Annotated in this window: 54 protein-coding genes and 1 riboswitch (1 of these 55 running past the window's edge); of the genes, 21 read left to right on the forward strand and 33 right to left on the reverse strand. The window is 26.0% G+C overall.

Going from position 1 to position 57,671, the window contains the following annotated elements:
* Positions 1–64 precede the first annotated feature (64 nt).
* The 6 genes from HF862_RS06300 to HF862_RS06325 form a co-directional block, all read right to left on the reverse strand.
* A complete protein-coding gene (locus HF862_RS06300; RefSeq protein ID WP_170187071.1) occupies positions 65–355 on the reverse strand; it encodes a hypothetical protein in 291 nt (96 codons plus the stop codon).
* A 518-nt stretch (positions 356–873) separates the two neighbouring features.
* On the reverse strand, positions 874–1,191 hold the full coding sequence (locus HF862_RS06305) for a cell division protein SepF (protein WP_170187072.1): 318 nt from the start codon (positions 1,189–1,191) through the stop codon (positions 874–876).
* A gap of 10 nt (positions 1,192–1,201) precedes the next feature.
* On the reverse strand, positions 1,202–2,143 hold the full coding sequence (locus HF862_RS06310; protein ID WP_170187073.1) for a bifunctional oligoribonuclease/PAP phosphatase NrnA: 942 nt from the start codon (positions 2,141–2,143) through the stop codon (positions 1,202–1,204).
* An 86-nt stretch (positions 2,144–2,229) separates the two neighbouring features.
* Entirely contained in the window at positions 2,230–4,140 is a 1,911-nt protein-coding gene (hprK, locus tag HF862_RS10175) for an HPr(Ser) kinase/phosphatase (RefSeq protein WP_170187074.1), read from the reverse strand.
* A gap of 13 nt (positions 4,141–4,153) precedes the next feature.
* Entirely contained in the window at positions 4,154–4,363 is a 210-nt protein-coding gene (locus tag HF862_RS06320; RefSeq protein WP_170187075.1) for a hypothetical protein, read from the reverse strand.
* The gene (locus HF862_RS06325; protein WP_170187136.1) at positions 4,357–5,595 is read right to left on the reverse strand and encodes a folylpolyglutamate synthase/dihydrofolate synthase family protein; all 1,239 of its coding nucleotides are present in this window, start codon (positions 5,593–5,595) and stop codon (positions 4,357–4,359) included. Before HF862_RS06325 ends, HF862_RS06320 begins: the two co-directional genes overlap by 7 nt.
* Positions 5,596–5,736: 141 nt before the next feature.
* On the opposite strand from HF862_RS06325, the gene HF862_RS06330 reads away from it, so the two are divergent.
* The 13 genes from HF862_RS06330 (at position 5,737) to HF862_RS06390 (ending at position 19,709) form a co-directional block, all read left to right on the forward strand.
* Complete coding sequence (locus HF862_RS06330; protein ID WP_170187076.1) at positions 5,737–9,150, forward strand: DNA polymerase III subunit alpha; 3,414 nt, start codon at positions 5,737–5,739, stop codon at positions 9,148–9,150.
* 71 nt (positions 9,151–9,221) lie between these two features.
* A complete protein-coding gene (locus HF862_RS10180; RefSeq protein ID WP_170187077.1) occupies positions 9,222–9,641 on the forward strand; it encodes a biotin/lipoyl-containing protein in 420 nt (139 codons plus the stop codon).
* Positions 9,642–9,670: 29 nt separating this feature from the next.
* Positions 9,671–11,011 (forward strand): acetyl-CoA carboxylase biotin carboxylase subunit, encoded by a 1,341-nt coding sequence (gene accC / locus HF862_RS06340; RefSeq protein ID WP_027128302.1) that lies wholly within the window; start codon positions 9,671–9,673, stop codon positions 11,009–11,011.
* Positions 11,012–11,057: 46 nt separating this feature from the next.
* On the forward strand, positions 11,058–11,441 hold the full coding sequence (locus HF862_RS06345) for an Asp23/Gls24 family envelope stress response protein (RefSeq protein WP_170187078.1): 384 nt from the start codon (positions 11,058–11,060) through the stop codon (positions 11,439–11,441).
* A 20-nt stretch (positions 11,442–11,461) separates the two neighbouring features.
* The gene (gene amaP, locus HF862_RS06350; RefSeq protein WP_170187079.1) at positions 11,462–11,971 is read left to right on the forward strand and encodes an alkaline shock response membrane anchor protein AmaP; all 510 of its coding nucleotides are present in this window, start codon (positions 11,462–11,464) and stop codon (positions 11,969–11,971) included.
* A 22-nt stretch (positions 11,972–11,993) separates the two neighbouring features.
* Positions 11,994–12,224 (forward strand): DUF2273 domain-containing protein, encoded by a 231-nt coding sequence (locus HF862_RS06355; protein ID WP_170187080.1) that lies wholly within the window; start codon positions 11,994–11,996, stop codon positions 12,222–12,224.
* 15 nt (positions 12,225–12,239) lie between these two features.
* Positions 12,240–12,641 carry a transcription antitermination factor NusB gene (gene nusB, locus HF862_RS06360; protein WP_170187081.1) on the forward strand — a complete coding sequence of 134 codons (402 nt, stop codon included), beginning with the start codon at positions 12,240–12,242 and terminating at the stop codon, positions 12,639–12,641.
* A 196-nt stretch (positions 12,642–12,837) separates the two neighbouring features.
* Entirely contained in the window at positions 12,838–14,184 is a 1,347-nt protein-coding gene (locus HF862_RS06365) for an ABC transporter substrate-binding protein (RefSeq protein WP_170187082.1), read from the forward strand.
* A 16-nt stretch (positions 14,185–14,200) separates the two neighbouring features.
* A complete protein-coding gene (locus HF862_RS06370; RefSeq protein WP_170187083.1) occupies positions 14,201–15,043 on the forward strand; it encodes a DUF4402 domain-containing protein in 843 nt (280 codons plus the stop codon).
* 118 nt (positions 15,044–15,161) lie between these two features.
* Positions 15,162–17,576, forward strand: coding sequence for a hypothetical protein (locus HF862_RS06375; protein WP_240934799.1), 2,415 nt, complete (start codon positions 15,162–15,164; stop codon positions 17,574–17,576).
* Positions 17,573–18,454 carry a toxin-antitoxin system YwqK family antitoxin gene (locus HF862_RS06380; protein WP_170187085.1) on the forward strand — a complete coding sequence of 294 codons (882 nt, stop codon included), beginning with the start codon at positions 17,573–17,575 and terminating at the stop codon, positions 18,452–18,454. Before HF862_RS06375 ends, HF862_RS06380 begins: the two co-directional genes overlap by 4 nt.
* A gap of 11 nt (positions 18,455–18,465) precedes the next feature.
* Positions 18,466–18,966: a hypothetical protein gene (locus tag HF862_RS06385; protein ID WP_170187086.1), complete on the forward strand. Its 501-nt coding sequence runs from the start codon at positions 18,466–18,468 to the stop codon at positions 18,964–18,966.
* 11 nt (positions 18,967–18,977) lie between these two features.
* Positions 18,978–19,709, forward strand: a complete 732-nt coding sequence (locus tag HF862_RS06390; protein WP_170187087.1) for a fimbria/pilus periplasmic chaperone — start codon at positions 18,978–18,980, stop codon at positions 19,707–19,709.
* An 81-nt stretch (positions 19,710–19,790) separates the two neighbouring features.
* Here the strand turns inward: HF862_RS06390 and HF862_RS06395 are convergent, their stop codons facing one another.
* The 7 genes from HF862_RS06395 to HF862_RS06425 all read right to left on the reverse strand — a co-directional run bounded on the left by HF862_RS06395 (position 19,791) and on the right by HF862_RS06425 (position 26,947).
* Complete coding sequence (locus HF862_RS06395; RefSeq protein ID WP_170187088.1) at positions 19,791–21,122, reverse strand: MATE family efflux transporter; 1,332 nt, start codon at positions 21,120–21,122, stop codon at positions 19,791–19,793.
* Between the two features lie 119 nt (positions 21,123–21,241).
* A complete protein-coding gene (locus HF862_RS06400; RefSeq protein ID WP_170187089.1) occupies positions 21,242–22,384 on the reverse strand; it encodes a pyridoxal phosphate-dependent aminotransferase in 1,143 nt (380 codons plus the stop codon).
* A 28-nt stretch (positions 22,385–22,412) separates the two neighbouring features.
* Positions 22,413–23,117 (reverse strand): 2,3,4,5-tetrahydropyridine-2,6-dicarboxylate N-acetyltransferase, encoded by a 705-nt coding sequence (gene dapD, locus HF862_RS06405; protein ID WP_170187090.1) that lies wholly within the window; start codon positions 23,115–23,117, stop codon positions 22,413–22,415.
* A gap of 12 nt (positions 23,118–23,129) precedes the next feature.
* A complete protein-coding gene (gene dapB, locus HF862_RS06410; RefSeq protein WP_170187091.1) occupies positions 23,130–23,834 on the reverse strand; it encodes a 4-hydroxy-tetrahydrodipicolinate reductase in 705 nt (234 codons plus the stop codon).
* Positions 23,825–24,712 carry a 4-hydroxy-tetrahydrodipicolinate synthase gene (gene dapA, locus HF862_RS06415; RefSeq protein ID WP_170187092.1) on the reverse strand — a complete coding sequence of 296 codons (888 nt, stop codon included), beginning with the start codon at positions 24,710–24,712 and terminating at the stop codon, positions 23,825–23,827. Before dapA ends, dapB begins: the two co-directional genes overlap by 10 nt.
* A gap of 10 nt (positions 24,713–24,722) precedes the next feature.
* Positions 24,723–25,718, reverse strand: a complete 996-nt coding sequence (locus tag HF862_RS06420) for an aspartate-semialdehyde dehydrogenase (RefSeq protein ID WP_170187093.1) — start codon at positions 25,716–25,718, stop codon at positions 24,723–24,725.
* Between the two features lie 23 nt (positions 25,719–25,741).
* On the reverse strand, positions 25,742–26,947 hold the full coding sequence (locus HF862_RS06425) for an aspartate kinase (RefSeq protein WP_170187094.1): 1,206 nt from the start codon (positions 26,945–26,947) through the stop codon (positions 25,742–25,744).
* A gap of 110 nt (positions 26,948–27,057) precedes the next feature.
* Positions 27,058–27,231: riboswitch (Lysine riboswitch) on the reverse strand.
* 159 nt (positions 27,232–27,390) lie between these two features.
* Between HF862_RS06425 and HF862_RS06435 the strand changes: the two genes are divergently transcribed.
* The gene (locus HF862_RS06435; RefSeq protein WP_170187095.1) at positions 27,391–28,584 is read left to right on the forward strand and encodes a M20 family metallopeptidase; all 1,194 of its coding nucleotides are present in this window, start codon (positions 27,391–27,393) and stop codon (positions 28,582–28,584) included.
* A 10-nt stretch (positions 28,585–28,594) separates the two neighbouring features.
* Positions 28,595–28,969 carry a hypothetical protein gene (locus HF862_RS06440; protein ID WP_170187096.1) on the forward strand — a complete coding sequence of 125 codons (375 nt, stop codon included), beginning with the start codon at positions 28,595–28,597 and terminating at the stop codon, positions 28,967–28,969.
* Between the two features lie 173 nt (positions 28,970–29,142).
* Here the strand turns inward: HF862_RS06440 and HF862_RS06445 are convergent, their stop codons facing one another.
* From HF862_RS06445 to HF862_RS06475, 7 genes are all read right to left on the reverse strand, one after another.
* Complete coding sequence (locus HF862_RS06445) at positions 29,143–30,690, reverse strand: 4-hydroxyphenylacetate 3-hydroxylase N-terminal domain-containing protein (RefSeq protein WP_170187097.1); 1,548 nt, start codon at positions 30,688–30,690, stop codon at positions 29,143–29,145.
* Between the two features lie 140 nt (positions 30,691–30,830).
* The gene (locus HF862_RS06450) at positions 30,831–31,148 is read right to left on the reverse strand and encodes an energy-coupling factor ABC transporter substrate-binding protein (protein ID WP_170187098.1); all 318 of its coding nucleotides are present in this window, start codon (positions 31,146–31,148) and stop codon (positions 30,831–30,833) included.
* An 11-nt stretch (positions 31,149–31,159) separates the two neighbouring features.
* Positions 31,160–31,882, reverse strand: a complete 723-nt coding sequence (locus HF862_RS06455) for an energy-coupling factor ABC transporter permease (RefSeq protein ID WP_304205766.1) — start codon at positions 31,880–31,882, stop codon at positions 31,160–31,162.
* Complete coding sequence (locus tag HF862_RS06460) at positions 31,869–32,714, reverse strand: energy-coupling factor ABC transporter ATP-binding protein (protein WP_170187099.1); 846 nt, start codon at positions 32,712–32,714, stop codon at positions 31,869–31,871. The genes HF862_RS06455 and HF862_RS06460 overlap by 14 nt, the downstream gene beginning before the upstream one ends.
* Positions 32,714–33,577, reverse strand: coding sequence for a cobalt ECF transporter T component CbiQ (gene cbiQ / locus HF862_RS06465; protein ID WP_170187100.1), 864 nt, complete (start codon positions 33,575–33,577; stop codon positions 32,714–32,716). Before cbiQ ends, HF862_RS06460 begins: the two co-directional genes overlap by 1 nt.
* 213 nt (positions 33,578–33,790) lie before the next feature.
* Entirely contained in the window at positions 33,791–35,140 is a 1,350-nt protein-coding gene (locus HF862_RS06470; protein WP_170187101.1) for a butyryl-CoA:acetate CoA-transferase, read from the reverse strand.
* An 80-nt stretch (positions 35,141–35,220) separates the two neighbouring features.
* On the reverse strand, positions 35,221–36,327 hold the full coding sequence (locus HF862_RS06475) for a Gfo/Idh/MocA family protein (RefSeq protein WP_170187102.1): 1,107 nt from the start codon (positions 36,325–36,327) through the stop codon (positions 35,221–35,223).
* Positions 36,328–36,505: 178 nt separating this feature from the next.
* On the opposite strand from HF862_RS06475, the gene HF862_RS06480 reads away from it, so the two are divergent.
* Entirely contained in the window at positions 36,506–37,345 is an 840-nt protein-coding gene (locus HF862_RS06480) for an alpha/beta fold hydrolase (RefSeq protein ID WP_170187103.1), read from the forward strand.
* A 70-nt stretch (positions 37,346–37,415) separates the two neighbouring features.
* Here the strand turns inward: HF862_RS06480 and HF862_RS06485 are convergent, their stop codons facing one another.
* From HF862_RS06485 to rimP, 13 genes are all read right to left on the reverse strand, one after another.
* A complete protein-coding gene (locus HF862_RS06485) occupies positions 37,416–39,056 on the reverse strand; it encodes a Na/Pi cotransporter family protein (RefSeq protein WP_170187104.1) in 1,641 nt (546 codons plus the stop codon).
* A 75-nt stretch (positions 39,057–39,131) separates the two neighbouring features.
* Complete coding sequence (locus HF862_RS06490) at positions 39,132–41,789, reverse strand: valine--tRNA ligase (RefSeq protein ID WP_170187105.1); 2,658 nt, start codon at positions 41,787–41,789, stop codon at positions 39,132–39,134.
* A 38-nt stretch (positions 41,790–41,827) separates the two neighbouring features.
* Positions 41,828–42,448: a ribosome biogenesis GTP-binding protein YihA/YsxC gene (yihA, locus tag HF862_RS06495; protein ID WP_170187106.1), complete on the reverse strand. Its 621-nt coding sequence runs from the start codon at positions 42,446–42,448 to the stop codon at positions 41,828–41,830.
* Positions 42,449–42,468: 20 nt separating this feature from the next.
* Positions 42,469–44,784: an endopeptidase La gene (lon, locus tag HF862_RS06500; RefSeq protein ID WP_170187107.1), complete on the reverse strand. Its 2,316-nt coding sequence runs from the start codon at positions 44,782–44,784 to the stop codon at positions 42,469–42,471.
* Entirely contained in the window at positions 44,774–46,033 is a 1,260-nt protein-coding gene (clpX, locus tag HF862_RS06505; protein WP_170187108.1) for an ATP-dependent Clp protease ATP-binding subunit ClpX, read from the reverse strand. Before clpX ends, lon begins: the two co-directional genes overlap by 11 nt.
* 17 nt (positions 46,034–46,050) lie before the next feature.
* Positions 46,051–46,632 (reverse strand): ATP-dependent Clp endopeptidase proteolytic subunit ClpP, encoded by a 582-nt coding sequence (clpP, locus tag HF862_RS06510; RefSeq protein WP_170187109.1) that lies wholly within the window; start codon positions 46,630–46,632, stop codon positions 46,051–46,053.
* Between the two features lie 93 nt (positions 46,633–46,725).
* Complete coding sequence (gene tig, locus HF862_RS06515; RefSeq protein ID WP_170187110.1) at positions 46,726–48,012, reverse strand: trigger factor; 1,287 nt, start codon at positions 48,010–48,012, stop codon at positions 46,726–46,728.
* Positions 48,013–48,042: 30 nt separating this feature from the next.
* A complete protein-coding gene (gene recJ, locus HF862_RS06520) occupies positions 48,043–49,737 on the reverse strand; it encodes a single-stranded-DNA-specific exonuclease RecJ (RefSeq protein ID WP_206039047.1) in 1,695 nt (564 codons plus the stop codon).
* A 9-nt stretch (positions 49,738–49,746) separates the two neighbouring features.
* Positions 49,747–50,109, reverse strand: a complete 363-nt coding sequence (gene rbfA, locus HF862_RS06525) for a 30S ribosome-binding factor RbfA (RefSeq protein ID WP_170187111.1) — start codon at positions 50,107–50,109, stop codon at positions 49,747–49,749.
* 28 nt (positions 50,110–50,137) lie between these two features.
* Positions 50,138–52,267: a translation initiation factor IF-2 gene (gene infB, locus HF862_RS06530; protein WP_170187112.1), complete on the reverse strand. Its 2,130-nt coding sequence runs from the start codon at positions 52,265–52,267 to the stop codon at positions 50,138–50,140.
* Between the two features lie 10 nt (positions 52,268–52,277).
* Positions 52,278–52,805, reverse strand: a complete 528-nt coding sequence (locus HF862_RS06535; RefSeq protein WP_170187113.1) for a DUF448 domain-containing protein — start codon at positions 52,803–52,805, stop codon at positions 52,278–52,280.
* The gene (gene nusA, locus HF862_RS06540) at positions 52,798–53,877 is read right to left on the reverse strand and encodes a transcription termination factor NusA (RefSeq protein ID WP_170187114.1); all 1,080 of its coding nucleotides are present in this window, start codon (positions 53,875–53,877) and stop codon (positions 52,798–52,800) included. Before nusA ends, HF862_RS06535 begins: the two co-directional genes overlap by 8 nt.
* Positions 53,878–53,905: 28 nt before the next feature.
* The gene (gene rimP, locus HF862_RS06545; protein ID WP_170187115.1) at positions 53,906–54,412 is read right to left on the reverse strand and encodes a ribosome maturation factor RimP; all 507 of its coding nucleotides are present in this window, start codon (positions 54,410–54,412) and stop codon (positions 53,906–53,908) included.
* Between the two features lie 295 nt (positions 54,413–54,707).
* Between rimP and HF862_RS06550 the strand changes: the two genes are divergently transcribed.
* The 5 genes in view from HF862_RS06550 to HF862_RS06570 are tightly spaced (at most 16 nt apart) and all read left to right on the forward strand, a layout consistent with a single transcriptional unit that may run on beyond the window.
* Positions 54,708–55,163, forward strand: coding sequence for a MarR family winged helix-turn-helix transcriptional regulator (locus tag HF862_RS06550; protein WP_170187116.1), 456 nt, complete (start codon positions 54,708–54,710; stop codon positions 55,161–55,163).
* Positions 55,164–55,166: 3 nt separating this feature from the next.
* Positions 55,167–55,976, forward strand: coding sequence for a transporter substrate-binding domain-containing protein (locus HF862_RS06555; RefSeq protein WP_170187117.1), 810 nt, complete (start codon positions 55,167–55,169; stop codon positions 55,974–55,976).
* Between the two features lie 3 nt (positions 55,977–55,979).
* Positions 55,980–56,765 (forward strand): amino acid ABC transporter permease, encoded by a 786-nt coding sequence (locus tag HF862_RS06560; RefSeq protein WP_170187118.1) that lies wholly within the window; start codon positions 55,980–55,982, stop codon positions 56,763–56,765.
* Positions 56,755–57,492, forward strand: coding sequence for an amino acid ABC transporter ATP-binding protein (locus tag HF862_RS06565; RefSeq protein ID WP_170187119.1), 738 nt, complete (start codon positions 56,755–56,757; stop codon positions 57,490–57,492). The genes HF862_RS06560 and HF862_RS06565 overlap by 11 nt, the downstream gene beginning before the upstream one ends.
* Positions 57,493–57,508: 16 nt before the next feature.
* On the forward strand, positions 57,509–57,671 hold the 5' portion of the coding sequence (locus HF862_RS06570) for a DUF6506 family protein (protein ID WP_170187120.1). The gene runs 134 nt beyond the window's last position; only the first 163 of its 297 coding nucleotides appear in the window; its start codon is at positions 57,509–57,511; its stop codon lies beyond the right edge, outside the window.

Here is a 57,671-nt window from a genome sequence, read left to right on the forward strand (position 1 = left end):
TACCTTAGAAATTAAAATATGTCAACATATTTTTAAAATATTTTTATGTTTTTATTTTTTTTCTTTATTTTCCAATACTTTTTAGCTTATCTTCTATTTCTTCATATACTTTTTCTCCAAATATATTTATTAAAGTTTCTTTATATATTTCTATAAATTCTTTATATTTTTCTTCTTCAAAGCCTTTTGGATTTCTTTTTCTAAATATATTACTCATTGCTAATTCCTTATTTATACATGGAATCTTATAATAATCTTCTATTGTAAAACTATTTGTAAAATCATCAGGTAGAGTTATATATATACTTTTTTCATCATCTTCTATATATATTTCTAAAGGCCATAATGAACACACTAATAGTTTATATTGTCAAAGTTTTTTTATAAACAAAAGATTACATAAAGAATTTCTCTATTTTTTTATTAATTAATATCTTTATAGAAAATATTTTTTATAAAATTTTATTTATGAATTCTATTGCTTAATATTTTTTAATACTTTAGTTATCTAAAAATAACTTTTAATATTAGTTAATTATCAATTTAATTAATTTAATATTTTTCTACAAATTCAAAAATTTATTTTATTAAAAACTTTTCTTAAAAATTAAGTTATTTAAAACAAAAATTTAATTTTATATAAATCTTTTTAGATTTCAATATTATAATTCTTAATAAAAAATTATAATATTAAAAATGTTTCACCTAACTTTCTTTATTTTGTGTTGAATTTTTTCTTAATCTTAATTTTTGGATTTTCTCTATATTTTAATTTTTTTATTAAAAACAAATTTATAATTTCCTTAGTAATAAAAAAGAGTTATTATACTTCAAAGCATAATAACTCTTTAAAATCAGTTTCTATAAAATTTTTTATTTTCTAAAAATCGGAATTATCTCTTCTTCTTCATCATAAGAACCTGGATAATCTTTTTTAGAAAGTTTATTTTCATACTCTAAAAAATATTTTCCATTTTTAGGAACTGTACAAATAATATTTTCCCCTAAATAAATAATTTTTCCTTCTTGAATAAACATAGCTCCACTAAGAAAATCCATTATTCTTTTTTTGGTATTTTCTTCCACATCTGCTAAATTTATGTGAACATACTTATTTTCTTTTAAGTATCCTACATATTTCAAACATTCTTCAAATCTTTCTGGTTTAAAAAAAGCTATTTCACAATCCATGATATCACTCCTATATTCTTTCTATTATTGATATTATTATGTCCTTTTCCATTAAATCTGTCGTAAATCCTGCTGCTCTTTTATGTCCTCCACCATCAAAAATTTTTGCAACGTTATTTACATCTACTTTCTCTTTACTTCTCAAACTTCCTTTTATTTTTCCATTTTCTTCTTCTTTTAGAAATAGTGCTACTTCACATCCAACATATTCTAGCATCTTTTCTACTATACCATCTGTTTCATCTTTTTGAATCTTTTCTTTAATTATAAAATCTCTACTTAAAGTAAAATATACTAATTTTTTTTCTTTAATTATATTCATTTTAGAAAATGCTAATCCTAAAACTTTAATGTATCCTAAAGTTCTACTTTTATAAACATGATTTATAATTTTATCTTTATCTATACCTTTTTCTAATAATTTACTAGCAACTTCAAAAGTTTCTTTTGTTGTACTTTCATATTGAAAACTTCCAGAATCAGTAATTATTCCTACATACAGGCATTCTGCTATAGTTTTATCAATATCAATTTTTAAAATTTTAGTTAAAACCTCATATAAAACTTCACTAGCTGATGAACTTTGTTTCACAAAATTATAATCTCCAAAATTTGAATTACTTATATGATGGTCTATATTTACTAGAAAAGCATCTTTTTTAAACTCTCCAACTCTTCCTATTCTTTTAAAATTTGCTGAATCTATAACTATAAAAAGGTCTGCTTTAGGTTCATCTTTTAAATTAATATATTTTTCTATCTTATCTGTTCCTTTTAAAAATTTATAATTATAAGGAACATTATCTTCTATTATATATCTTACATTCTTTTCAGGGTATTGTTTTTTTATAGCCCAATATAAAGCTAATCCACTTCCTATAGAATCTCCATCTGGATTTACATGAGAAGATATAATTATATTTTTACTTTTTTCTAGTTTTTCTAAAAACATTAAGTTTTTTCCCCTTTCTTTAAAAAGAATATCAAAATTTTATCTTGATATTATACCTTAATTTTTCTATAATTTCAAAATTTTTTTTATTTCATTAATAAATTCTTTAATTTTTCATAAGAATTTTCTGGATTATGTCCTAATTTTTTTGCCATTAAGTTCATAACTACTATTTCTACCATTGCTGCAGCATTTCTACCTGAAGACATATAGATTTCAGCTTTATAAACTTCTTTATCTAAAATTTTATCTTTTCCTGTAGAATAATTTACTCTTGTTAAATAATCATCTGATTCTTGTTCTTTAATCTCTATTATAGCTTCTATATTTTTACTTAAAACAACAGAACTCATTCCATAAAGAGTTTTTATATCAATTATTCCTAAACCTCTAATTTCCATAAAAAATGGTAATTTTGAAGCTGTTCCTACAACAACTCCATCAGCACTTTTTCTAAATTTTACTAAATCATCAGCTACTAATCTATGTCCTCTATGAATCAATTCAAGAGCTGTTTCGCTTTTTCCAATTCCACTTCTACCTGTTAATAAAATTCCAAAGCCATACATCTCTAAAAATACTCCATGAACTGTTAAAGTATCTGCTAAACGTTGTTCAAGATATGTATTTAAACTTGCTATAATTCTTGATGGATTACTTTCTGAAGATTTTAATACAATTTTTTTATTTTCTTTTACTAATTCTTTAAAATCTTCTGGTATATCTAAGTTACCACATATTATTATTCCTGGAAACTTATATGAAAAATATTTTTTTAAATTTTCATCTCTCTTCTCTTGAGGCAATCTTTTTAAATATTCAAGTTCTACTGAAGTTATAAGTTGTAGTCCTTTATTTTCATATATTTCTTCTTCTAGATTAAAAAATCCTGAAAGAGCCATAGCTGGTCTTGTTATACTTGTTGAAGTTATATAATTTTCTTTTAGATATTCTTCTCCATACAGTATTTCTAAAGGATTGAATTTTATAAACTCTTCCATAGAAACTTTTTTTTCTTCCATATTTTCTCCTCTTTTTTTCCTTTCTCTTTTCTCTCTTATGATTCTTTGTGACTCATCCATAAAATATTTAGCAGAATTAACCCCCATTAATCTTAAACGAGAATCTATAGTAGCAGTTTCTATAACAACAGCTAAATTTCTACCTTTTCTTCCTGGTAAAGTTATTTTTTTTATTGGATGGTCTAAAATATATTCAAATACCTCATCTACACCTAATCTATCATAAAATCTTTTTTCATCCCAATATTCTAAATCTATTATTAATTCTATTCTTTTTCTCATTTCATTAGATATAATTCCAAAATTTAGTGTAAGATTTATATCCTCTTGTCCTTCCCCCATCAGAAGATAATAATCTCTCTCTGGTTGTACCTTTGCTCTTGTATTAATTCCTATTAAACCTCTATCAGTTTCTTTGACTAAAATATTTTTATCACTTATAAATTTGTGTCCCCTTTCAATTAACTCTATAGTAACACCAATTTTAAGGTCTTTTTCTCCTCTTATTAATACACCCATTCCATAAATATCTAATAAAATAGCATCATTAATTATTGTCTCTCTTCCTAAAATATTTCTCAAAAGATTATTAAAATCTCTTATGAATTCCGTAGTTCTATTTTTTGTTCTTAAAACTACTTTGTTGTATACTCTTGCTCTTTCTAAAATACTATTTATATTTTTAGCTTTGCAACTCAATATAAGAGCTGGAAATTTATGAGAAAAATATCTATCTAAGATTTTTTCTCTCTCTTCTGGTTCCAATCTCAATAAATATTCACTTTCTCTATGTCCCATCACATGAACAGACCTTTTTAATTCCTCTTTATCAACAAAAAAACCTGTAAATTCATATCCAACTCTATGAATTTCATTCATATATATTCTTTGGTCTAAATTTCCATCTACTAAAACTTCTAAATTAAAATGTTCTACTATATCTCTAAGAGTAATAATTTTTGGTTCGTCTAACACTTTTTCCTCCTAGTTATTTTGACTTATCTATTTTTATTTCTCTTATTATTTTACTGTCATCAAGAAAAGATAAGGTAACAGTTTCTATTTTTTCTGTTGTTTTATTTACTATATTATTTATTTCAAATAAATATGAAAATTCTTTATAAAACAAGAAACAAACTGTTATTCCTATAATTGTATTAGCTATGAAATAAAATATTGGCTTTAAAAATTTTAACATAATCCCACTTCCCTTTTAAATTTTTCACATGTATAGAATGAACCACAAACAATTATAATTTCTTTATTTAAATTTTTTGCAAAATTATAAGCTTCTTTTATATCTTCTATTGCTGTAAATATCTGACTTTTATCTGTAAATTCATAAAGTTTTTTAGCTGATAATCCTCTAGGATTTTCACTTAAAGAAGTTAAAATTATATTTTCACTTATTTCTTCACAAACTTTTAGCATCTCTTCTATTTTTTTGTCTTTTAGTATTGAAACTATCATTACAACTTTCTCTTTTAGATAGCCTTTTTCTATTATTTGTTTTAAATTTTTTATTCCATCTATATTATGAGCTCCCTCTAAAATAGTAACAGGATTTTTTTCATAAATTTCAAATCTACACTGCCAAACAACTTCCTTTATTGCTTCTTTTATTACAGACTCTGGCACTTCTAGTTTACATAAAGCCTCATAAGCACATAAGAAATTTTTTACTTGATAATCTCCAAATAAAGAAAGTTGATATTTTTTATCTCCTATAAAAATATCTGTATTAAATTTCTCAAAATTTAATTTGTAATCTATATTTTTATATTTATCAATAACATTTACAAAATCTTCTGTTTTTTCTTTTATTGCTTTTAAAAATTCTTTTTGACTATCCCCAACTATAACATAGCTTTTATCTTTTATAATTCCAGCTTTTTCTCTAGAAATTTCATAAATAGTTTTTCCTAAGTATTCAATATGGTCTAAAGAAACATTTGTTATTATAGCTATATCTGAGTTAACAACATTAGTCGCATCAAATCTTCCACCCATTCCAACTTCCAAAATAGCATATTCTATTTTTTTTCTAGCAAAATATAAAAACATCATAGCTGTAGTTACTTCAAAAAATGTTGGAGTGATTTTTAATTCTTCTATTTTTTCTCTAACAATTTTATAAATTTCAGCTATATCTTTATCTGGTATATCTTCTCCATCTACTCTTATTCTTTCATTAAATTTTAAAATATGTGGAGAAGTATATTTTCCAACAGAATATCCTGCTTTTAAAAGGACAGTTTCTATTATTGTAGAAGTAGAACCTTTACCATTAGTTCCTGTAATATGGATAATTTTATAATTATTTTGTGGATTTCCTAATGCTTCACAAATTTTTTCTATATTTTCTAAGCCTAATTTTATTCCATGTAATGAATAGGAATATAGTTCATTTAAAAGTTCTTGCATTTCCAAAATTATCACTTCTCCTCTTTCTTAATTAATACTGAAATTATACCATATTTTTTTTACTTTCATAGAATATTTTTATAGAATAATCAATTATTTTCTTGTATAATATTTATTAAGAAATATAATCCATTAAGGAGGTACATTATGGAAAAAAACTTTGTTCATTTACATCTTCATACTGAATATAGTCTTCTTGATGGAGTAGGAAAAATAGAAGAGTATATCAAAAAAGCAAAAGAATTAAAAATGAAAAGTATAGGGATAACTGACCATGGAAATATGTTTGGAGCTATTGAAATGTATCAAAAAGCAATTTCCAATGGAATTAAACCTATTATTGGAATAGAAACTTATGTAGCTGAATTTGGTATAGAATCAAAAGATGGAAGAATATTTCATCTTGTTTTGCTTGCTATGAATAATACAGGGTATAAAAACCTTATGAAAATAAGTTCTTTTGCTTATACAAAAGGTTTTTATTATAAACCTAGAGTAGATAAAGAATTTTTAAAAGAGCATAGTGAAGGAGTTATTGCTCTTTCAGCTTGTATGCAGGGAGAAATCTCAAGAAAAATTTTAGACAATGAAGATGAAGAAAAAATAAATAATGCTGTTAAAGAATATATAGATATTTTTGGAAAAGAAAATTTTTATATTGAAGTTCAAAGTAATGGTTTTCAAGAACAAAAAGAGCTTAATAAAAAATTATTAAAAATAGCTCAACAATTTAATTTAAAAACTGTAGCTACAAATGATACTCACTATGTCTATAAAGGTGAGGAAGTTTTACAAGATATTTTACTTTGTATTCAAACAGGAACAAAAATTTCTGATGAAAAAAGAATGAAAATTGATACTGATGAACTTTTTTTTAAAAGTCGTCAAGAAATGATAGATTCTTTGGGTGAAGAATATATCGAAGCTATAAATAATACAGAAGAAATTGCTAATCGTTGTAACTTGTCCATTGAATTTGGAAAATTTAAGTTTCCTTATTATGAAATTCCAAAAGAATTTTCTTCTACTTACGATTATTTAAAAAATTTAGTTTATAAAGGTTTAGAAGAAAGATATCCTTTAGGACTTTCTGATACTATTTTAAATAGAGTTGAATATGAATTATCAGTTATAAAAAATATGGGATATTCTGAATACTTTGTAGTTGTGTGGGATTTTATTAATTTTGCTAAGACTAATAATATTCCTATTGGTCCTGGAAGAGGTTCGGCAGCTGGAAGTTTGGTTGCTTATGCTCTTAAAATAACAGAGTTAGACCCTTTAAAATATCATCTAATTTTTGAAAGATTTTTAAATCCTGAAAGAATATCTATGCCAGATATTGACATTGATATTTGTCAAGAAAGAAGACAAGAACTAATTGATTATGTAACTGATAAATATGGTCATGATAAAGTTGCCCAAATTATAACATTTGGAACTTTAAAAGCGAGAGCAGCCATAAGAGATATAGGTAGAGTTTTAGATGTCCCTATTTCAAAAATTGATAAAGCAGCTAAACTTATACCTTTTAACTATAATATAAAAGAATCACTGGAAGAAATAAAAGAGTTTCATGATTTATATCAAACTGATTCTCAGATAAAAAGAGTTGTAGATTTTTCAAAAAAATTAGAAAATAAAGTGAGACATTCTTCTATCCATGCTGCTGGTATAGTTATCACTAAAGATTCTTTAGATGAAACAGTTCCTTTATATCAAGATAAAGATTCTGTTATAGCCACACAATATCAAATGAAAGAGTTAGAGGAACTAGGACTTCTTAAAATGGATTTCTTAGGACTTCGTAATCTTACAAATATTCAAAGAACTATAGATTATATAAAAAAAGATTTAAATATAGATGTAAAACTTTCTGATATTCCATTGGATATAAAAGAAATTTATCAAATGTTATCACTTGGTGATACTTTAGGAGTATTCCAATTAGAATCTATTGGAATTAGAAAAATCTTGACAAAACTTAAACCAGATAAATTTGAAGATATTATAGCCTTACTTGCTCTTTATAGACCTGGACCTTTAGGTTCTGGAATGGTTGATGATTTTATAAATTGTAAAAATGGAATGTCACAAATAAAATATCCTCATGATTCCCTAGAAGATATTTTAAAAGAAACTTATGGAGTTATTCTTTATCAAGAACAAGTTATGAGTATTGCCAATCGTATGGCTGATTACACTTTGGGAGAGGCTGATTTACTTAGACGGGCAATGGGAAAGAAAAAATTTAGCATAATGAATGAAAATAGAGAAAAATTTATTAATCGTTCATTAAAAAAAGGCTATTCAGAAGAAATTGCTAGCGAAATTTTTGATTTAATTTATAAATTTGCTGGTTATGGATTTAATAAATCACATTCAGCTGCCTATGCTTTAGTTGCTTATTGGACAGCCTTTTTTAAAGCTAAATATCCAAAATATTATTATGCTGCTCTTATGACTTCTGAGATGAAAGATATAGAAGACATTGCTCTTTATTTACAAGATGCTAAAAAACATGGAATAAAAATAGAATTTCCAAATATAAATAAAGCTGAATCAAAATTTATTGTAAAAGATGATAAAATTATCTTTTCTCTTTCAGCTATAAAAAATGTTGGAGAAAAAGTAGCTGAAAATATAAAAAAAGAGTGGGAAGAAAATGGAGATTACAAAACTTTTGAAGACTTTGTAATAAGAACAAAGGCTTATGGAGTTAATAAAAAGACTTTAGAAGCTCTTATATTCTCTGGGGCTACTGATATTTTACCAGGAAATAGAAATGAAAAACTAATGTCTCTTACAAAAACTATTGATTATGCCAATAAAGTTTTAAAAGAGGATGAAATTCAACAGATGAATCTTTTTGGAGAAGCAAAATCAACTATAAATTCCTTTTCTCTTATAAATTCTCCTGATTTTTCTTTAGATGAAAAATTAGAAAAAGAAAAAGAAGTTCTTGGATTCTACTTTAGTGGACATCCTTTAGATAAATACTCTAAACTCATAAATTCTTTTGATAGAGAGGATATTAAAAATTTAAAATCTGAAAGTGACAATAAAGAAATTAAAATTTTTGGTATTTTGAGAAATATTAAAAAAATTGTTACAAAAAATTCTGGTGAAGTTATGGGAGCCTTTGAGATAGAAGACTTCACTGGAAGCATCTCTGGAATTATTTTTCCTAGAAATTTTTCTGAATATCAAAATAATTTTTTAGAAGGAAATAAAGTTTGTATTATTGGAAATATCCAAACTGATTATTTTAATGGAAATGAAAGTAAAAAAATTATTGCTAAAAAAATTTTATTCATAGAAGATGTATTAAATGAAAAATTTTTAAAAGGATATATTCTTTTAAAAGAAGAAAATAAAGATATTTTTCCTAAATTGAAATCTATTTTAAAAAAACATAGTGGAGATATCCCTATATTTTTTGCTATTAAGACTGATACAAAAAAAGAAGTCAAACCATCTAATTTTAAAATTACTATTTCTTTAAATTTTATTGAGGAAATAAATGACTTATTTGGTGAGGGATGCCTAAAATTTAGATAATTAAGTTGATACTTATATTTATTTGTGATAAAATAATGTGAGATTTTATTTTAAAATTTATAGGAGGAGTCGTGGAAAAAGACAATATTTTAATTGATAATCTAATCGACATACTAGATAAAAATGAATTATCAGAAATAGATTTTCAAGATAAAGATTTAAAAATAAAACTAAAAAAAGATATTATTGTTGAAGAAACTTTTGAACAAGAAGAAATAATTGAAGAATTACCTAAAGAAAATGATGATTTTATTTATATAAAATCAAACAATATTGGAAAATTCTTTTTCTATGATAAAACAGGAGTTCCTTTGATTTCTATAGGACAAAATATAAAAATAGGTCAAACTATTGGATTTGTATCTACTGTAGGAATTAAAACACCTATAAAATCAGAAGTTGCTGGTTATATAGAGCAAATACTTCTTAAAAATGGAGAAGTAACTGATTATGGAAAAAATCTAATAAAATTAAAAAAAGTACTTGATTAATATTAAGTTAAAATTACGGAGGAAACAAATTGAAAAAATTACTTATTGCTAATAGAGGGGAAATTGCTGTTAGAATTATAAGGGCTGCCAAAGAATTGGGGATAAAAACAGTTGCTGTTTATTCTGAGGCAGATAAAAATAGTCTTCATGTAAAAATGGCTGATGAAGCTGTTTGCATTGGACCAGCTCCAGCTATCGATTCTTATTTAAAAATACCTAATATTATAGCAGCTGCTGAAATAACAGGAGCTGATGCTATACATCCAGGTTATGGATTTTTAGCTGAAAATTATAGATTTGCAAAAATTTGTAGAATACATAATCTCATCTATGTAGGACCAAATCATGAATGTATAAAACAAATGGGTGATAAGGCTACAGCTAGACAAAAAGCTATTGAAAATAATGTCCCTGTAACTAATGGTACTGGAATTATAACTGATATTGAAGCAGCCAAAAAAGAAATTCATGAAAGAATTGGATATCCTGTAATGATAAAAGCCACTGCTGGTGGTGGTGGTAAAGGAATGAGAATAGCTAGAAACGATAAAGAGCTAGAAAAAAATATTGTTGCTGCTCAAAATGAAGCTGAAGCTGCTTTTAATAATCCAGATGTTTTTGTTGAAAAATATATTGAAAATCCAAAACATATTGAAATTCAAGTTGTTGGGGATAAACATGGAAATATAATTCATCTTGGAGAAAGAAACTGTTCTATCCAAAGAAGAAATCAAAAACTTATAGAAGAATCTCCATCTTTTAGACTTCCTGAAAAAGTTAGAAAAGCTATGGGAGAAGCTGCTGTAAGATTGGCTAAATCTATTGAATATGATTCAGCTGGTACATTAGAATTCCTTGTTGATGACCAAAATAATTTCTATTTTATGGAAATGAATACAAGAATTCAGGTAGAACATACTGTTACTGAAGCTGTTACTGGCTTAGATATAATAAAATTACAAATAAGTTTAGCTGAAGGAGACAGATTAAATATATCTCAAGAGGATATTATTCCTTATGGACATGCTATTGAATGTAGAATAAATGCTGAAGATACTGAAAATGGATTTATCCCTTGTCCTGGAGTTATAACTAAATATGTTGTTCCTGGAGGAATTGGAATAAGAGTTGATTCTCACTCTTATCAAGGGTATGAAATTTCTCCTTACTATGATTCTATGATAGGAAAACTTATTACTTTTGGTATGGATAGAGATGAAGCAATAGCTAGAATGGAAAGAGCTCTTAAAGAGTTTGTTATTGAAGGAGTTGAAACAACTATTCCGTTCCACTTAAAAGTTTTAAAAAATGAAAACTATTTAAAAGGAAATATAACTACTGCGTTTATTGAAAAGGAATTTGGTTTATAATAACGAATAATATAACTATAAATATAAAATAAAAGGAGGGTTTACTATGAGTAACTTAGGAAATATAAAAATTGCTGATGATGTAGTAAAAACAATAGCAGCAAAAGCTACAGAAGATGTTGAGGGTGTATACAGATTAGCTGGTGGAGTAGCTGATGAATTTGGTAAAATTCTTGGTAAAAAAAGAGGAGTTAATGGAATTAAAGTAGAAGTTGGAGAAAAAGAATGTAGTATAGATACTTTTATTATTATTAAACATGGATATCCTATATCTGAAGTTGCTAAAAAAGTTCAAGAATCTGTTTTAGAATCTGTTTCTCGTTTAACTGCTTTAAAAGTTATTGAAGTTAATGTTTTCGTTCAAGATATTAAAATCGAAGATGGTAAAAACTCTAAAGATGAAAACGAAACAAGTGGAGAAATAGAATAATTTTAAAAGGACGTGATTTTATGATAAAAAATATTATATTTTTCTTTGCATGGATTGGAATATTCTTATTATCTATGTTTGGAATTGTTTATATAGTAAGTCCTGAATTTTTAGTATCTTTTAATATAAACACTCTTGTTGGAAATACTTTTATTTTAACTATTTCTATAGTTTATTTTATTATTTCTTTATTTAGATTTATCACTATTTTTTCTAGAACAAAAGGGTATACTATTACTAGCTCACATGGAGAAGTATTAGTATCTACAGAATCTATTAAAAGTATAATTAAAGAAACATTAGAAGATGATACTGAAATTAAAAACCTTAAAATTTCTTGTGGTAAAAAAGGTAGACATTATAAAGTAACTCTTTTTATAGATATGAATACTCAAAGAAGTATTGCTGAAAAAAGTTCTGAAATTCAACAAAAAGTTAAAGATGAATTGTTTAGAAGATTAGAACTTGAAATTCAAATAGTAGAAATTAAAATTTCTAAAGTTTCTATAAAAAATCAAGGGATGAATTAGTAAAAATTTGTGGGGTGATTAAATGCTTGAAGAATTTATATATTCTTTAATAGAAAATAGAAAGAAAATATTTTGGGGAGTTGTCTTTTTTGTAATCTCCATATTATTTATTGCTTTCGGTTTATTCTCTACAATTTTTATTGTTGTAATGACTATTGTTGGATATCACTTTGGAGATATGGATAATAAAAATATAATAACAAAATTAAAAACTACATTAACAAATTTACTTAACAAAATAGATACAAATTAATATAAAGGGGTAAAAATGACTAGAAAAGCTGCTAGAGAGCAATTATTCAAATTAATATTTGAAGCAGAATTAAAAGAAACTTCTTTAAGTGAAATTTTTAATTCTTTTCTAAAAAGAGTTTCTGAAGAGGAAATAGAAATTAGTGAAGAAGCTTTAGATTTTATTAAAAAATATTCTTTAGGTATTTCTGAACATTGTGATGAAATACTTAAAAAAATTGAAAATACTATGGAAGGATGGAGTTTTGACAGAATAGGGAATATTGAAAAAGCTCTTTTAAAAGGTGCTGTATATGAGCTTTCTTATGAAAATACTCCTAAAGAAATAGTTATAAATGAAACTGTTGAACTTGCTAAAAAATATGGAGATACTAAATCTTCTGAATTTTTAAATGGTGTTTTAGCAAAGTTTGTATAAATATTAAGTCTTAAATAAATTTATTGTATAGAGGATATTTTATATCCTCTATTTTTTATAATATTGACTTTTAAAGAAAAACGGGCTACACTTAGAATATAAGAGGATTATAACTTTAATAAAAATCAAAAATTTACTATTTTTAAAGTTATTTTACAATTAATATTTTCTTAATAATAGAAAAGTGGTGAGGTCAATGAAAAAAATTATTTTCTTAATAATATTTCTAATAAAAAATATTTCTTTTGGAGCTTTAGAAGATTATACATTACAAGATAAATTACAAAAAGAAAATATAAAAATTCTTCAAGAATTAAAAGTTAATACTATTGACCCCATTTTGTTAACTGATATTTATTCAAAAAGAATTTTTAAATATCTTTATAATACTTTATTTAAAATAGATGAGCATGGAAATATAATTCCTGATATAGCAAAAGAATATAAATATCTTGATAAAAAAAATTTATATATAAAATTAAAAGAGAATATAATATTTCAAGATAAAACCTTTCTTTCATCAACTGATGTAAAAAATTCTCTAATGAGAGTCAAAAATAAAGGTGCTTTAAAAGAGTTTTATAAAAACATTAAAAATATTAAAATATTAAATAATTCTGAATTAATTATTGAATTGACTACTGAAGATAAATATCTTTTAAATATATTATCTCATAATATGAGTTCCATTATAAAAGAAAAAAATAATGATATTTTGGGAACTGGTGATTATTTCATAGAAAATTTTAAAAAAAATACTCTAATCTTAAAAAACAAAAAAACTTCAAATAGAATAATTATAACTAAAGTTTTTTCAAAAAAAGATAGAATTTTAGATTTATACAATAATAATGCTGATATTATATATGATATTAATTCTCTTGATATAGAGAAATATATAAAATTAGGATTGATTAATAAAAAAGATTTTAATATAACTAGTGATAATATACTTACTTCTGCTTTAATTTTTAATGAAAATAGAGATTTAAACTTCAGAAAAGCAATAAATTCTTTATTAAATAAAAAAGAAAAATTTTTATTGCCAAAAGAAATTTATGGAACAAATTTTGATATTTTAGAAGATAAAACCCATGTTAAAAATATAAAAAAGGATTTAAATTTAAAAAATAATTCTTTAAATCTTATGATACTTAATACTGAAGAAGATAAACTTTATGCCAAAAATATAGAAAAAGATTTAAAAAAATATGGAATAAATGTTAAGATTATTCCATATCAAGTTGATGCCTTTTATTATAACTTAAAAAATAGAAATTTCGATATGGCAATTCAACATATAGTTTTCAATAAAAAATATCCAGAAATCTCTCTAGGAAAAGTAATACTTTATGATATTTATGATAAAAATTTATACTCTGATTTAAATTTTTATAGAAAAAAATTTAACAATAAAAATGATTTAGAAAATAAAAAAGAAATATTTATAGAAACTGTTAATGAAATATCTAAAAAATTACCTTATATTCCTTTAAAACATCAAGTATTATATATTTTATCTAACAAAAATATAAATATTTAAAAGGAAGTGAGTTTTTTTGAAAAAAATATTTTATATATTTGTATTCTTAACTTTTTCTTTTTCTTCTTATTGTAAAAATTATTTAGGAGAATTTTTAAAATTTTATCCAGAAGAAAATCTAGTAGTAGAGACTACAAGTAGAATTAGATTTTCTAGTGAAATAAGTATTATTAAAGAGAATGGAAATATAAATGATTTCTTTTATCTAAGTTTAGAAAATAAAAGAAACTTTATAAATTTAAATAATATAAAAATTTCTTCTTTAACTGGTGTAAAAGAAGGAAAAAATATATATTTTAAAAATTCTGTAACTAATGAAGGTTTACAAGAAATTAAAATTTTATTAGAGGGAGAGATTATATTTAATTGGCTTATTAAAAATCAAAATATATCTAATATAAAAATTGGTTATATTAATTCCAATGTTAATCCTGTATACTTGACTTTGGATATTAATATGTTTAATCCAATACATAGTTTAAAGATAAAAGTTGTCAATAATATGAATCTAGGAAAAGTTGAAGCTGGAAATAAACTCTCAACAAAAAGTTTTGGAACTCCTGCTAATTTAACTATTGAGGGACAAGAAAATAAAAAAGTTAGTATCACAATTCCTAAAAATATTACTATTAAAAATTCTAAAAATGATACATTATCAGTAGATTTAAAATTTAGAGATAATAATAAACAAAAGTTAATAAGAGAACTATCTCATAATGGAAAAAATACATATAAAACGGGAAATAACAAAAATATAGTTTCAAAAGATATATTGATTGATGGGGAAAGTCAGACAAATAAAAATTCTAGGGGAATATACAAAGGGGTATTCACTGTGAGGGTAGAGTATATTGATTAAAAAAATTATTTTTATTTTTATCTTTTTATCTCAATTTATTTATTCCCTATCTAATTATAAAAATTTTGAAGATTCTTATATTGAAATTAAATGTGGTGAATTAAAAGATAGTTTTTTTATGATAAAATACGATATTGAAAATGAAAAAGTCTATATTGGTTTAAACAGTCTATTTTATTTTTTAGAAATATATAATTTGGAAATAGATTTAAAAAATAGACAAGTAAAAGGAAATTTTGATGATAAAAATATAGATATAAAATTTAATGATAATGATTCTTTTATTATGGATAATAGTATATATATTGATATAAATTCCCTTAAAGAAAAATTAAATTTTAAAGTTGCTGATTTTGATTTTTCTTTATTAACTCTTACATTAGTTCCAAATTTTTCTCTCCCTTATGAAATACGAGAAAAAAGTAAAATAGAAAGATTACGTTTAGATGAAGAAAAACTTGAAGAAGAAATTGATGTCAATATGACATCTAAAATTTTTTCACCTGGTTTTTTAAAAATAAATTGGAGTAAATCTGATTTAAAAAATAGTAATTATAATTTTGAATATGAATATGGTACTCAATTTTTATATGGAGATTTATACTTAAGTGGTGAATTATATCCAAAAAATAAAATTGTATATGGTAATTTGACTTATTCAAATTTTTTTAAAAATAATGATTTAATATTGGGGAATTTTTCAATGATTACTCCTCATTTTATAAATTTAGATAGTGAAATTATAGGAATAAGTCTAAAAGAAGAAGATACCTACATGACTAGAGATGGTGGAATTACTACTATTAAAGGTGAAGCTGAAAATGCCCAAGTAATAGAATTATATAGAGAATTTACTCTTATTGATTATATTTATCCTAAATCTAAATATTTTGAATTTAAGATTTTTGATGGTATTTTAAATTCTGATTATATATTAAAAATTTATTATAATGATGGACGTATTGAAGAGAAAAAAGTTTTTTCTTTAACTGATATGGACATTCTAGAAAAAGGAAAAAATCGTACAAGTATTCAAGTTGGAAAAAATTCTAATAATGGTAATCCTCAAGGAATATCCCATATTTATTATGGATTAACTGATAATCTTACTGTAGGATTAGGAGCTATGAATTTAATTTCTTCCAATGAAAAAAAATATAGATTTTTAGAAAATGATATTATTTTCAATACTCAACACAAAACTTTTCCTACTCTTATTACTTATAGAAATTTTTTTGAAACAAAAGAAAAAGAAAATAGTTATAACCTTATTATTGACCAAAAATTGAAAAGTTATTCTTTAAAATTTTTACAAGAAAAATATTCACCTTTTGTCTTTAATGAAAATAAAATAAAAGAATATACTTCTATATCTCTAGGTAAATCTTTCAATAAAAATTCTTTTGAAATAGGATTCAATGATAAAAAATACTTTGAAGACTTAAAAGATTATGAAAGTAAAAATATATATTTATCATGGTATACATCTATTTTTTCTCCTTTATCATTTTCTATTAAAATGGAAAAAGATATATATAGAAATAATAACTATAGCGTCTTTTATCCTAGTATAAGTTATTCTGGAATATTTTCTATAATACTTGATGGTGAAATAGGAAAAGAAAGAGAAGATAAATATTACACTCAAAATTATAATCTTAGGTTAACTAAAAGAGATATTGAAATTATTAAAAATAAATTATTTTTAGATATTGGAATTTATGCAAGATATTCTAATATAAATGAAAAGTTTAGATATGGAATTACTTTTAATTTAAAATTAGATGATTATGTACATTTAGATTTTACTTCTTCTACAAATATAAATGAGGATAGAAATAGAAATACTATAAATAGTATTAAAATGACTAAATTATTAAATCTAAATTCCCCATTAGATAAAGCTGATAATAACTCTTCTGTAAGTAATTCTTGGATTACTGGTAAAGTTTATCTAGATAAAAATGGTAATCATATATTTGATAACAATGATATTCCTCTTCCAAATGTAGAAATATTAGTTGATAATAGAAGTTTTATCATTGATAAAAATGGAAAATATGTAGCCAATGGTATATCTGGAAATAAAATTTCTACTGTAACAGTAAATAGAAAAACTATAGACCCAACTTATAAAAATACTGATGGACCTTTAAAAATAAAAAGTAAAAATTCATCTATATTACACTTAGATATTCCAATTCAACCAATATCAATTATTTCTGGAAATATTATATTGACTGAAGATTTTACAGAAAAACAATTTATTCAAAATCTATCATTAATAAATATTCTCTTAGAAAAAGATAATGAAGTGGTAGCTGAAACAGACCCTGAATTTGATGGAATGTATTTTTTTGAAGATGTTTTACCTGGAAAATATACTATAAAATTTAATTATTTAGGATATGAGAATATAGATTTTTCTAGTAATTCTATTGAAATAGAAGTAAAAAATAGTGATGAAGGAGATTACTTTGAAGGATTAGATACAGAAATGATAAAAAAAGAAAAGGAGGAAGATAAAAATTGAAAAATTTAATTTTATTTATTTTTCTTACTTTTTGTAATATTTGCTTCTCTGTAGATAGAATAGAAAATATCAAATATAAAAAAATAATAAATAATATTGTTTATTTTAAAAATGAAGCTTCTCCATTTTCTGGTAAATTCATTGGAAAAAATATTGAAGAACAATATAAAAATGGAATTCGAGAAGGTTATTTTAAAAATTTTATAATAGAAAATGATGAAATTTTTATATGTGAAGGTAGGTTTAATAATGGATTAAAAAATGGACAATGGATAATAAACTATCCTAATGGTAATCCAAAAGCCATATTGAAATATTATTATGATATTCCATTTGGAGAATGGAAATATTTTTATTCTAATGGAAATATTTTAAGTATAGAAAAGTTTAAAGAAGGTGAGCTTCATGGAAAAATCATTGTTTTTAATACCAAAGGAGAATATAAAATAAAAATGTATTTTGAAGAAGGTCTATTACACAAAGAATTTATTTCTTATCATGCAAATGGAAAAATTTCATCTTTAGCAAATTTCTATTATGGAAAACTTAATGGGGAATTGAGACTTTTTTCCACTAAAGGAATAACTCTTGTAGAAGGTCAATATAATATGAATCAAAGAGAAGGTTTATGGTGTTTTTATTACAATACTGGAGAGTTAAAAAGCAAGATAAATTATAAAAATGGAAAAAGAAATGGAAAAAGTATAATTTATGGAAAAGGAGGCGAAATTTTACAAGAAATCGTTTTTATTAATGGTATTGAAATAGATGAAAAGAAGGAATATAAAAATTATGGAGATAAAATTCTGGAAGGATTTAAACATTTTACAGAGCAATTAGAATATAAAAAATATGATAAAATCTTATCTGAAATATAAAGGAGGATTCTATGAAAAAAATTTTAATTACATTATTTTTCATGTTTTTATCTGTTTTTTCTTTTGGATTAGGAGATGCTAGTGCTGATGTTGAAGTATATGCTGAGGTTGTTGGCCCATTAGAAATCAAAACTACTCCAGTGAATTTTGGAGTTATAGCAAAAAATAGTAATAGAAATCTCCCAGAAACTGAAGGAACTATTAATATAAAAGGAACAGAAGGAGCTAATATAAAAGTAACTTTTACAAGTTCTAATAGAGAATGGGATGCAACTAAAGGAGCTGTTTTAGTAGCTTTATCTCCTACTGGAGAGATTGATTTTACAGATTTAACAAAAACTTTATATTATTATGCTGATATTTATTATAATGATATCAGATTAAAAAGTAATTCTATCATTATTCCAGAAAATGGAGAAATAAATTTTAAAGTAAGTGGTACTTTAGATGCTGGAAATGTAATTCCTGGAAAATATGAAGGAAAATTTACTGTAAAAGTTCAATATGATTAGGAGGAATATTTATGAAAAAAATTATATTTTTTATTTTATTTATCGTTACAACAACAATTTCATTAGCTTTGAATTTTTCAATTTATCCTACAAAATTTGAAATAGATTTATCAAAAACATCTACTTATGAAATGTACATTATTAATAATACTGATTTACCTTTAAGAATAGGAATAACTTTAGAAAGTGACAAAAATTTTGGTGAAAAATATAATTTAAATTCTAATATAAAAATTTTTCCTAAAACTGCATCTATTAAACCAGCTGGAAAACAAATAGTTAGATTTAGAGTTACTCCTAATGAAAATACAAAAGATGGGGAATATAAAAGTTACATAACATTTACTGAAATTCCTCCTGAAATAAAAACTACTAAAAAAAATACAAATGATATTACTAGTGAAATAAAAATGATAACTGCAATTATGATTTCTGTTTATGGAGAAGGTAAAAATCCTGTAATAGATGGTAATCTTAAAAATATAACTACTAATTTTAATAATGGAATTTTAACTTTATCTGGTAAAAGTTCTTCAAAAGGAAATACTTCTTTAAAATTTGATTATTCTATAAATGGAAAAAATATAAAATCAGAGGGAAGATTAGGAATTTCTCCTAGAAATGGTGAAAATATAATTTCTACTAGTATAAATTTGTCAACTGCTAAAAAAGGAGATAAAATAAATATCACTATAAAAGACCAAAAAGGAAAATCATATTTTAATCAAAAAATAAGATTATAATAAATTTTATAAAGAATGGAAATTGTTACATTTTTTATATTATAGTATAAAAATTTGTAACAATTTCCTTCTTCAATTATTTTATACAAATTTTTTATCTTTCCATTTTCCACTTTTCCATCTTATTAACATTGCTATTCCTCTAAACCATTCATCAGCTGCATTGGCTATCCAAATTCCCACAAGTCCCCAACCTAATTTTAAACCAAAAATATACGAAAAAGGAACTGCTACTATAAAAATAAATATTATTCCTATAAACATTGGAAATTTTATATCTCCTGCTGCATGAAGTGAATTTATTATTACTATATTAAAAACTCTTCCTACTTCTAAAATTATCATAAGAGGGAAAACTTTTAAAGAAGCTTCTAAAATTTCTTGATTATCTGTAAATATTTCCATTATTGGATTTCTCATAGCACATACCAATACAGTTACAGAAAAAGCTAATACTATTGAAATATATAAACTTCTAAAACATTTTTTATAAGCTTCCTCAGTTTCTCCAGCTCCTACAAGTTGTCCCACTTGAATAGCTGTTCCATGTCCTAAAGCTATTGAGAAAGTCATTATAAAGTTAGCTAAGAGCATTAAATAAGTACGAGAAGTTATCATAACTGTTCCCATGGTATTTATCATTGACATTATCATAAGTTGTCCTACATTCCAAGCTAAATTTTCACCAGCTGTTGGAATTCCTATAGACAATATATTTTTTATTACATGGAATGGAAATGGTCTTAAGAATTTTTTTCTAAATTTAAATTTACAATAATGACTCATTACTAAAAATCCTACTATACAACCAAGGGCTCTTGAAACTACTGTTGATATTCCAACTCCTGTTGGCCCTAATATTGGCATTCCAAACCAACCAAAAATAAACATACCATTACCAAAAATATTTAATAAATTGACACCTATATTTACAAACAACATTTGTTTTGGATTTCCATGGCTTTTCATTACAGCTCCACAAGTAAGAGTTACAGCTTGAAATATGCACATTCCTCCAACCAATTTAAAATAAGTTTTTCCTATTCCAATAAGTTCTACAGGTAATTTTATATTCTCTAAAATTTGTTGTGAAAATCCAAAATACACTCCTCCTAATAATAAGCCTAATATTAAATTTACTATCAAAGAAACTGTTATTACTTCATGAACTTTTTTCTTATTTTTTGCCCCTATATACTGAGCACATAAAATAGTAGTGGCCAAATTTACAAATCCAAAAAGAACATTTTGAATATTTAAGACCTGACTTATTCCACCTACGGCTCCAACAGCATCATCACTATAATGTTTTAACATTATAGTATCTATATTTCCCACTATAGTTACAAGAAGTAATTCTAAAAAAATAGGAATTGTCAAAGATATTAAAGATTTTATTTTTATTTTACTCATTTTTTCTCCTAAATTTTATTATTCAAAAAAAATAAGGACTACTCCTTTGAGTATCCTCATTTTTTATTTTCCACAAATAATTTTATCAAAAAAATTATTTTTATTCAAGATATTTAAATTTATTTTTTATGATTTTCTACATATGTTTTTAATCTTTCTAAAGCTATTCCTAATCTATCAATTTCAGAAACTAGAGAAATTCTAAAATATTTTTCTAATCCAAAAGATATTCCAGGAACTAAGGCTACTTGAACTTCTTTTAATACATCCATTGCAAAATCAAAAGAGTTTAAATCTGATATATTTGAATAATCAGCAAATATATAGAAAGCCCCTTTAGGTTTTACAACTTTAAAACCTAATTTAGAAAGTCCCTCTGCCATAAATTCAGCTCTTTCTTTATAAATTTTTCTTACATGTGACCTATCAGAATATTTTGTTAAAGCTGATTGAGCTGCTGCTATTGATACAGCCATTGGTGAACTTAAAGTAAATAATGTTGTATTTAAAAATGGTTTTCTATATTCTAATGGTAATATTGTATAACCAATTCTCCATCCTGTCATTGAGTGAGATTTTGAAAATCCATTTATTATTATTAATTTATCTTTTATTTTATCAAAACTTGCAAATGATGTAAATTCTCCAAAAGAAAGTTCACTATAAATTTCATCAGCTACTACAAATATATCTTTATCAGCTAAATAATTAACAATATTATTTATTTCTTCATAATCCATTACATTTCCAGTTGGGTTACAAGGATTACAGAATAAAACTATTTTTGTTTTATCTGTAATATATTTTTCTAAAAGTTCTGGTGTTACTTTGAAGTCTGTTTTAGATATGTCAACAAATACAGGTTTAGCATAACACATTTCTATCATTGGTAGATATCCTGCATAAAATGGAACAAAAACAATTACTTCATCATCCACATTTAAAAGTGCTCTAAAACATGAAGATATAGCTTCTGAAGCTCCAACATTAACTATTACATTGTCAGCTACAAATGAACATCCACATTTTTTGTTGTAATAATCTGCAATTGTTTTTCTAATTTCTGGTCCTCCTCCTGTTGGTGGATAACCTAATTTATGTGTTAAAGCATAATTACAAGCATCTTCTACTATTCCTTTTTCTGTAAGAATATCTGGTTCTCCTATAGTTAAATCAATAGAATTTTCATATTTTCTAGATTCTTCATTAAGTAATCTGATTAAAGAATACTTAAGTTTTGCTACATTCTGGTTTATTACCATAAATAAAACTCCTCCTACATTTTGTTTTTTATTTTCTTAAATCATCAACTAATTGAGTTTTTTCTAATGTTTTTTCATCAACAGTTTTTATAACTTTAGCTGGATTTCCTGTTACTACAGCTCCTGCTGGTACATCTTCTATTACTACAGCCCCTGCTCCAACAACAGCTCCTTTTCCAATTCTAACACCTTCTATAACAACAGCATTAGCTCCTATTAAAACTCCATCTTCTACTATAACAGGTGTTGCTGAAGGTGGTTCAACTACTCCAGCCAATACAGCTCCTGCTCCTATATGACAATTTTTTCCAACAGTAGCTCTTCCTCCTAATACAGCTCCCATATCTATCATTGTTCCATCTCCAATAATAGCTCCTATATTAATAACTGCTCCCATCATTATAACTGCATTATCACCTATTGTAACTTTATCTCTTATTACTGCTCCTGGCTCTATTCTAGCATTGATATTTCTTATATCAAGCATAGGAACTCCAGAATTTCTTCTGTCATTTTCTATATATACATCTTTTATAGTTTCTTTATTATTTTCTAATATTTTTTCTATTTCTGTTGATTCTCCTATAATTATATAAGAACCATCACCTTTAAAAACTTTAGCTGAAGTTTCTAAATTATTTAGTTCTCCATTTATATAAGCTTTAACAGGTGTTTTTTTAGTAGAATTTTTTATAAATGCTATTATTTCTTCTACTGTATTTACTCCGTTCATCTGTCCTCCTAATTATAAATTACTAAATATATCTTTCATGCTGTAAAGACCAGGCTCTTTTCCTACAAGAAATTTTGAAGCTTTAATAGCCCCTATTCCAAATATTTTTTTAGAAAGAGCTGTATGTTTTATCTCTATTATTTCATCATTTCCACAAAATAAAACAGAATGCTCTCCAACTATTGTTCCACCTCTAACAACATGAACCCCTATTTCATTTTCTTCTCTTTTTTTAATTCCTTCTCTTCCATAAACTCTTTCCATTTTTTCAGAACAACCTTTTTCTATAACTTCCAACATAGTTTTTGCTGTTCCACTAGGTGAGTCAACTTTTTTATTATGATGTTTTTCTATAAGTTCTATATCATAATTTCCATATAAAATTGGAACTATTCTTTCTAATATATCTTGCATTAAATTTACACCTAAAGACATATTTGAAGATATTAAAATAGGAATTTTTTTTGAAGTTTCCTTTATTTTTTCTAAAACCTCATCAGAGTATCCTGTAGTAGCTATTACTAAAGGAATTCTATTTTTTTCTGAATAATTTAATAAACTTTCTAATCTAGAAAAATGAGAAAAATCTATAATGACATCTCCTTTTTCTATCGTAAGTTCATCAGCAAAACCTGTAATTTTTATCTCTTTATCTTGAGAAGCTAAGTCTGAAACTACTGTTCCCATAGCTCCTGTTCCATGTATAATTAACTCCATTTTTTTACCTCATGTCTTTCTATTATTTCATATAATTTTTCTTTATTTTCTTGATACATTTCTCCTAGAGGTAATCTACATTGTCCAACTTCATATCCTAAATAATTCATTGCCTCTTTTACAGGAACTGGATTTGTCTCTATAAACATTCCATTAGATAATCCATTATATCCTAATTGTAATCTACAAGCTTCTTTTATATCACCATTTAAAAAGCTCATTACCATATTATGAATAATTTCAGGAATAATATTAGCTGATACAGATATTACTCCTTTTCCTCCTACTGATAAAATAGGAACTGTTAAATCATCATTTCCTGAATATATATCAAGCTCTGGAACTTGTCTTGCTACTTCTGTAGTATAAGACATATTTCCACTAGCCTCTTTTATAGCTACAATATTTTCAATACAAGCTAATCTTTTTAAAAGATTTATAGATAAATTTACACCAGTTCTACCAGGTACATTATACAATATTATTGGTAATTTTACAACTGAGGCTATTGATTTATAGTGTTCATATATTCCATTTTCATTTCCTTTATTATAATAAGGAGTAACTACTAATAGAGCATCTACACCTAATTCTTCAACTTTCTTACTAAACTCTACAGCTGTTTTTGTACAGTTAGAACCTGTTCCAGCTATTACTGGTATTCTTTTATTAATTTTTTCTACAGTAAATTTTATAACTTCTAATCTCTCTTCTTCTGTCATTGTTGAAGCTTCTCCTGTAGTTCCAACCACAACTATAGCATCTGTTTTATTTTCTAAATGAAATTCTAATAATTCCTCTAATTTTTTATAATTTACTTGATTATCTTTTGTAAAAGGTGTTACTAAGGCTACACCTGAACCAGTAAAAATTGACATTTTTATCTCCTTAAGCTAATTTATTTTTTATATCTCTAAATAATTCTGCTATTTGAACAGCATTAGTAGCTGCCCCTTTTCTTATATTATCTGCTACAGTCCATAAGTTTACACTATTTTCTGTACTGAAATCTCTTCTTATTCTTCCTACTAAAACTTTATCTTGTCCACTAGCTTCTGTAGCTAAAGGATATTCATTATTTTTAGGATTATCTACTAATATAATTCCTTCATATTCTCCAATAACTTTTTTTACTTCTTCTATATCAAATTCACTATTAAGCTCAGCTGTAATTGATACTGAGTGAGAATTTATAACTGGAACTCTTACACAAGTAGCTGTTACAGGTAAATCAGGAAGTTCTAATATTTTTCTTGTTTCATTTATCATTTTTATTTCTTCTTTTGTATATCCGTTATCCATAAATACATCTATATGAGGTAAACAGTTATTTACAATTTGATGTGGATAAACTTTAGGAGCTAATCCTTTTAATCCATTTTGTAAATCCTCTACACCTTTTTGTCCTGTACCTGATACAGCTTGATATGTATTATATATTACTCTTTTTAATCCATATTTTTCAGCTAAAGCTTTTAATGGAGCCATACATTGAATTGTTGAACAGTTTGGGTTTGCTATAATTCCATGATTTGTAAACGCTGCCTCTTTATTAACTTCTGGTACAACTAATGGAACCTCTGGGTCCATTCTCCAAGCTGAAGAGTTATCAACTACTAAACATCCTTTTGAAGCTGCTATTGGAGCATATTTTTTACTTATATCTCCACCAGCTGAAAATAGAGCTATATCAATCCCTCTATCAAAACTATTTTCTGTTAATTCTTCTACTGTATATTCTTTTCCTCTAAAAGTTATTTTTTTACCAGCACTTCTTGCTGAAGCAAATAAATATAACTCTGTTATTCCTAAATCTCTTTCCTCTAAAACTTTTAAAAATGTACTTCCCACTAATCCTGTAGCTCCTACAATAGCAACTCTCATATTTATCCTCCTCAAATTATTCTCTATAAATTAAATTCTTCTGCTACTACTTCTACTGCTTTATTTATATCTTTTCTTTCTATACTACATGAAACACTTATCTCTGATGTTGTTACTTGATAAAAATTTATTCCTGCTCTACTTAAAGCTGAGAAAAATTTACCAGATACTCCAGAGTTATTTATCATTCCTACGCCTACTATTGAAATCATTGCTAAGTTATCATTATATCCTAACTCTATACAAGGTAATTCCACTTTTATTCTTTCAATAGCTTGGTCTAATAAATATTTTTCTCCCTCTACACAACTAAATGATATTTTAGCTTTATTATCATTTGAAACATTTTGAGAAATCATATTTATATTTAATCCTACTTCATTAATTATTGTAAATATTTTTGCTATTTTTTCACTAGAATAATTAATATTTGAAAGAGTTGTTACTATTATCTCTTTTGTTATACTAATTCCTGTTACTAATTTATCCTCTAATACGTCATTCATATCCATTATCCAAGTTCCTCCTGTTTCACTTAAAGTTTTTCCAACAAAAATAGGTATATTATATTTTTTTCCAATTTCTACAGCTCTAGTTTCCATAACTCCAGCTCCTAAATTAGCCATTTCCATCATTTCTTCATAAGAAATTTTATCTAAAAACTTAGCATTTTTATAAAGTCTTGGGTCAACACTATAAATTCCCTCAACATCTGTATATATTCTACATTCACATTTTAGAGAAGCAGCTAAGGCAACAGCACTTGTATCTGAACCTCCCCTTCCTAATGTAGTTATATCTCCGTGGTCATTTATTCCTTGAAATCCAGCTACTATAACAACATTATTATCTTTTAAATATTCTTCTATTTTTTCTGTATCAATATTTTTGATTTTACTTTTTGTATGAACTCCTACAGTTTTTACATTAGCTTGATACCCTGTTAATGATACAGCTTTTTGTCCCAAAGAATTTATAGCTATTGACAATAGAGAAACTGTTTGTTGTTCTCCTGTAGATAAAAGTGAATCTAGTTCTCTTTGATTTGGTGAATCAGAGATTTCTTTTGCCATAGCAATAAGGGCATTTGTTGTTTTTCCCATTGCTGAAGCAACAACTATAATTTCATCATATTTTGTTTTCTTTAAGTTCACTACATATTCAGCTATTGCTTTAATTTTTTCAATAGTTGCTACGCTAGAACCACCATATTTTAATACTACTCTCATATATTATCTCCTTTTTTATTTTAAAATAAAAAACCAACAGACTTATCTGTTGGTTTATATTTCATTTTGAGATAATATAATTTATTTTTAGTATCACAACAATGAATAACACAACAGAAAGCACAACATTGAATATCAATGACAGTTATATGGATATTCTCCATATTCCCAACCTAAAAATCCTCCCTATAATTTTTAGATTTCGGCAAAATCCCCTTTCATTATATCTCAAAGTTAGGTAACTCAACATAATTACTTTTGTCATTTGCTCCTCAATCCGTTTCTTATTTTATTGTTGTCATTTTATAACAATTTCTATAAAAAATAAAATATAAATTTTATATCTTAAACTATATATTATATAAATTTATTTTTTATAATTTTTATTGTTTTATAGATTTTTTTTTGCTATAATTCTTATTAATTAATTTATGGAGGTTTTTATGAATAATTTAATTTTAAATAATATAGATAAATTTAATGATTGGTTTATAAAAGTTAGAAGAGATTTACATAAAATCCCTGAGTTAGATTTTGATTTACCAAAAACTACAAAATATATTTCTTCAACTTTAGATGAACTTAATATAAATTATAAAACAAATATTGGAAAAAGTGGAATTGTAGCTGATATTCCTGGAAAAGATTCTACTATTACCATTGCTTTAAGAGGAGACATTGATGCCTTACCAATATTAGAAAATAATGATTTTGAATTTAAGTCTGAGCATGTTGGAAAAATGCATGCTTGTGGACATGATGTTCATAACACAGTTTTATTAGGAGTAGCCAAAATTTTATCAGAAATAAAAGATGAAATTCCTTGTAATATCAGACTTATTTTTCAACCAGCAGAAGAAACTACTGGTGGGGCTCTTCCAATGATAGAAGAGGGAGTTTTAGAAAATGTAAATGCTATATTTGGACTTCATGTTGACCCTTTTGTAAATGTTGGAAGTATAGGTATTAAATATGGACCTATGTTTGCTTCTTCTTGTGGAGTAAAAATAAAAGTTATAGGAAAAAGTACTCACGGAGCCTTTCCAAGTGAGGGAGTTGATGCTATAGTTACTACAGCTCAAATTATTAGTTCTATCCAATCTATTGTTTCTAGAAATACAGATGCTAGAGATTCTGTAGTTATAACTTTTGGTACTATTAAGGGAGGAACAAAAGAAAATATAGTAGCTGGAGAAGTTGAAGTTACAGGAATTTTAAGAACTCTTTCTACTGAAAGCAGAGAATACAATAAACAAAGAATTAAAGAAATGAGTGAATTTGTAGCAAAAGGATATGGAGCTACAGCTATTGTTAATTTTAGAAATAGTTATAATGCTTTAATAAATCATGATGAATATGTGGATATTGTCAAAGAAGTTGGAAATGAAGTTTTAGGAAAAGAAAATGTTATTACTAAAAAATATTCAGAAATGGGGGCAGAAGATTTTTCTTATTATCTTGAAAGAGTTCCTGGAGCTTTCTTTTATTTAGGTGTTAGAAATGAAAGTATTGGAGCTTGTGAGCCATTACATAATGACAAATTTATGATAGATGAAAATGCTATTAAAATTGGAGTTAAAATCCAAATAGCTAATATTTTCAAAGCTTATGAAAATTTAAAAAATAATTTAAAATAAAGGTGAAAATATGTGGGAAATCTTAGAAATAATCTTTTTTATAATATTATTAATATTTATTTTTCAAAATGTGAAAAGGAGAAACAAAATTAGAGCTGGAGAAAAACTTACAGGAAAAATTGTTGAAGTTACTCCTCTAAAAAGACTGATAATTGAAATTGGAAATAAAAAAGAAAAAAAGAAAGTTCAAACCTTAGAATCAGGTTTATTTCAATATTCTAAAAAAAATATTGGTGAAAAAATTGAAGTTTATTATAACAAAGAAATCTACAATAAATGTTCATTGGTAGAATTTAATAAATGGGATTTAAAAAAATCTATAAAATTTTTCTTAATTTTTGTTATAATTTATACTGTCATTTGGATTTTTATTAATATAATTTAGTAAAAAAGGATTGTTATATTTTAATGACTCTGAAAATTCTTAGATAACTAAGAAATTAGAAACATTTTATTATAACAATCCTTTTATTGCTTAATTTATAAAATTTTCATTTATTAATTTTTATAATATTTAATAATTTTTTATTAAAATTTATAAATTAATTTTCTATTTAATTATTTTTCACTTCTAGGTAAATCTCCTATAGTACAAATACGTCCATTTCTTCTTCCAATATCATCAATAATCTCATCATTTTTACTTTCATCTTTTGTAATTCCACAAGCACTTTTAGCTATATTTTGAAGATGTTTCCAATCTGTAAATGAACGAGCCATTACTGTAGAAGCTTCTTGGTTTCCTCCACCATGAAGAGCCATTGCTGTCCAGTTAGAACCTCTAACCATATGCTCTATGAAACGAACTGCTCTTAATCTATCAAAAGAATCATATTCTGGATTTCCAGGATTAAAAGCTCTCCTACAAATTTCTCCAATTTCTGGTGAACGCATATCAAATTCTGAAGGAGCTGTTTCTCCAAATCCAGCAATAATGTCTCTAGCATAACGAACAGCATCAAAAGGCATTTTTGTACAAGTATATTTACATGTATGAGATAATAATGGATTAGGTATCCAGAAACCACTTGGATGCTTAAAACCTTCTACTCCTGAAGCTATCGATAGAGCATATACAGTTTCTGCTACCATAGCCATCTCTGTAAGTTTTGTTTTTATATGTCCTGCCTTTTGAACTCCTACCATTTCTGTTATTAAACTAGCTGCTCCACAAAGAGCTGAACATCCACCAGCTTTACATCCACCAGCTGTTAGACGGTGAACAGCTGTAAAATAACTTAGAAGACGACCAACATACTTAGTTTCTCCACACATAAATACTCTTTCATTAGGTACAAATACTTTATCAAAATAAACCATTGCTTGATGGTCAGCGTATTTTTTACCTAAATCTATACCTTCTATATCTCCTCCTACTTCAAAGAATCTTTTATCTTGAGGTGTACGTCCTAAAACAAAAGTGATATTTGGAGAATCAGCTGGTATAGCACATGCTAAAGCAAAATCTTTATCTTCTGGTTGCATAGCTGTTGTAGGTACTATAATAATTTCATGAGCAAATAAAATACCTGTTTGATTACATTTGTATCCACTAATTACAATACCATCATCTCTTATTTCATCAATGTGAACATAAGAATCTCTATCTGGTTGTTTATGTGGTGGTAAAGTTCTTAATCCTTTTACATCAGTAACTGTAACTGTACAAGTTAAATCATTTTTTTGAACATAATCTAAAAATTTCATAAACCTATCAAAATAATTAGTTCCTAAATCTTGATCCATATCATAAGTACATGGTCCTAAACCAGCAAAAGCTTCTGACCCTGTACAACGATGAGTACAACATCCTATAACTTCAGCTAAAGCTCTAGCTGCTCTTGTTTTTCTATTAGCATCTTCTGGAGAACCTAAAGGTGCATTGTAAATACTAACATCTTCTCCATTTAAATGAGATTTAACTGTTATTAATTCTTTCCAATTAGGATTACTTTGTAATTCATATACTTTAGATATTGCATTAAAGCTAGCAGATAATACAGGATATGTAGTCAAGTCTTCTATTTTTTTTCCTAAAAACCAAACATTCATAGGTTTTCTTGCTCTGATACTATTTTGATATTCTTCTCTTGTCATTAGTCCCATAATCATACCTCCTTTTAATCCAATTAACTAATATATATTTTTACATATTTTGACGTTAAAAAAGAACTAAAAGTTTTATTATCAGCATAATAATTTTATATTGAAACATTTAAATTTTATCATATTGAGGAAATAATATGTTATAAATCCTCTTCCTCTTTTCCTAATCTTTTTCTTTCATACATTCTTCCCATATAAAAAGCTATAATCCCAACTCCTATAGCAGTTTGAAGACAGAAAAATAAACTCTCTACTTCTCCAGGTAGCTCTCCACCTATTGCTTTTTCTAAAATTGGAGTAAACCATGGTTCATATTCATTATTTATATTTTCTATCATTATACTACCTGCATTATCAGAACCACCAAATTCTGCATTTTTTAAAATGAAAATGGGAGAGAATACTATTAATATTACTATGATTAATAAAGTTATTACTATTTTTTTATCTTTTTTCATAAACTTCTCCTTTAAAATCCTATATTCTTTAATTCTTTTCTAGCATAGTTTTCAAGTCCAATTATAATAATAACTGTTAATATTCCCTCTATAATAGCAAGAGGTAATTGAGTTGGAGCAAATACTCCTAAAAATTTTATACTTGAAACTAAAAATCCCCCCTCTGTTGATGGAAATGCTAATCCTAATTGCAAACTTGTTACACAATAAGTTATTAAATCTCCTAACATAGCTCCAAAAAATATTGCTATTCTTTTATTAATTTTTAATTTTAATAATAATTTATAAACAACAAAAGTTACTATAGGTCCTACTATACACATAGAAAATATATTAGCTCCTAAAGAAGTAAGTCCCCCATGGGCTAAAAGTATAGCTTGAAATAATAAAACTATTGTTCCCAACACACTTACTGCCAATGGTCCAAATAATATTGCACCTAAACCTACTCCTGTCATATGAGAACAACTTCCTGTTACAGATGGAATTTTTAAAGATGAAATTACAAATATAAAAGCTCCTGACATAGCTATTAAAGTTATATTTTTTCTATTAGCTTCTATATTTTTTCCTAATCTTTTAGTTCCTAAATATAAAAATGGAATTGAAATAATACCCCAAATTATACAAAAGTTTAATGGTAAATACCCCTCCATTATATGCATTCCATAAGAATTTAAAGATATACAAAACATTAACAAACATATTATGAGAACATTTTTATCTCTCTTCACTTTTTCCTCCTAAAATATTTTTTATTTCTTTCATAGTTTTTGGAAACTTATTTTCTTTTAATAACCCTTTTAGTTGTAACTCTTCTGCCATTTCATATAATATAGGTTTTCTTAAATCAAGTTTTTGTAAAATTTCCTGATTTCTAAATATTTTTTCTGGAATGTCACTAGCAATTACTCTTCCATCTAAAAAAACTATTATTCTATCAGTAAATTTATAAGCAAAATCTATATCATGAGTTGAAATAATGAGAGTTTTCCCCTCTCTATTTAATTCCTCTAAAGTAATTTCTAATTCTTTAATACTTTTTTGGTCTAACTCTGAGGTAGGTTCATCAAAAATAATAATTTCAGGTTCCATTACCACAATGCCAGCTATAGTTAATCTTTTTTTCTCACCTCCACTTAAATAATGTGGTGGTGTCTTTAAATATTTTTCTAAATTGAATTTTTTCCCTATCTCTATTACCTTTTTTTCTACTTTAGAATTTTCTTCACCTATATTTAAAAGTCCAAAAGCTAATTCGTCAAATACTGTTGTCCCTATTATTTGACTATCAGAATTTTGAAAAACAATCCCTATATTTTTTCTTAAAAAATTTATATCTTTTTTATTTTTTTCTATTTTTTTACCTTTAAAAAAAATCTCTCCACTATCTGCTATATATACACCATTTATATTTTTAAAAAAAGTTGTCTTTCCAGAACCATTATTCCCAAGTATCGCTACTTTTTCTCCTTGAAAAATTTCTAAAGATATTCCATCTAATACTTTTTTATTTTCTTCATAGGAATATGTCAAATTTTCTGTTTTTAAAATTATTTTTTTCATCAATTCCACCTATTTTTTTCAAAAATAAATACTAAAATTAAAAATACTATAGACAATAGCATATTAAAAAATATTTTTTTCTGAAATTTTTCCTTTTTTTCAAAAAATATCAATTTTCCATTATAATTTCTTGCTTCCATTGCCTCATAAAAAGCCATACTCTTTCTAAAAGAAATAAAAAAAATATTAGAAATTATTTTTCCAAAAGAGTTTAAAGATAAATTATAATTTATAAAACCAAGTCTTGATTCCATAGCTACTCTCATTTCATAATAAGTATTTAATAATATAAAAATATATCTATAAGTTAAATACATTATTTCTATTATAATATTTGGTATTTTTATTTTTCTTAAAACTTTTATTATTTCTTCAATAGAAGTTGAATATATAAGCATATACATTGAACTAATGCCACTTATGACTCTAAAAAAGATTTCAGTACTTTCATATAATTTTTCTTTTGTAAAATATATATAATTATTAAGAAAATAAAAATTATAATCTCCTATTTTATATTTTGAGATATTAATATTTATAACAATTATTGTAAAAATTAAAAATAAAAAGGGAATTTTCCAAGAATCTATATATCGTTTTATAGGAATTTTTCCAAGATATATTGTTATATAATTGGTAATTAAAAATATAAAAAGTGATACTAGAATATTATTTAAACCAACAGATAAAAATATTAATATTATTGGATAAAAAACTTTTAAGTATGAATTCCAATCTCTTATTTGAGATTTATAACTATAATATTCAAAATATTTTTCTCTTTTATCTACAGAATAATTATTTTTTCTTTTTAATATAAAATATAGAAAAAATATTGTAAAAAATATTATTAATAACTTCATTTTTCTCCTAAAAAAAAGCACACAATTCAAAAGAATTGTGTGCACTAAAAAATCATACTAATTATTCACAGTATGCTCTCCTATATTTCCCCACCCAAAAATATAGTTTCTATTATGCGACCTGACTTATATAATTTCTTATAATCACAGTAAGGGTAAGCCTGTATCAGATTTTCACTGATTTCCACATTCTAAAGTTTTTATTATAATCTATTATTTTTTATTAGATTTTCTCCAAATTTTCATTTTTTCAGCTTCTCTTATTAACTCTTCTCTAAATTCTGGATGAGCTATATTGATTAAAGCTTCTGCTCTTTGCCAAGTAGTTTTTCCTTTTAAATTAGCTTTTCCATACTCTGTTACAACAAAATGAGTATTTGCTCTTGTATCTGTTACTATTGTTCCTTCTGTTAAAGTAGGACGAATTCTTGATTGTAATTTTCCATCTTTTGTTTTAAATGATGAAGAACAACAAATGAAACTTTTTCCTCCTTTTGATAAGTAAGCTCCCATAACAAAGTCTAATTGTCCTCCAGCTCCACTTATATGTTTTACTCCAGAAGATTCAGCATTTACTTGTCCAAATAAGTCTAAATCTACAGCATTATTGATAGATATAAAGTTATCTATTTGAGATACAACTCTTACATCATTTACATAATCTACTGGAGCTGCCATAATTTCTGGGTTATCATTTAGATAATCATATAAATCTTGTCCACCAGCTGCGAAAGCAAATGTTTGTCTATATCTGTCTATTGTTTTTTTAGAACCTGTTATTTTTCCAGCTTTTGCCATTTCAACAAAAGAGTCAACATACATTTCTGAGTGAACTCCTAAGTCTTTTAAATCTGATTTAGCTATTAATGAACCAACAGCTGTAGGCATTCCACCAATACCTAATTGAATACAACAACCATCTTGTAACTCTTCAACTATTAATTTTGCAACAGCATTATCTACATCTGTAGCTTCTCCTGGTCCTGGTAATATTGAAACATTAGGATTATCTCCTTCTACTATCATATCAACTTGTGATATATGAATTGCATGCTCATATCCACCATGACAAACTGGTAAATTTTTATTTACTTCCACTATAACAACTTTAGCAGTTTCACAAACTGCCATTGAATGGCTTGGACTTACACTAAAGTTAAAATATCCAAATTTATCCATTGGAGCAACTTGTAATATTGCAACATCTATTTTTTGGAATCCTTGTCTATAGAATCCTGGTACTTCAGAATATCTAATTGGAGAATAAAAAGCTTTTCCTTCTCCTACTCTTCTTCTTTCAATTCCACTTGCGTGCCAAGTATTCCATGTAAAATGATTTTCTCCACCTTCAACCTTAAATATTTCAGGTTGTTTTAATAAAACTCCTCCAAAAATATTTACATCTTCTACTTCCATTATTCTTTTAGCAAAAGCTCTATCTACTGCATCTGTAGTTGTTCCACACCAACCATAATCTACAAAATCTCCAGATTTTATAACTTTTGCTGCTTCTTCAGCTGATACTAATTTACTTTTATATTCATTTTCAAAACTTGGTAACAAAGTAATGCCCCCCTTTTTATCTTTGATATTTTTATTTTATCACAAAAGACTTAACAATACAAGTAGACATATTTCACTTATTAAAAATGTTCTTCTAGTTTTTTTCTAAACTCTTGTGAATTTAATGGTATTTCAATTTCTTTCTTTTCCCAAGAAGAAAGATAAGCACCATTTATTATATATAAAGATTTTAAAGCATCTTTTGGGGTACATAATATTTTTTTATTATTTTCTAAAGCTTCTATAAAATTATTTACAATTCCTGCCTGTTGAATTCTATTATCACTATCATCAAAATATAGTTTAGTTTCTGTATAAGGAATTTTTCCAAATAATTCTTTTGTAGTTTTAGAATATTCTCTTTCATCTATTTCTAATTTTTTAAAAATTAATTCAGAATCATTATTTAAAATTATCTGTCCTTTACTTCCACTTATCTCCAATCTATTTGTTCCTGGAAATTCTCTAGAAGAGGCTATAAATTGTCCTGTAGCACCATTTTCAAATTCTAATTGAATTATTACATCATTTTCTACTTCTATATTTCTTTCTTTTCCACAATAACAAAATCCATTAACTTTGACAATATTTGGTGATATCCAAACTAATAAATCCAATTGATGAGAAGCTTGTGTCATTAAAAGTCCTCCCCCTTCTCCTTTATAACTTCCTCTCCAAGAACCAGAGTCATGATAAGCCTGTGTTCTATAAAGATTAGTTATAATCCAACAAACTCTTTTAATTTCTCCTACTTCTCCATTTTCTATTAATTCTTTTATTTTATTAAATGCTTTACTTGTTCTTCTACAATAAAGAACTCCACTTTTTATATTTTCTTTTTTATCTAATAATTTTATAAGTGTTTCAACCTCATCAGAATACACTCCAATAGGTTTTTCTATTAATGGATGAATATTTTTTTCTACTGCTTTTATTGCCATGTTAGGATGTAAAAAATGTGGAGTACAAATCATTACCATATCTATTAAACCACTATCTAACATTTTTTCATAATCTGTAAATAAAGTAACATTCTCAAGAGAATATTTCTCACATATATTTTTCATATGCACTTCATTCCTACTTGAAAAAGCGGCTATTTTACAATTTGTTATTTTATTTTCAACTATTAATTTTATGTATTCCTCTGCTATTGACCCTATTCCTGCTATTCCTATTCTAACCATAGTTTTCCTTTCATATTTTTAACTCAGATTAAATATTTTTACATTATAACATATTTTTATCTCTAAATAAAAATTTTATTTTAATTTTTTTTACTTATTATATTTAATCTAAATTTCTATTATTAAATATTTTATGTTATACTATATTATAATAATAAGTTATAGAGGTGAATTTTTTATGCTAAAAACTAAAACTATTGTCCTTGATAATAAGGAAAATATTGTTTACAGAGAATATGGAACTGGTAATGAAATATTAATCTTCATTCATGGAAACATTTGTTCTGGAATATTTTTTGAGCCTTTTTTAAATTATTTTAACAAAAATAAATATAGAATCTTAATACCTGATTTAAGAGGTTTTGGAGAAAGTAGTTATTTAACTAAAATTAATAGTATTTCTGATTTTTCAGATGATTTAAATGATTTTTTTTCTAAATTAAATATAAATAATTTTACTTTACTTGGCTGGTCAGCTGGTGGACCTATATGTATGAATTATTCTGCCTCTTATCCTATGAAAGTTAAAAGTTTAATACTCATTAATAGTGTTGGAGTTAATGGTTATCCTATGTATGATGAAAATGGAAAAAAATATATATCAGTTAAAGAAATTAGTCAAGAAAAATCTCAAGTTCTACCTGTTCTAAATGCTATTAAAAATCAAGATAAATTATTTATAAAAAATTTATGGAATAATGTAATATATATTTATAAAAAACCTAATTGTCAACAATCTGAAATAGAAGCCTTAGCTTCTTTAAAACAAAGAAATCTTCCAGAAGTATATCTTGCTTTATCTAATTTTAATATGACTTCTACCTTATTTCCTAATATTCCATCTTTAATTATATTTGGAGATAGTGATTCTATCATTAAAAAAGAAGATATTTTTCTTACTGCTAAATATCTAAATACAGATTATATAATAAAAATTTTAAATTGTGGCCATTCTCCTTTTCTAGATTCTCCTAATGAACTTTTTAAATATATAGATAATTTTATTAATAAATTTTAAATAAAAAATTATTGTTTTATATCTAATAAAAAAAGAAGTTATAATATTTCAATAACTTCTTTTTTATTCTTTACTTATCTAATAAATATAATTCTATAATATTAACCATATGGTCTCTTAATCTTCTGTAATAGTTTAACATATCCATATAACCAATACTTTGTGATACAGAAATTCCTAATTTAGAAACATTTTGTAAATGTACATCCCTTGATTTTCTAAACTCTTTTAAAATTTCATTTGCTTTTTCATTAGCAATAGCAAATTTAGTTTTATTTTTAGATATATATCCTTCATTTATTAAATTATATAGCTCTACTATTCCTTTATTTAAAGTTTTTAACCTAATTCTTTCATTTTCTGTAAGCTTTATTTCTGAATCAGCAAATCTATTTAAAACTTTACCAATTCTTACTCCATAGTCACTTATAGTTTCATATTCATCACAAATTTCTATATTCTTTCTAGTGTCATCTTTCATTTCATCATTTATTTCAGAAGTTAATACTAGATAGTTAATATCAGTTATCTCTTTTTGATATAAATCCATTCTCTCTTCAATAACTTGTAATTTTTCTAATTTTTCTTCTGATAAAAATCTTTGTTTATTAGTATCAAAGAAATCTGTTAATATTTTTAACATCTCATTTATTTCAGAATGCATATTTAAAACTTCTTGTCTAGATTGATCTATAACAACTGATGGAGTTTTTAACATTAATTTATCTAATTGAGTTACTTTCTTTTCTACATCTCCACCATCATCTTTAACTATCTTACATAGAAACTTAGCTAACTGTCCAATAAATGGGGTAAATAATATAACGTTTATTACATTAAACATTGTATGAGCTGTTGCAATTCCCAATGTTAAATTAGAATTAGGATTTACTAAAAAGTCTAAGAATCTTAAATAATAAGGAAATATAGTAATAGCCCAACAAACACCTACTATATTAATTATAGAATGGGCATAAGCTGCTCTTTTTGCATTAGAATTAGCACTAAGAGAAGCTAAAAAAGCTGTAATAGTTGTTCCTACATTTTCTCCTAATACTAATGCTACAGCTGTTGGATAATTTATTAAACCTTGAACAGCTAAAGTAATAGTTATCCCTAAAGTTGCTGATGATGATTGAACTATTGCTGTTATTAAAGCTCCTACTATAGCTGCCTTAAAAGCTCCAAAATATGAATCAGCATTAAATAAACTAAATAAACTTACAAATTCTGGCATACTTCTAATTGGTTTTAATCCATTACTCATTAACTCCAATCCAAAGAAAATTAACCCTAATCCCATTATTGTTAAAGCTCTTGTTTTCCATTTTTCACTTTTAGAAAACATATGAAATATAGCTGCTGCTCCAGCCATTGGTAGTCCATATTTTCCAATATTTAAAACAAGAATCCACCCTGTAATAGTAGTACCTATATTAGCTCCCAAAATTAACCCTAAAGCTTGTTGTAATGTTAATAAAGAAGCATTAACAAATCCTATTGCCATTACAGTACTTACTGATGATGATTGAACAAGCATTGTTACAAACATACCAACAGCTACAGCCAAAAATCTATTGGTTGTTAAAACTGTTAATATTTTTTTTAGCTTTTTACCAGCAATTTTTTGCATTCCACTAGACATATTATCCATTCCATATAGAAATAGACCAAGTCCACCTACAACTTTCATTACAATTTCTAAATACATTTTTCCTCCCAAGTTATTTTTTTGTATTTATTTTAATTTTTATTAGAAATGATATTATATGATTAATTTTTTATTTTATCCTTTTAACTCTTTTATATTTTCTAAAATTTTATCATATTTATCTTGATATTCTTTTTGAATTCTTCTATCTCTTTCTAAAATATGTGCAGGTGCTTTTGATGTAAATTTCTCATTTGATAATTTAGCATTTATTTTCTCTAATTCTTTAGAAACTTTTTCTAATTGAGCTTCTAGTTTTTTAACCTCAGCCTCAATATCTAAAAGTCCTGTAAGTACCATATAAACTTCTGAATCTTTTGCTACTCTAAATCCACTTTGAGTAGGTTTTTCTATATCTTTTCCATATACAATTTCTTCTAAATTACAAAGTTTTGTTATAAATTTATAATTTTCTTTTATTATATTTAATTCATTTTCATTTGATGTTTTTATAACAACTTTAGCAAATTTAGCTGGTGAAATTCCTGCTTCTGCTCTTATATTTCTTAATGAAGATACTATTTCTTGAATATATTCAAAAGCTTTATCTACATTTTCATCAACTAATTTATCATCACATACTGGATATTTTTCTAACATAACAGTTTCTCCAGATGTTTTTATTATTTGCCAAATTTCTTCTGTTAAGAATGGCATAAATGGATGTAATAATCTCATTCCAGCTTCTAATATTGTCCATAATACATATTGAGCTGTTGTTTTAGAATCTTCATCTTCAGAATTATATAATCTTATTTTAGCTAATTCAACATACCAGTCACAGAAATCTCCTCTTAAGAATTCATATACTGATTTTGCTGCTTCATCTAATTGGAATTTATCTAATTCTATTGCTACATTTCTACTTGTTTCATTTAATCTTGAGAATATCCACTTATCAACTAATTCATATTTTAATTTAGATTTATCCACTTTTGTTACATCAAATCCATCTAAATTCATTATAACAAATCTTGATACATTCCAAATTTTATTAGCAAAGTTTCTTCCCATCTCTAATAATTTTTCAGAGAAATGAACGTCTTGTCCTTGAGATGTATTATAAAGCATTGTAAATCTTATAGCATCAGCTCCGTATTTTTCTATTAAATCTAATGGGTCTGGTGAATTTCCTAAAGATTTAGACATTTTTCTTCCAATTTCATCTCTAACTATTCCATGTAAATATACATTGTGGAATGGTTTATCTCCTTGAGTATATTCTCCAAACATTATCATTCTAGCAACCCAGAAGAATAATATATCTGCCCCTGTTACTAGAGTTGATGTTGGATAGAACATCTCTAATTCTTTTGTTTTTTCTGGCCAACCTAAAGTTGAGAAAGGCCATAATGCTGATGAGAACCATGTATCTAAAACATCTTTTTCTTGTTCTAATACAACTTCTTTTCCATAAAACTCTTTTGCTTGAGCATAAGCTTCTTCTTCTGTATGAGCTACAAATATTTTTTTATCTGGTCCATACCAAGCTGGTATTCTATGTCCCCACCAAATTTGTCTAGAGATACACCAATCTCTAATATTTTCTAACCAGTTGTAGTAAACTTTTTCCCATCTCTTAGGCATAATTTTTACTTCACCATTTCTTACAACTTCAAGAGCTTTTTCAGCTAATGGTTTCATTTTTACAAACCATTGATTTGATACTCTAGGTTCTATAGCTGTATGACATCTATAACAAGTTCCTACATTATGAGAATATGGTTCAAATTTTACTAAGTAACCTTGCTCTTTTAAATCTTCTCCAATAACTTTTCTTGCTTCAAATCTATCTAATCCAGAATATTTTCCATATCCTTCTATTATTTTTGCATCATTAGTAAATACATTAATTATTGGTAAATTAAATTTATTTCCTATTGCAAAGTCATTAGGGTCATGAGCTGGAGTTATTTTTAAAGCTCCTGTTCCAAATTCCATATCAACATATTTATCAGCAATGATTTCAATTTCTCTTCCCACTAATGGAAGGATTGCTTTTTTTCCAACAAATTTTTTATATCTTTCATCATCAGGATGAACAGCAATAGCAACGTCTCCAAGCATTGTTTCTGGTCTAGTTGTAGCAACTATTAAATATTCATCAGTATCTTTTATTGGATATTTAATATGCCAGAATCCACCAGCTTGGTCTTCAAATTCTACCTCATCATCAGCTAAAGCTGTACCACATCTTGGACACCAATTTACCATATATTCACCCTGATAAATTAGTCCATCATTATATAATTTTACAAATATATCTCTTACAGCTTTAGAAAGTCCCTCATCCATTGTAAATCTTTCTCTGTCCCAATCAAGTGAAGCTCCTAATTTTCTTAATTGAGAAGTTATTATTCCTCCATGTTTTTCTTTCCATCTCCATGTTTCTTCAATGAATTTCTCTCTTCCTAAATCTTCTTTTTTTAATCCCTCTTCAGCTAATTTCTTTTCAACTTTATTTTGAGTAGCTATTCCTGCATGGTCCATTCCAGGCATCCATAAAGTATTGAATCCTGACATTCTCTTATATCTTATTAAAGTGTCTTGAATACTATTATTTAAGATATGTCCCATGTGTAATATTCCTGTTACATTTGGTGGAGGAATCATTATTGAATAACTTTCTTTTCCTTCATCCATTGTAGCTGCAAAATATTTTGATTCTTCCCAGTGTTTATACCATTTTTTCTCTATTTCACTAGGAGAATATATTTTTTCTAACTCCTTCATTGAAACTTTGCCTCCTATATTTTAAAATTTTAATTTATTTATTCTTTTGTAGTTTCTTCTTCTGTATGTGGATTATATTCTTCTATAATTTCACCAATAAAATCTAATATTTCTTGTTTTCCACTATTTTTTAATGAAGAATGGAAAAATACATCTTCATTTGAAAATTCTAATTTTGTTCTAATATCTTTAAGACATTTAAATTTTTCATTATTAGATACCTTATCCATTTTAGTAAAAATGATTTTATAAGGGATATTGAAGTGTTCTAGCCACTCCAACATCTCTATATCTTCACCACTAGGTACTCTTCTTATATCTAAAAGCACAAAAACAAGTTTTTTTCTATTACTTGCTAAATATCTTTCCATTGTTTGTCCCCATTCAGCCTTCATAGCTTTTGGAACTTTTGCAAAACCATAACCAGGTAAATCTACAAAAAACACATCTCTATTAATTAAAAAATAATTTATAAGTTGTGTTCTTCCTGGAGTTTTACTTGTTCTAGCAAGTTTATTTCTTCCAGTTATACTGTTTATTAAAGAAGATTTTCCTACATTTGACCTACCTACAAAGGCAAACTCTATATTTCCAATCTCTTCTGGATAATCTTTTTCATATACAGCTGACTTTACAAATTCTGCTTGTTTAATTATCATCTTTTCTCCTATAATAATCACTAGTTTTGTTTAAAAACTAACTTCTCAACATCATCATAAGTTTTAGCATAATGAATTGTAATATCTTTTTTGACTTCTGCTGGAATTTCATCAGCATCCACTCTATTGTCTTCTGGTAATATTACTTCTCTTATGCCAGCTCTATAAGCCCCTATAACTTTTTCCTTAACTCCTCCTATAGCTAACACTTCTCCTGTTATAGTAATTTCTCCTGTCATAGCTATATCTTGTCTTATTTCTCTACCTGTTAAAACTGATAATATTGCTGTAGTAATAGTAATCCCTGCTGATGGTCCATCTTTTGGAGTAGCTCCTTCTGGGAAATGTAAATGAATATTTTTATTTTCTAAGAAATCTTTTTCATCAATATTATATTTTTTAAAATTAGATTTTACATAAGTAAATGCAACTTCTCCAGATTCTTTCATTACATTTCCTAAAGTTCCTGTTAAACTTAATTGTCCTTTTCCAGGTATTAATACTCCTTGAACCTCTAATGTAACTCCACCTACTGAAGTCCAAGCAAGTCCATTAACTATTCCTACTTTATACTCTTTTTCTTTTAATTTTTCAGGTCTAAATTTAGGTTTTCCTAAATATTTTTCAAGATTATTTATATTAATAGTTAATTTATCAATTTTTTCTTTAACTACTTTTCTAGCAATTTTTCTATATAATGAGTTTATTTCTCTTTTTAAATTTCTTACTCCAGCTTCTCTTGTATATTCATTTATAATTTTTAATATAACTTTATCTGAAATAGAAATTTTTATATCTTTTAATCCATTTTCTTCTTGAATTTGTTTAATTAAATATTTTTGAGCTATATGTAATTTTTCATATTCTGTATATGAAGAAAGATGAATTATCTCCATTCTATCAATTAATGGACCAGGTATATTTCTTAAATCATTAGCTGTTCCTAAGAAAAATACTTCTGATAAATCAAATGGCACATCTACATAGTGGTCTTCAAAATGGATATTTTGCTCAGGGTCTAATACCTCTAACATTGCTGAAGCTGGGTCTCCTTTAAAATCACTTGCCATTTTATCTAGCTCATCTAATAAAATAAATGGATTTTTAGTTCCAGCTAATTTCATAGCTTTCATTATTCTTCCTGGCATAGAACCAATATATGTTCTTCTATGCCCTCTTATTTCAGCTTCATCTCTAACTCCACCTAAAGAAACCCTTACAAATTTTCTTCCCATAGCTTCAGCTATTGATTTAGCTATTGATGTTTTTCCTACTCCTGGAGGTCCAACAAGACAAATTATTGTTCCTCTCATTTTTGGATTTAATTGTTTTACAGCTAAATAATCTAGTATTCTATCTTTTACTTCTTTTAAACCATAGTGGTCTCTATCTAATATTTCAGCAGCTTTTTCTATATCTAAAATATCTTTTGTCATTTTTTTCCATGGTAAATCTAAAAGAACATCTATATAGTTTCTTGAAACAGAAGCTTCAGCTGAAAAAGCTGGCATTTTACTCATTTTCTTTAATTCTTCATCAATTTTTTTCTTTACTTCAGCTGGTAATTTAGCCTTTTCAATTTTTTCTTTTAAATCAGAATTTTCTTCTTCTGGAGTATAATCATGAATCTCATCTTTCATAGCATTTATTTTTTCTCTTATATAATATGCCTTTTGAGCTTCATTCATTTTATTTCTTACTTTATCTTCTACTTTTTTCTCAATTTCATTAATTTCAATCTCTTTTGATAATATATCAAGAATTAAATATCCTCTTTCTTTTGTATCAAAGCTTTCTAATATTCTTTGTTTTTCTTGATTATCTATATAAAGATTATTAGCTATAATATCTAATGCTCCATTGATATCTTTTGTAGATTTTAAATTGATTAAAAGTTCTGGTAAAACTTTTCCACCTAATTTACTATATCTTTCAAAATATTCTAAAACTTTTCTATACACAGCAGTTGTTTCTTTATTTTCTGTGTTTACACATTCTATTATTGAGTATTCAGCTTCATATTCTCCATCAACTTCTCTAGGATTTATAATTGTTACTCTGTTTTCAGCTTCTACTAATAATTTTATTGTATTATTTGGCATCTTTACAGTTTGTAATATGTTAACTATTACTCCTATATCATAGACATCCTTTGGTAATTCTGGATTTTCTACTAAAGAATCTTTTTGCATACCAAATAACATTTTACTATCTTCATTGTCCATAACTCTTTCAAGAGTTTTTATACTTTTATCTCTTCCAACATATACAGGAGTTACTACTCCAGGGAAGATAACTAAATCTCTAGTGGGTAAAAACGGTAATTTATTGTTCAATAGTTTCTCCTCCTCTTTTTATAATTTTTACTTTTTGATAGTCATCAAGGCTATCTACATCAACAATAACTTTTTCTACATCTTTCATAGATGGTATCTCAAACATAAGTTCCATCATAGTATTTTCTAATATAGCTCTAAGCCCTCTAGCTCCTATTTTTCTAGCTAAAGCTCTTTTTGCTACCTCTCTTAAAGCTTCTTCTGTTATTTCTAACTGAATATTTTCCATTTCAAAGAATTTCTTATATTGTTTTACTATGGCATTTTTTGGTTCCACTAATATTTTTAATAAAATATCTTCACTTAAGTTTTCTAAAGTTGTAATAAGTGGTAATCTTCCTACTAATTCAGGTATAATTCCTCTTTTTACTAAATCTTCTGGAGTTACTTTTGCAAATACTTTTCCCTCTTCTCCAGCTTTTTTTTTACTTACATCTCCACCAAATCCCATATTTTTATTTAAAGTTCTCTTATTGATAACTTTTTCTAATCCTTCAAAAGCTCCACCAACTATAAATAAAATATTTTTAGTATCTATTTCTATAAGTGGTTGGTTTGGATGTTTTCTTCCACCTTGTGGAGGTACTTGAGCCTTTGTTCCCTCAATTATTTTCAAAAGAGCTTGTTGTACTCCCTCTCCTGAAACATCTCTTGTTATTGAAACATTTTCAGATTTTCTTGCTATCTTATCTATTTCATCTATAAAAACTATTCCTTTTTCTGCTGCTTCTACATTATAATCAGCTGCTTGTAAAAGTCTTACTAAAACATTTTCTACATCATCTCCAACATATCCAGCTTCTGTAAGTGTAGTGGCATCAGCTATAGCAAAAGGTAAATTTAATATTTTAGCCAAAGTTTGAGCCATTAAAGTTTTTCCAGAACCTGTAGGTCCTATTATTAATACATTAGATTTTTGTAATTCTATGTCTTTTGAATTATTTTCTTCTAAGTTTTTTATTCTTTTATAGTGATTATATACAGCAACAGATAAAACTTTTTTAGTTTCCTCTTGTCCAATTACATATTCATCTAATTTAGCTTTTATCTCTTTTGGGGTAAGTATCTCTGTTTTAGTAACATTGTTAGTTTTTACATCTTCTAAATCTATATCATCTTCTGGATATAATATATCATAACAAGTTTCTATACAATTATCACAAATATATACTCCATCTTTACCTGAGAAAAGTTCATTAACTTCACTTTGAGGTCTTCCACAAAAAGAGCAAACAGGTTTTTTATCCATTATATCACCTCTTTCTCCTAATCTCTACTAGTAAATACCTTATCAATAATTCCATATTCTAAAGCTTCAGAAGCTGTCATAAAATTATCTCTTTCAGTATCTTTAAGTATTTCTTCCTTTGTTTTTCCACAATTTTTAGCTAAAATTTCACTTAATTTATCTTTTATTTTTAATATCTCTTTAGCTTGAATTTCTATATCTGTAGCTTGTCCTTGAGCACCACCTAAAGGTTGATGTATCATTACTCTTGAATTTGGAAGTGCATATCTCTTTCCTTTAGCCCCAGCTGATAAAAGAAAAGCTCCCATACTAGCTGCTTGTCCTATACATACAGTCTGTACATCTGGTTTTATATAATTCATTGTATCATATATTGCCATTCCTGAAGTTATAACTCCACCTGGACTATTTATATACATAGTAATATCTTTTTCAGAGTCTTCTGCCTCTAAAAATAATAATTGGGCTACAATAGCATTAGCTACATTATCATTTATCTCTGTTCCTAAAAATATTATTCTATCTTTTAGAAGTCTTGAATATATATCATAAGATCTTTCTCCATAACTTGTATTTTCTATAACTATTGGATTATACATATTTAACCTCCTTTTTATCTTTAGGCAAAAGATAAAAGTATTTTTATCTTTCACTTAAAGGGACATTGGAGATAGTCCAATGTCCTAATAAAATTATTTTGCGTTAGCAACAATGAAATCGATAGCTTTATTTAAGATGATTTCATTTTTTACATTAATTTCAAAGTTTTCAAAGTTTTTATTTTTTACTAACTCTTCTTTTAATGATTCAGCTGTCATTCCATACATTTTAGCTATATCTTCCATTTTGTTGTTAAATTCTTCTTCAGTAGCTTCGATTTTTTCAGTTTCAGCTATTTTATCAAGAATTATATCCATTTTAACTTTGCTTTCGCTCATTGGAGCTAATTGATTAAATATAGCTTCGTGAGTCATTCCTGTCATTGATAAGTAAGATTTTAAATCCATTCCTTGAGCCATTAATTGTTGCTCTAATTCTGCTAATCTTCCTTCAACTTCTCTGTAAACTAAAGATCTAGGTACTTCAAAGTTTGTTCCTTCTACAACTTTCTTTAATAAAGCTGCTCTGTATTGATTTTTAGCATTTTCAGTTTCTCTTTTTTCAACATCTTCTCTTGTTTTTGCTTTCATATCTTCAACAGATTCATATCCTAAAGTTTTAGCAAATTCATCATTTAATTCAGGAACTTTATCAAATTTTATAGCTTTAACTTTTACTTTGAATACAGCAGGTTTTCCAGCTAATTCTTTTGAATGATATTGCTCAGGGAAAGTAACATTAACTTCTCCTTCTTGTCCTATTTCATATCCTACTAATTGGTCTTCAAAAGTATCTATGAAAGAGTGGCTTCCTAACTCTAACATGTGAGTGTCAGCTTTTCCTCCTTCAAATGGAACTCCGTCAATAAATCCTTCAAATGATAATTCTACTGTATCTCCCATTTGAGCTTTGTGTCCAGCTTCATAATCAGTTAAAGTTGATTTTCTTTTTAAGATGTTTTGGATTTCAGTATCTAATCTTTCATCAGTCATTTGGAATTCAACTTTTTCAGCTTCTAATCCTTTATATTGTCCTAATTCAAATTCTGGGAATACATCTACATGTACTATTAATGTAGCTTCTTCTTGAACTTTTAAGCTTCCATTGTATAATGGACTTACAGGTTTTAAGTTTTCATTTTTTATAACTTCACCAAAGAATTTTTTTATGATTTCATCACAAACTTGGTCTTCAGTTTCTTTAGCATATTTAGCTTTGATTTGCTCTAATGGAGCATGTCCTTTTCTGAATCCTGGGATTTCAACATCCTTTTGAGCTTTTGTTAATACAGCTCCTTCAATTGGATTGTACTCTTCTTTAGTTAAAGTCATTGTAACTTCTAAAGCAGATTTTTCTAGTTTTTTAATTTCGTATTTCATTTTTCCTCCTTAGTTTTTTATATAAAACTTTTATATTTGCTTTATACTTTTAATCCTGATATTATACCTATCTTTTCCTTTGATATTTATCTTTTCAGGATAATAAACTATTTTTACTTTTTTATCTAAATCTATATCTTTAATTTCATTTGAAAGATTGAAAGCTATAAATGAAAATTCTTTTCCCTCTTTTTCTAACATTCCATTAAAATGTCTATCTTCAACACCAAATTTTTCTATCCATTTTATTTTTATATTTTCATCTAAAAATAAGGGTTGTAAATTTTCAAGTCCATATGGAGAAAGTTTTTTCATATCTTGAATCAATTCTTCGTCTATAGAAGTTACTGATAATTTCATATCCACTTCTATAATTTTTTCTTCTTTCTCCTTATCTATCTTTTCAATCTCTTTTGAAAACATCTCTTCTATTTCTGGTAAATCTTCTGTTCTAGCTATAAATCCTGCTGCTAAATCATGACCACCATATCTTACTAATTTTTCTTTTATCTTTGTAAATATATTAAAAATATTTATCCCTGCTACACTTCTACATGAAGCTTTTCCAACTCCATTTCCTGTAGCAATCAAAATAACTGGTAATCTATATTTTATCGAAAGTCTTGATGAAACTACTCCAATTACACCTGGATGCCATTCTTCTGAAGTTAAAAAGATATATTTTAAATTCTTATAATCAGATTTTTGCTTTAAAAACTCTATTGCTTCATCATAGATTTTTTTCTCTAATTTTCTTCTAATCTTATTCATCTTTTTCATTTCTTCAATGATATTATATATTTTAAATTCGTCTTCTTCTATAAAAAAGTCAGCTCCTACTTTTGACACTCCTATTCTTCCTAAAGAATTTATAAGTGGAGATATAAAATAACTTACATCTGTAGTAGTAATATTTTTATTTTGGAATTTAAGATATTTTAAAAGATAAATAAGTCCTTTTACTTTGGTATTTTTAAGATTTTTTAATCCATTACTTATTATTATTCTATTTTCATCTATCATAGGAACAACATCAGCTACTGTCCCTATCATAACTATATCTAAATACTTATATAATATATCTTCAGATTTGCCTAATTTTATTAGTAGAGCTTGTGCTAATTTTAAAGCTACTCCTGCTCCTGAAAGGTACTTAAACTTATAATTTTCACTTAATTTTGGATTTATCATTATGTATTCTTCATCAAACTTATCCTTTACAGATTTATGATGGTCTGTAACAATGATATCTATTCCAATACTCTTAGCATATCTTATATCGTCAATGGAATTAGCTCCTGTATCTACAGTAATAACCAATTTTCCATCTCTTTTTCTCATATAATCAGCTGTTTTTTTATCAAAACCATAAGTTTCTTCCATACGACTAGGAATATAATAACCTGTATCTATTCCTACTTCTCTAAATACTCTCACTAGGAAAGAGGCTGCACTTATTCCGTCTACATCATAATCTCCATAAATATATACTTTTTCATTTCTATTCTTTTTTTCTATGATTTTTTCAACAGCTTCTTCCATTTTTTCAAAATCAAATGGGTTTCTAAGTAATGACATACTTGAATCAATAAATTTTTCTACTTCGTTTTTTTCTGAAATTTTCTTATTTAACAAAAGTTTGGTTAAAATTTTTGATGTTTTCCACTCTCTTGATTTTTCTTCTATGATAGAATCTGATACTTCACTTAACTTCCATATCATCATCTATCATTCCTATTCCTGTTGAATTTTCAAATCATCTAATAACTTTGAAATTTTAACAGCATATTCTATTGAATCATCTATTTTTACTCTAACTTCTGGTACATATCTTAAGGCTAATTCTTCTGATATTTTTTTTCTTAAAAATCCCTTTATTTCATTAAGTCCTTCTTCAACCTTTGCTTTATTTACTTCGCTATTTTCATTTGAATATATAGTAAAATATAAATCAGCAAACTTTAAATCTTCTGTTACTCTAACTTTTACTAAAGAAACTAATCCTTTTACTTTTGGGTTTTTTACATCCTCTAGTAAAGTTTTTGATATAACTCTTAGTACTTCTTTTTCTATTGCTGCTAATCTTTGTTTTCTCATGGTTATCATCTCCTTTACTAGGCTTTCATTACTTAGTTAAAGTTCTTTTTACTTCAACCATGTCAAAGGCTTCAACTATATCTCCATCTTTGATATCATTAAAGTTTTCTATTCCAAGACCACATTCTTGTCCTGCTACAACCTCTTTTGCATCATCTTTAAATCTCTTAAGTGATGCTAACTTTCCTTCATAAACTATAGTTCCATTTCTTACTATTCTTATATTAGAATCTCTTCTAACTTTTCCGTCTACAACTACACAACCAGCTACATTTCCAACTTTAGCAACTTTAAAGATTTGTTTTATCTCTATTCTTCCTAGATATTGTTCTTTATATTCTGGTTTTAACATTCCTGTTAAAGCTTTTTCAATATCTTCTATAATTTCATAAATAATTGAAGATGTTCTAACTTCTATTCCAGAAGTTTCTGCTTCTTTTATAGCTTTTGTTGTAGGTCTAACATTAAATCCTATTATAATTGCTTGTGATACTTCAGCAAGTTTTATGTCACTTTCTGTAATAGCTCCTGGAGCTGATTGAATAACATTAACAGCTACTTCATTATTATTTAATTTCATTAATGAATCTTTAAGAGCTTGAGCTGAACCTTTAGAATCTGCCCTTATAACTAAGTTAAGTTCTTTAACTTCTTGATTTTCTAAGCTTTCTGATAATGACTCAAGAGTTATTGTTCTCTTAGATTGCTCCCCTAATCTTCTCTCTTTAGCCATTTCTTCAACTATTCTCTTAGCATGTTGTTCGTTTTGAATTACATAAACAGTATCTCCTGCTTCTGGAACACTGTTGAATCCTATAATCTCTACAGGTTGAGACATTTCTCCTCTATTTATTTTATTTCCTTTATCATCTATAATTGCTCTTACTTTTCCATAAGATTCTCCAGCAACTACAACATCACCTATTTTAATATTTCCCTCTTGGATTAATATGTCAGCTACTGGACCTACTTTAGAATCTAATTTTGATTCAAGAACAACAGCCTTTCCTCTTTTCTTAGGGTTAGCTTTTAATTCAAGAATTTCTGCTGTAATAAGTATTGTTTCTAATAAAACATCTAAATTTATCTTAGCTTTTGCTGAAACTTCTACAAATTCAACATCTCCTCCCCATTCAACAGAAACAAGTTCATGTTCCATTAACTCTTGTTTTACTCTCATAGGGTTAGCTTCAGGTTTATCAATTTTGTTTATAGCTACAATTATTGGTACTCCAGCTGCTTTGGCATGGGAAATAGCTTCAATTGTTTGAGGCATTACTCCATCATCTGCTGCTACTACAAGAATTGCTATATCTGTTACTTGAGCTCCTCTTGCTCTCATATCTGTAAAAGCTTCGTGTCCTGGAGTGTCAACAAATGTTATTTTCTTTCCATTTTTTACAACTTGGTAAGCTCCGATTTTTTGAGTTATTCCTCCAGCTTCCCCTTCAACTACTTGTGTACTTCTAATAGCATCAAGTAATGAAGTTTTTCCATGGTCAACATGTCCCATAATTGTAATAACAGGAGCTCTCTCTTCTAAATCAGACTCTTTATCTTCTATTTCAAGAGCAAATTTATCTCCGAAAGCTAATTCTTCTTGTTCTTCTTCCTCTACTAATACATCATAATCAGCTGCTATTTCTTCAGCTAATTCAATACTTAAAGGACTATTTATTGTAAACATTTTTCCTTTTAGAAATAATTTTTTAATTATTTCTGAACTGTTTACATTTAATTTTTCAGCAAAATCACCTAAAGTCATTTCACCTTTCATTTTTATGATTTTTATTCCATCTTCTTCGACTACTTTTCCAACTTCAGTATCAGCTTTTTTTACAACAAAATCTGTTCTTCTTCCTTTTTTCTTCTTCTTATTTTTTTCTTTTCTATCATCATCAGAAGAATCATCATTATTCTTTTTATTTTTCATATTTTTATTTTTAGATTTTTTCTTCTTCTTATGTTCTACTACTTCGTCATCTTCTTCTGGTTCTTCTTTAACAAAGTGATTTTTTATTTTATCAACTTGTTCTTCTGTAAGTCCTGCTAAATGAGATGTCACCTCTATCCCTAATTCTTGAAGTAAATTTAAGAAATCTTTATTTCCCATCTCATATTTTTTTGCCAACTCATGTACCCTTACTTTACCTACCATTTATACCTCCTTACTTACTGTTTTCAATAAGTCCTCGAGCTACCTTCTTATTTTTTATGGCAATGACATTAATTTCATCTTTTCCAAATATCTCTCCTAACTGATTCTTATTTCCATAATGTACATAAGAGATATTTTTTTCTTTCAACTTATCTATAAGTTTTCTATTATTTCTTTCACTTATATCTGTTGCAATTACTACAAAATTTATTTTTTCTATTTCTTCTAATATCATATTTATTCCAAAAACAAGCTCTTGTGAGTTTTTCATTGCTTTTAGAATCTTAAGGTAATCCTTTGACTCTTTTTTTAATAAATTAACCATTTTTAAAAGGTCTTCTATTGAAACCTTTATCTTTTTATGTTTTGAAAGTCTATTAAGACAATTATGTTCCTTACAAATATATTGTCCCCTAGACTGAACTATTTGTTTTTCATCTAAAATATAAATCCCATCTTTTTCTACTATTCTAAAAAGTTGTGATTTTTCTTTCTTAGCTCTACAAATTATACAAGTTCTTTCAGGCTGATTACTCATTTTCTCCCTCTACATCTTTAGTAGATTTTTTCTCTAAAACTTTAATATCAACTCTCATTCCTGTTAATTTTGCTGCTAATCTAGCATTTTGTCCATTTTTACCAATAGCTAATGAAAGTTGAGAAGGTTCTACTATTACTCTTGCTGTAGTTCCATCTTCTAAAATTTCTACACTATTAACTTTTGCTGGACTTAATACAGCTGATACAAATTCTTCCATTGAATCTTTCCACTCAACTATATCAATCTTTTCTCCATTTAACTCATCAACTATATTTTTTATTCTAAGCCCTTTTTGTCCAATACAAGCTCCTATAGTATCTATATTTTTATCTTTTGAATATACAGCTATCTTAGCTCTTGAACCAGCTTCTCTAGCTACTGATTTTATTTCAATTAATCCTTCAGCTATTTCAGGAATTTCTAATTCAAATAATTTTCTTAATAAACCTTCATTTTTTCTTGAAATCACAACTCTAGGGAATTTATTAGTTTTTTCAACCTCAGCTACATAAACTTTTATTCTTTCTCCAACTCTATATACATCAGCTGGTGATTGTTCCATAGTTGGTAAAAAAGCCTCTGTTCCATCAAACTCTATAAAAATACTTCTTTTCTCATCTATTCTTCTAATAATTCCTGTCATAATATCAAATTCTTTAGCTTTAAATTTTTCATAGATGTTACTTCTTTCAGCTTCTCTTACTTTTTGGATAACTATTTGTTTTCCATTTTGAATCGCATTTCTTCTAAATTCTTCACAGTTTACAGGAACTTTTACTATATCTCCTATTTTACAATTTTTCTTTGTAACTTCTTTTGCATCAGCTGGACTGATTTCAAGTGCAGCATCATATACATCATCTACTACTTTTTTAATTTCGTAAACTTTTATCTCTCCACTTTCTCTGTCAATCTCAACTTGAACATTTTCTTCTTCACCAAAATGTTTTTTATAAGCTGCCAAAAGAGCTTGTTCAACTGTTTCTAATAAACTTTCTTTACTAATTCCTTTTTCTTGTTCTAGAGTAGCTAGAGCTTCAAGAAAAATTTTTCCATCTTTTCCTTTCATTATTTTCCTCCTAAAGTAGACTTATAAATTAAATATTTTTGAAGTCATATACTAAATTAGCTTTTCTAATTTCTTTAAATGGTATTTCTAACATTTCTTTGTTGGTTTTAAGAAAAACAGTTTCATTTTCAAATTTTTCTAAAATTCCTTCAAAATTTTTATTTTCATTTATTTTATGTTTTAAACTTACTTTTATTTTGTTTCCTACAAATCTAACATAATCTTTTTCTTTTTTTAATGGCCTTTCCACTCCAGGAGAAGAAATTTCTAAGAAAAATTTTTCATCGATAATCTTATCAATATCATCTTCTACTGCAATACTAACCTTAGCACAATCATCTAATGAAACTTCTTTATCTAAGAACTCAATATAAATTCTTACATAAAAATATCCACCTTCTTGAAGATATTCAATATCAACTAATTCTAGTCCTTGTTCCTTCAATACAGGTAAAACAATCTTTTCAATTTTTCCTATTATTTCATTTGTATTTTCTTTTGACAAATATGTCACCTCACTTTCATTTTTAGCCATAAATAAAGAGTGGGTTGCCCCACTCTCTCCACAAGCTAGTATAATTAATCTAGTGTATTATAACATAATTTTTCAAAAAAATCAAATTATTATTAAATAAAATGATTATTTTCTATTGTAGAATTTTTATTTATGTTGAGCAATTTATCTATCTTTTTGTTATTTTATCCATGAATTTTTTTTAGACTTTTTTTATCTGAAAAAAGTTTGATATAAAAGTATTTTTTGTTGACAAAAAATATTTATAAGTGATAGAATACTTTTATATAAAAGTATTTTTAGGAGGTAGATTTTTATGAAAAAGGAAATTTTTTCAAATAAAATTAGCAACATTAGATACTGTTGTAATTTTTTAATTAATCAAGAGCTAACTAACTATGGTTTTCCAGAATTACAATCATCTTATGGAGCAATTATCTATACTCTTTTTAATTATCATCCTCTTACTATGAAGGAGCTAGCTGAAAAAGTTCAAAGAGACCCCTCAACTCTTACGGTTTTAGTCAAGAAATTAATTGAAAAAGGTTATATAGAAAAAATTGATAATGAAAAAGATTCCCGTTCTAAATTAATCATACTTACTGAAAAATCTTATAAAGCGAAAAAAGTTTTTGATAAAATTTCTGAAAAATTAAATAGTGTTATTTGGAAAGACTTTTCTGAAGAAGAGATAAAAACCCTTTGTAATGGTTTAGAAAAAATTCATAAAAATTTAAAATCTTTTAACCAATCAGAAATTAATAGGAGGTAATTTATGAAAAAATTATTATTGCTTTTTATTTTAATAACAGGAATATTATTTACAAGTTGTGGAGAAAATAAAAAAGATGATGAAAATAAAACTTTAATTGTTGGAATGGAACTTGCATATCCTCCATTTGAAACAAAAGATTCTAATGGAAATCCTATAGGAATAAGTGTAGATTTTGCAAAAGAGTTTGGAAAATTTATAGGAAAAGATGTAAAAATTGAGAATATAGCTTGGGATGGACTTATTCCATCAATTCAAACTAAAAAAGTAGATATGGTAATTTCTTCTATGACTATAACAGAAGAAAGAAAAAATATAGTAGACTTTTCTAATCCTTATGCTAATTCTCTTTTAGGAATGTTAATAAATAAAAATTCTCCTATTAAGGATGCTAATGACTTAAACAATAGTAATATAACTGTAGCTGTAAAAACTGGTTCTACTGGATTTATTTATGCTAATAAATATTTAACTAATGCTAAAATAACTTCCCTTGCTGATGAAAGTGCTTGTGTTACTGAAGTTATTCAAGGAAAAGCTGACGTATTTTTATATGACCAACTTACTATATATAGAAATTGGCAAAAAAATCAAAATACTACTAAAGCTGTATTTATCCCTTTCCAAAATCCTGAAAAATGGGGTGTTGCTTTTAGAAAAGGAGATACAGAACTTCTAAATAAAATGAATGAATTTATAGATAAATTTAATAAAGAGGATGGATTTGATAAGTTAACAGAAAAATATCTGTCTGAAGAAAAAGAAAACTTTGATAAATTAGGATTCAAATGGTTTTTTGATTTAAGTGAATAGGAGATGATTAAAATAAAAAATTTATTCTTAATTACTGATAAAAAAATATCTCTCTTAAAGTTTTTAATAAATATTTTTATTTTAGGAATAATAATTTTTTCTATTGGATATTTTTCCTTTAAAAAAATAGGACTTACTCTTGATTTCAGTTTTTTAATTATTTTAAAATCAAGATTGATAAAAGGTTTTCTTATGACTTTTTATATAAGTCTTGGAAGTTTTATTTTGAGTTCTTTAATTGGAGTAATTACTGTATTATTCCAAAAATCCAATATAATTATATTAAGATATATCTCTCTTCTATATGTAAAATTTATAAGAGGAACTCCTCTTATTATGCAAATTTATCTTTTTTTCTATATAATTGGAACTGCTTGGGAAATTGAAAATAGATTTATTGCTGGAGTAATGATTTTATCTATCTTTGAGGGAGCATATATTTCTGAAATTCTAAGAGGAAGCTTAGATTCTATTGATAAAAGTCAATTAGAAATTGGAAAATCTGTTGGTTTTACTAAAAAACAAATTTTTAAATTTATTATTTTTCCTCAACTAATGGCTAGAACTATGCCAGCTCTTACAGGACAATTTGCTTCTATTGTAAAAGATTCATCACTTTTATCCATAATAGCTATAATAGAATTAACTCAAACTATGAGAGAAATTTCAGCTACCAATTTTAAATTATTTGAATCTTATATGGCTTTAGGTTTACTTTATCTTGTATTTACTCTTCCACTTTCATACATAAGTGAAAAACTAGAAAGGAGGTTTAAATATGAAAGTTAAACTAAAAAATCTTTCTAAAAATTTTGAAAATAATAGAAGCATCTTAAAAAATATAAATTTTAATGAAGAAGTGCATTCTCTTGCTATTATAGGTCCATCTGGTGGTGGAAAATCTACTCTTCTAAAAATAATTGGTGGACTTATTAGCCCTACTATTGGAGAAGTAGAGATAGATGAAAATAAATTATCCTTTTCTGAGAGCGAACTTTTTAAATATAGAAAATCTATTGGATTTATATTTCAACAAGATGGACTTTTTAAGCATATGACAGTCCTTGAAAATATTATTATTCCTCTTATACATGTTCATGGTTATAGTGAGGAAAAAGCAAAAAAAATAGCTCTATCTCTTTTAAAAAGATTTGGACTTGAAAAAGAGATTAATAAAAAACCTTTTGAATTATCTGGTGGACAAAAACAAAGGGTGGGAATAGCTAGAGCTTTGGCTCCTAAACCTAAATTTTTATTATTTGATGAACCAACTTCTGCTTTAGACCCTGAATATACTGTTGAAGTTTTGGATATTATAAAAGAGCTTAAAGATGAAGGAATTGATTTTATCATAGTAACTCATGAAATGGGATTTGCTAGACATGCTTGTGATAAAGTTTGTTTTTTATATGATGGAGATATATTAGAATATGGAGATAGTTCAGAAATTTTTACTAATCCATCTTCTAAAGAATTACAAAATTTTTTAGGAAAACTTTTAGAATGGAATATATAAAATTTTAGGGGGATTTATGAAAAAGAAATTTGCTTTTATTCTAATGGGAAAAGACTACTCTGAAAAAGATAATACTACTTTTGAAACTAAAAATTGTATAACTTATATCTGTACTGTAAAAAGTTTTGAGGAAGCTTATAAAAAAGTTTTAGAATTAAAAGAAAATGGAGTTGGAGCTA

The organism is Fusobacterium sp. FSA-380-WT-3A, from assembly GCF_012843705.1.
GTDB lineage: Bacteria > Fusobacteriota > Fusobacteriia > Fusobacteriales > Fusobacteriaceae > Fusobacterium_B.

Coding starts and splice junctions, on each gene's coding strand:
- HF862_RS06355 (WP_170187080.1), top strand. CDS start 11,994: ATGCTTGAAGAATTTATATATTCTTTAATAGAAAATAGAAAGAAAATA.
- HF862_RS06450 (WP_170187098.1), bottom strand. CDS start 31,148: ATGAAAAAAGATAAAAAAATAGTAATAACTTTATTAATCATAGTAATA.
- HF862_RS06365 (WP_170187082.1), top strand. CDS start 12,838: ATGAAAAAAATTATTTTCTTAATAATATTTCTAATAAAAAATATTTCT.
- yihA (WP_170187106.1), bottom strand. CDS start 42,448: ATGATAATTAAACAAGCAGAATTTGTAAAGTCAGCTGTATATGAAAAA.
- HF862_RS06555 (WP_170187117.1), top strand. CDS start 55,167: ATGAAAAAATTATTATTGCTTTTTATTTTAATAACAGGAATATTATTT.
- HF862_RS06310 (WP_170187073.1), bottom strand. CDS start 2,143: ATGTTTTTAGAAAAACTAGAAAAAAGTAAAAATATAATTATATCTTCT.
- HF862_RS06480 (WP_170187103.1), top strand. CDS start 36,506: ATGCTAAAAACTAAAACTATTGTCCTTGATAATAAGGAAAATATTGTT.
- HF862_RS06375 (WP_240934799.1), top strand. CDS start 15,162: ATGATAAAATACGATATTGAAAATGAAAAAGTCTATATTGGTTTAAAC.
- HF862_RS06535 (WP_170187113.1), bottom strand. CDS start 52,805: ATGAGTAATCAGCCTGAAAGAACTTGTATAATTTGTAGAGCTAAGAAA.
- clpP (WP_170187109.1), bottom strand. CDS start 46,632: ATGTATAATCCAATAGTTATAGAAAATACAAGTTATGGAGAAAGATCT.
- HF862_RS06400 (WP_170187089.1), bottom strand. CDS start 22,384: ATGGTAATAAACCAGAATGTAGCAAAACTTAAGTATTCTTTAATCAGA.
- rbfA (WP_170187111.1), bottom strand. CDS start 50,109: ATGAGAAAACAAAGATTAGCAGCAATAGAAAAAGAAGTACTAAGAGTT.
- HF862_RS06425 (WP_170187094.1), bottom strand. CDS start 26,947: ATGAGAGTAGTATTAAAATATGGTGGTTCTAGCGTAGCAACTATTGAA.
- HF862_RS06550 (WP_170187116.1), top strand. CDS start 54,708: ATGAAAAAGGAAATTTTTTCAAATAAAATTAGCAACATTAGATACTGT.
- HF862_RS06305 (WP_170187072.1), bottom strand. CDS start 1,191: ATGGATTGTGAAATAGCTTTTTTTAAACCAGAAAGATTTGAAGAATGT.
- infB (WP_170187112.1), bottom strand. CDS start 52,267: ATGGTAGGTAAAGTAAGGGTACATGAGTTGGCAAAAAAATATGAGATG.
- HF862_RS06345 (WP_170187078.1), top strand. CDS start 11,058: ATGAGTAACTTAGGAAATATAAAAATTGCTGATGATGTAGTAAAAACA.
- HF862_RS06460 (WP_170187099.1), bottom strand. CDS start 32,714: ATGAAAAAAATAATTTTAAAAACAGAAAATTTGACATATTCCTATGAA.
- HF862_RS06395 (WP_170187088.1), bottom strand. CDS start 21,122: ATGAGTAAAATAAAAATAAAATCTTTAATATCTTTGACAATTCCTATT.
- HF862_RS06485 (WP_170187104.1), bottom strand. CDS start 39,056: ATGTATTTAGAAATTGTAATGAAAGTTGTAGGTGGACTTGGTCTATTT.
- HF862_RS06560 (WP_170187118.1), top strand. CDS start 55,980: ATGATTAAAATAAAAAATTTATTCTTAATTACTGATAAAAAAATATCT.
- tig (WP_170187110.1), bottom strand. CDS start 48,012: ATGAAATACGAAATTAAAAAACTAGAAAAATCTGCTTTAGAAGTTACA.
- HF862_RS06390 (WP_170187087.1), top strand. CDS start 18,978: ATGAAAAAAATTATATTTTTTATTTTATTTATCGTTACAACAACAATT.
- HF862_RS06565 (WP_170187119.1), top strand. CDS start 56,755: ATGAAAGTTAAACTAAAAAATCTTTCTAAAAATTTTGAAAATAATAGA.
- HF862_RS06330 (WP_170187076.1), top strand. CDS start 5,737: ATGGAAAAAAACTTTGTTCATTTACATCTTCATACTGAATATAGTCTT.
- HF862_RS06475 (WP_170187102.1), bottom strand. CDS start 36,327: ATGGTTAGAATAGGAATAGCAGGAATAGGGTCAATAGCAGAGGAATAC.
- dapD (WP_170187090.1), bottom strand. CDS start 23,117: ATGAACGGAGTAAATACAGTAGAAGAAATAATAGCATTTATAAAAAAT.
- HF862_RS06420 (WP_170187093.1), bottom strand. CDS start 25,718: ATGAGAGTTGCTATTGTAGGAGCTACAGGATTAGTGGGAAGTACATTT.
- amaP (WP_170187079.1), top strand. CDS start 11,462: ATGATAAAAAATATTATATTTTTCTTTGCATGGATTGGAATATTCTTA.
- nusA (WP_170187114.1), bottom strand. CDS start 53,877: ATGAAAGGAAAAGATGGAAAAATTTTTCTTGAAGCTCTAGCTACTCTA.
- HF862_RS06385 (WP_170187086.1), top strand. CDS start 18,466: ATGAAAAAAATTTTAATTACATTATTTTTCATGTTTTTATCTGTTTTT.
- HF862_RS06490 (WP_170187105.1), bottom strand. CDS start 41,789: ATGAAGGAGTTAGAAAAAATATATTCTCCTAGTGAAATAGAGAAAAAA.
- HF862_RS06440 (WP_170187096.1), top strand. CDS start 28,595: ATGTGGGAAATCTTAGAAATAATCTTTTTTATAATATTATTAATATTT.
- rimP (WP_170187115.1), bottom strand. CDS start 54,412: ATGGCTAAAAATGAAAGTGAGGTGACATATTTGTCAAAAGAAAATACA.
- cbiQ (WP_170187100.1), bottom strand. CDS start 33,577: ATGAAGTTATTAATAATATTTTTTACAATATTTTTTCTATATTTTATA.
- clpX (WP_170187108.1), bottom strand. CDS start 46,033: ATGGATAAAAAACCTGTTTGCTCTTTTTGTGGAAGACCTCAAAGTGAA.
- HF862_RS06435 (WP_170187095.1), top strand. CDS start 27,391: ATGAATAATTTAATTTTAAATAATATAGATAAATTTAATGATTGGTTT.
- HF862_RS06320 (WP_170187075.1), bottom strand. CDS start 4,363: ATGTTAAAATTTTTAAAGCCAATATTTTATTTCATAGCTAATACAATT.
- HF862_RS06445 (WP_170187097.1), bottom strand. CDS start 30,690: ATGGGACTAATGACAAGAGAAGAATATCAAAATAGTATCAGAGCAAGA.
- dapB (WP_170187091.1), bottom strand. CDS start 23,834: ATGGAGTTAATTATACATGGAACAGGAGCTATGGGAACAGTAGTTTCA.
- nusB (WP_170187081.1), top strand. CDS start 12,240: ATGACTAGAAAAGCTGCTAGAGAGCAATTATTCAAATTAATATTTGAA.
- recJ (WP_206039047.1), bottom strand. CDS start 49,737: ATGATGATATGGAAGTTAAGTGAAGTATCAGATTCTATCATAGAAGAA.
- dapA (WP_170187092.1), bottom strand. CDS start 24,712: ATGTCAATTTTTACTGGTTCAGGTGTAGCCTTAGTAACACCTTTTACA.